Source organism: Selenomonas sp., from assembly GCF_052169755.1.
Taxonomy (GTDB): Bacteria; Bacillota; Negativicutes; order Selenomonadales; family Selenomonadaceae; genus Selenomonas.
In genome coordinates this window covers 1-47,732 of record NZ_JBQNBV010000001.1, presented here as the reverse complement: position 1 = coordinate 47,732, position 47,732 = coordinate 1, and the positions used below count along the sequence as shown (strand labels likewise).

39 protein-coding genes are annotated in these 47,732 nt (G+C 56.0%); 4 read left to right on the top strand and 35 right to left on the bottom strand.

The features are described from left to right. Positions 1 to 63 precede the first annotated feature (63 nt). From ACTTKG_RS00195 to ACTTKG_RS00150, 10 genes are all read right to left on the bottom strand, one after another. Entirely contained in the window at positions 64 to 804 is a 741-nt protein-coding gene (locus tag ACTTKG_RS00195; RefSeq protein WP_442672239.1) for an SDR family NAD(P)-dependent oxidoreductase, read from the bottom strand. Beyond that, a complete protein-coding gene (locus tag ACTTKG_RS00190) occupies positions 801 to 2,420 on the bottom strand; it encodes an aldolase catalytic domain-containing protein (RefSeq protein WP_442672238.1) in 1,620 nt (539 codons plus the stop codon). Before ACTTKG_RS00190 ends, ACTTKG_RS00195 begins: the two co-directional genes overlap by 4 nt. Positions 2,421 to 2,498: 78 nt before the next feature. Continuing rightward, positions 2,499 to 3,284: an FkbM family methyltransferase gene (locus tag ACTTKG_RS00185; protein ID WP_442672237.1), complete on the bottom strand. Its 786-nt coding sequence runs from the start codon at positions 3,282 to 3,284 to the stop codon at positions 2,499 to 2,501. Between the two features lie 337 nt (positions 3,285 to 3,621). After that, positions 3,622 to 4,593, bottom strand: coding sequence for an FkbM family methyltransferase (locus tag ACTTKG_RS00180; RefSeq protein WP_442672236.1), 972 nt, complete (start codon positions 4,591 to 4,593; stop codon positions 3,622 to 3,624). A gap of 42 nt (positions 4,594 to 4,635) precedes the next feature. Next, a complete protein-coding gene (gene rfbF / locus ACTTKG_RS00175; RefSeq protein ID WP_442672235.1) occupies positions 4,636 to 5,409 on the bottom strand; it encodes a glucose-1-phosphate cytidylyltransferase in 774 nt (257 codons plus the stop codon). A 53-nt stretch (positions 5,410 to 5,462) separates the two neighbouring features. Further along, entirely contained in the window at positions 5,463 to 6,278 is an 816-nt protein-coding gene (locus ACTTKG_RS00170) for a glycosyltransferase family 2 protein (RefSeq protein ID WP_442672234.1), read from the bottom strand. Beyond that, entirely contained in the window at positions 6,268 to 8,433 is a 2,166-nt protein-coding gene (locus ACTTKG_RS00165) for a glycosyltransferase (protein WP_442672233.1), read from the bottom strand. Before ACTTKG_RS00165 ends, ACTTKG_RS00170 begins: the two co-directional genes overlap by 11 nt. Before the next feature lie 112 nt (positions 8,434 to 8,545). After that, complete coding sequence (locus ACTTKG_RS00160; RefSeq protein ID WP_442672232.1) at positions 8,546 to 10,444, bottom strand: glycosyltransferase; 1,899 nt, start codon at positions 10,442 to 10,444, stop codon at positions 8,546 to 8,548. Between the two features lie 67 nt (positions 10,445 to 10,511). After that, the gene (locus ACTTKG_RS00155; protein ID WP_442672231.1) at positions 10,512 to 13,481 is read right to left on the bottom strand and encodes a glycosyltransferase; all 2,970 of its coding nucleotides are present in this window, start codon (positions 13,479 to 13,481) and stop codon (positions 10,512 to 10,514) included. A 148-nt stretch (positions 13,482 to 13,629) separates the two neighbouring features. Beyond that, positions 13,630 to 14,976 carry an amino acid permease gene (locus tag ACTTKG_RS00150; protein WP_442672230.1) on the bottom strand — a complete coding sequence of 449 codons (1,347 nt, stop codon included), beginning with the start codon at positions 14,974 to 14,976 and terminating at the stop codon, positions 13,630 to 13,632. A 242-nt stretch (positions 14,977 to 15,218) separates the two neighbouring features. On the opposite strand from ACTTKG_RS00150, the gene ACTTKG_RS00145 reads away from it, so the two are divergent. Continuing rightward, positions 15,219 to 16,064 (top strand): Rpn family recombination-promoting nuclease/putative transposase, encoded by an 846-nt coding sequence (locus ACTTKG_RS00145; protein WP_442672229.1) that lies wholly within the window; start codon positions 15,219 to 15,221, stop codon positions 16,062 to 16,064. Positions 16,065 to 16,121: 57 nt separating this feature from the next. Beyond that, entirely contained in the window at positions 16,122 to 16,538 is a 417-nt protein-coding gene (locus ACTTKG_RS00140) for a hypothetical protein (protein ID WP_442672228.1), read from the top strand. Positions 16,539 to 16,619: 81 nt separating this feature from the next. On the opposite strand, the gene ACTTKG_RS00135 is transcribed toward ACTTKG_RS00140, so the two are convergent. The 3 genes from ACTTKG_RS00135 to metG all read right to left on the bottom strand — a co-directional run bounded on the left by ACTTKG_RS00135 (position 16,620) and on the right by metG (position 20,295). Further along, complete coding sequence (locus ACTTKG_RS00135; RefSeq protein WP_442672241.1) at positions 16,620 to 17,354, bottom strand: 3D domain-containing protein; 735 nt, start codon at positions 17,352 to 17,354, stop codon at positions 16,620 to 16,622. A gap of 209 nt (positions 17,355 to 17,563) precedes the next feature. Further along, complete coding sequence (locus ACTTKG_RS00130) at positions 17,564 to 18,334, bottom strand: TatD family hydrolase (protein ID WP_442672240.1); 771 nt, start codon at positions 18,332 to 18,334, stop codon at positions 17,564 to 17,566. Next, complete coding sequence (gene metG / locus ACTTKG_RS00125) at positions 18,334 to 20,295, bottom strand: methionine--tRNA ligase (RefSeq protein WP_442672227.1); 1,962 nt, start codon at positions 20,293 to 20,295, stop codon at positions 18,334 to 18,336. Before metG ends, ACTTKG_RS00130 begins: the two co-directional genes overlap by 1 nt. Positions 20,296 to 20,633: 338 nt before the next feature. Between metG and ACTTKG_RS00120 the strand changes: the two genes are divergently transcribed. After that, on the top strand, positions 20,634 to 20,885 hold the full coding sequence (locus tag ACTTKG_RS00120; RefSeq protein ID WP_442672226.1) for an AbrB/MazE/SpoVT family DNA-binding domain-containing protein: 252 nt from the start codon (positions 20,634 to 20,636) through the stop codon (positions 20,883 to 20,885). 117 nt (positions 20,886 to 21,002) lie between these two features. Here ACTTKG_RS00120 and rsmI read toward each other — a convergent pair whose 3' ends face one another. The 22 genes from rsmI to ACTTKG_RS00010 form a co-directional block, all read right to left on the bottom strand. Further along, complete coding sequence (rsmI, locus tag ACTTKG_RS00115; protein WP_442672225.1) at positions 21,003 to 21,872, bottom strand: 16S rRNA (cytidine(1402)-2'-O)-methyltransferase; 870 nt, start codon at positions 21,870 to 21,872, stop codon at positions 21,003 to 21,005. Positions 21,873 to 21,910: 38 nt separating this feature from the next. Next, complete coding sequence (locus ACTTKG_RS00110) at positions 21,911 to 22,639, bottom strand: tRNA1(Val) (adenine(37)-N6)-methyltransferase (RefSeq protein ID WP_442672224.1); 729 nt, start codon at positions 22,637 to 22,639, stop codon at positions 21,911 to 21,913. After that, entirely contained in the window at positions 22,640 to 23,464 is an 825-nt protein-coding gene (locus ACTTKG_RS00105) for a PSP1 domain-containing protein (RefSeq protein ID WP_442672223.1), read from the bottom strand. 64 nt (positions 23,465 to 23,528) lie between these two features. Next, a complete protein-coding gene (gene holB, locus ACTTKG_RS00100; RefSeq protein ID WP_442672222.1) occupies positions 23,529 to 24,524 on the bottom strand; it encodes a DNA polymerase III subunit delta' in 996 nt (331 codons plus the stop codon). Next, a complete protein-coding gene (locus tag ACTTKG_RS00095; RefSeq protein ID WP_442672221.1) occupies positions 24,524 to 24,976 on the bottom strand; it encodes a YaaR family protein in 453 nt (150 codons plus the stop codon). The genes holB and ACTTKG_RS00095 overlap by 1 nt, the downstream gene beginning before the upstream one ends. An 87-nt stretch (positions 24,977 to 25,063) precedes the next feature. Then, positions 25,064 to 25,924: a lysophospholipid acyltransferase family protein gene (locus tag ACTTKG_RS00090; RefSeq protein WP_442672220.1), complete on the bottom strand. Its 861-nt coding sequence runs from the start codon at positions 25,922 to 25,924 to the stop codon at positions 25,064 to 25,066. Beyond that, a complete protein-coding gene (gene lpxD, locus ACTTKG_RS00085; RefSeq protein WP_442672219.1) occupies positions 25,921 to 26,952 on the bottom strand; it encodes a UDP-3-O-(3-hydroxymyristoyl)glucosamine N-acyltransferase in 1,032 nt (343 codons plus the stop codon). Before lpxD ends, ACTTKG_RS00090 begins: the two co-directional genes overlap by 4 nt. Before the next feature lie 10 nt (positions 26,953 to 26,962). Beyond that, complete coding sequence (locus ACTTKG_RS00080; RefSeq protein WP_442672218.1) at positions 26,963 to 27,406, bottom strand: OmpH family outer membrane protein; 444 nt, start codon at positions 27,404 to 27,406, stop codon at positions 26,963 to 26,965. Then, the gene (locus ACTTKG_RS00075; RefSeq protein WP_442672217.1) at positions 27,403 to 28,548 is read right to left on the bottom strand and encodes a hypothetical protein; all 1,146 of its coding nucleotides are present in this window, start codon (positions 28,546 to 28,548) and stop codon (positions 27,403 to 27,405) included. The genes ACTTKG_RS00080 and ACTTKG_RS00075 overlap by 4 nt, the downstream gene beginning before the upstream one ends. A gap of 28 nt (positions 28,549 to 28,576) precedes the next feature. Beyond that, entirely contained in the window at positions 28,577 to 29,038 is a 462-nt protein-coding gene (locus tag ACTTKG_RS00070; protein WP_442672216.1) for an OmpH family outer membrane protein, read from the bottom strand. Between the two features lie 121 nt (positions 29,039 to 29,159). Then, positions 29,160 to 30,437, bottom strand: coding sequence for a hypothetical protein (locus ACTTKG_RS00065; RefSeq protein WP_442672215.1), 1,278 nt, complete (start codon positions 30,435 to 30,437; stop codon positions 29,160 to 29,162). A gap of 20 nt (positions 30,438 to 30,457) precedes the next feature. Beyond that, on the bottom strand, positions 30,458 to 32,374 hold the full coding sequence (locus ACTTKG_RS00060; protein ID WP_442672214.1) for a BamA/OMP85 family outer membrane protein: 1,917 nt from the start codon (positions 32,372 to 32,374) through the stop codon (positions 30,458 to 30,460). Positions 32,375 to 32,592: 218 nt separating this feature from the next. Beyond that, positions 32,593 to 33,177 (bottom strand): hypothetical protein, encoded by a 585-nt coding sequence (locus ACTTKG_RS00055; protein WP_442672213.1) that lies wholly within the window; start codon positions 33,175 to 33,177, stop codon positions 32,593 to 32,595. 14 nt (positions 33,178 to 33,191) lie between these two features. Then, positions 33,192 to 33,818 carry a sigma-70 family RNA polymerase sigma factor gene (locus ACTTKG_RS00050; protein ID WP_442672212.1) on the bottom strand — a complete coding sequence of 209 codons (627 nt, stop codon included), beginning with the start codon at positions 33,816 to 33,818 and terminating at the stop codon, positions 33,192 to 33,194. Positions 33,819 to 33,828: 10 nt separating this feature from the next. Next, positions 33,829 to 38,163, bottom strand: a complete 4,335-nt coding sequence (locus tag ACTTKG_RS00045; protein ID WP_442672211.1) for a translocation/assembly module TamB domain-containing protein — start codon at positions 38,161 to 38,163, stop codon at positions 33,829 to 33,831. A gap of 79 nt (positions 38,164 to 38,242) precedes the next feature. Next, on the bottom strand, positions 38,243 to 39,814 hold the full coding sequence (locus tag ACTTKG_RS00040) for a TolC family protein (protein ID WP_442672210.1): 1,572 nt from the start codon (positions 39,812 to 39,814) through the stop codon (positions 38,243 to 38,245). A 12-nt stretch (positions 39,815 to 39,826) separates the two neighbouring features. Beyond that, positions 39,827 to 41,110 (bottom strand): MlaD family protein, encoded by a 1,284-nt coding sequence (locus tag ACTTKG_RS00035; RefSeq protein WP_442672209.1) that lies wholly within the window; start codon positions 41,108 to 41,110, stop codon positions 39,827 to 39,829. Beyond that, positions 41,107 to 41,856: an ABC transporter ATP-binding protein gene (locus ACTTKG_RS00030; RefSeq protein ID WP_442672208.1), complete on the bottom strand. Its 750-nt coding sequence runs from the start codon at positions 41,854 to 41,856 to the stop codon at positions 41,107 to 41,109. The genes ACTTKG_RS00035 and ACTTKG_RS00030 overlap by 4 nt, the downstream gene beginning before the upstream one ends. A 24-nt stretch (positions 41,857 to 41,880) precedes the next feature. After that, a complete protein-coding gene (locus ACTTKG_RS00025; protein WP_442672207.1) occupies positions 41,881 to 42,651 on the bottom strand; it encodes an MlaE family ABC transporter permease in 771 nt (256 codons plus the stop codon). Then, on the bottom strand, positions 42,648 to 44,897 hold the full coding sequence (locus ACTTKG_RS00020) for a SpoIVB peptidase S55 domain-containing protein (RefSeq protein WP_442672206.1): 2,250 nt from the start codon (positions 44,895 to 44,897) through the stop codon (positions 42,648 to 42,650). Before ACTTKG_RS00020 ends, ACTTKG_RS00025 begins: the two co-directional genes overlap by 4 nt. 44 nt (positions 44,898 to 44,941) lie before the next feature. After that, the gene (locus tag ACTTKG_RS00015; RefSeq protein WP_442672205.1) at positions 44,942 to 45,238 is read right to left on the bottom strand and encodes an acetyl-CoA carboxylase; all 297 of its coding nucleotides are present in this window, start codon (positions 45,236 to 45,238) and stop codon (positions 44,942 to 44,944) included. A gap of 56 nt (positions 45,239 to 45,294) precedes the next feature. Continuing rightward, the gene (locus ACTTKG_RS00010) at positions 45,295 to 46,716 is read right to left on the bottom strand and encodes a phosphodiester glycosidase family protein (RefSeq protein ID WP_442672204.1); all 1,422 of its coding nucleotides are present in this window, start codon (positions 46,714 to 46,716) and stop codon (positions 45,295 to 45,297) included. Positions 46,717 to 47,222: 506 nt separating this feature from the next. Between ACTTKG_RS00010 and ACTTKG_RS00005 the strand changes: the two genes are divergently transcribed. Further along, positions 47,223 to 47,732, top strand: a 510-nt coding sequence (locus ACTTKG_RS00005) for a type I restriction-modification system subunit M N-terminal domain-containing protein (protein ID WP_442672203.1), incomplete at its 3' end; no start/stop codon positions are given.

Genomic DNA, 47,732 nt, shown 5'->3' with positions numbered 1-47,732 from the left:
GCCTTTTTTGACAAGAAAATCCGCGATATAGTCCGATACCTTGACCTTCATGAAACACCTCCGCTACTTCAGCGACGCGCCGCCGTCAACGGGCAGCACCGCGCCTGTGATGTAAGAAGCCTCATCCGAGACGAGAAAGAGCGCCGCACGCGCCACCTCGAGAGCGTCGGCGACGCGCCCCATCGGTATGCCCGAAAAGCGCGAAAAGTCGCGATTCGTGTAGATCGGCGTGTCCGTGATGCCGGGCGCGAGACAGTTCACGCGCACATCGGGCGCAAAATTCAGCGCACAGAGCTTCGTGAACTGAATCAGCGCCGCCTTCGACGAAGCGTAGAGGTACGTCTTGCTTCCCGCGATATGATAAGGCAGGCCGCCGATCGAAGCCGTGTTCAAAATCACGCCCTTCGATTCCTGCAAGAGCGGCAAAAACGCCGCCGTCATATCCATCGCCGCCTTCGCATTCGTACGAAAGACGCGCTCCCATGCCGCCTCGTCGATCTCATCGATCGCCCGCGTCACGAAAACGCCCGCATTGTTGAAAAGGACGTCGAGCCGTCCGTACTCCGTCTTCACTACTTCGAGAATCTTCGCGATGTCAGCAGCAAGTGTTACATCCGCTGCGATGAAGCGTGCGCGCCCCGCATGCATCTCTTCGATCTCCTGCACGACAGTCGCGCCGCGCGCCTCGTCCCTGCCCACGCAGACGACCTCTGCACCCTCGGCGGCGAAGAGGCGCGCCGACGCGCGACCGATGCCCGACGTCGCGCCCGTGATGAGGGCGATCCTGCCTTCGAGCCGCCTCATCTTTCGCCTTCCTCCGCCTGCCACTCGTAGCGCGTCTTCGTGAGGAAGTCGATGTGAATCTTGCCCGCGATGCTGCGCAGGAAGCCGCCGATGTACTTGTTCAGATATTCGGCGCGGCTGCCGTCGACGCGGTACTCCTTGTTCTCGTCGAAGTAGTTGCGGCTTCGCTTCGAGTAGCCGTCGAAGCCCGCGAGCGTCACGGCGGGCACCTCCATGCGCAGGATCGCCTTCAAGATCATGACGAGCGCGTTGTCGATGATCTCCGCGTCCCGGTCGATGAGTGAGCTGTAGTTGAGCACATAGGGGAAGCTGCCGTCCGACTTCGTCATGTTGGACGTCGCGACGATCGGCTTATCGCGGTTGACGTTGTGCTGCAGGTCGCTGAAAAGCTGCATGTAGCGCTTCGACTTCGCCATGAAGATGGCATCGACCTCGATCGTCGGCGGCGCATAGTTCACGGCGATGACGCGCGGCTTCTTCTCCTCGATAAACCGCTTCACCGTCGCACGTTCCTTCGTCATGCTGCGCGCAGGGCCAAGGAGCAGAAGCGGACGCCGCCCTAGCTTCTCTTTCAGGATGCGAAGAGTCTCCCGATCGTCGCACTCAATGCTCTGATACTCGCGATAGAGCCTTTCGATGTACGCCTCGTCGTAGAGCAGACTCTTCGCTGGCTCAAGGGTTTTCAAAATATCGCGGATCTGCTTGACCGACAGCGTGCGCTTGTTCATGAGGCGGCTTACGTAGTTCGGATGACAGTGCATCGAGGACGCGATGTAGTAGAAGAGATTGTAGCCCCAATACTGCCTCTGATAGATCTCCATGATGACGTTGTCGATGGCTTCAAGCGCCTGCGTCACATGGTAGCCTGCACCCTGCTTGTCGTTGCGGAACATCAGCAGAAGCTCCAGCGGCGCGTTGCCCGCGCTCTTTCCCATGCCGTAGAGCGTGCCGTCCGCCAAGAGACCGCGCTCCGAATCGAGCGAGAGAAAGTGCTTCGCATTCGCATAGCCGAGCTGGAAATTGTTGTGCGCGTGATAGCCGACAAGAATCTGCGGGTCGAGATTTGCGTCCAGGATGCCGTATATATGGCACAAATGCTCCTCGTCGAGCAGTCCGTAAGTATCGACCATCGACGTCGCATAGGGCATGACCTCGTTGACAAGCTTCGCATACTCGGCGAGCTTCTCATCCGTATACGTCGTGACGGAAACCATCTGGGCAAAGACTTTGTAGCCGAGCTTCTTGACCTCGGCGCAAAAAGCCAGAGCTTCCTTCATCTTCGCTTCCTTAAAAATCACGCGAATGCCGTCGAGGAACGTCTCTTCACACGGCTCTAAACGCTCGATGCCGCAGGCGCCGTAGTCGATCATGCCGAGAACAAGCGAGCTTCCTTTATCCACCCCTTCAAACATCCGATTGACAGAAGCCGTATCGGGCAGGACGGTACGTCCGCGATCAAAGGTGCTCTTTTCATCGAGAAAACCCACCTCGATAAACTCCACGCCCGAACTTACGAGCCGATTAAAAATTTCCACGATCTGATCGTAACCAAATTCCCAATTGTTTACATAGCCACCGTCACGCAGCGTACAGTCAAGCAGCAGCCGTTCTCCCAAGGCAAATCCCTCCCGTCGTTGAAAAACCCTTGCACGAATGATACCCGTCGACCGATCTTGCAAACGACATGCACTTAATCAACGGGGCACGATATGGCATATCGTATGCATACCCCCACGCAGATAAAAATCATAATCCGCACGAATAGACTTTATGGTTTCAGGTATTTCTATATAATCATTCCACTTATGGTAGGTGCAAATCGCCATATACGGATGATGCTTCTCAATCAAATGAGCTGCACCTTGCAGCGCAGGAACTTCAAAACCTTCGATATCCATCTTAATGTAAAGATGTCCTTCTACTTCGCCTACACAGTCATCCAGTCTGCAAAGGTCGATCTCCGTCACACCCTTCGAATCAATGAAGCTCATCGTCTTGTTTTCCGTGAATCGCGCCCTGCCCCGTCGATCAGAAACGCCGCAGCAAAAAGACTCCGTCTGCGCCAGCAGACCCAAGTGCCTTAAATTCTGCTGCAGGGAGCGATAATTCTCGGAACTCGGCTCAAAAGCATATACCCTCCTCAGCCGCTCGCCAACACTCTGCCAAAAAGCAGCAATCGTATCTCCATCATAAGCGCCGCAATCCACAAACGTCACATCGCCTTGATGCGAAACGAGCGCACCATCTACGAAATAACGCTCATACGGAAGATAATCCCACAAATCCTGCAAACGAATCGGCGCAAAGTCCATGCGCCGCTGACGAACAAGCTCCTCGATATAAGCCAAATTGCAAGGATCGCAGCTATCATAGATTTGCAGCAGCTTTTCTCGATTCGCCTCAGCCCAGTCCCTTGGATCTTCTCCCGCATCAAAGAAAAACGGATATCGCCAATAAGGATAGACAAAGATCTCATTCATCCAACCTTGTTGGCGAATATACTTTGCAATTCCCTCAATATCAAAACTCGTGATAACGACCTTTGCTTCGGGATGCTTTGCAAGAAAAGAAGGAGCATATATCTTCTGATCTACATCCCATTTTTTCGGATCGCGATCAACGCAGCCAATATACCCCCCCCGGTATTAGCAATAAAATCCCTAACCTGTCGATTTTTCTCCGGCACATCAGCATATAGAATATACTCTTCCATACCATTCACCTCAAAACATCAAATGATTCATCGGTCAAACGCCACCGCTTCCAAACGGGAAATCTTTCCCGCATCCTACGCTGACAAGCGAAAGCGCATTTTCATCACACGCTTCCATCGGCATATTTATCCAGAAGTTCCCGATGCTTCTCGCCATGCAGGAAGAAGAAATTCGTCTCCTGCGTCGTCTCGTCCATCTTTGCAAAAGGAAACAGCTTCTCTCCTTCTGACGTATAGCACGCATAGCCCCAGCCCTTGAACATCTCGATAATATCGTTCGGATGGTAGTCGAATCGCGCCGCGTGCTTTCTAAGCATCTCCGTATAGACGACGGGGCGCAGCTCGCTGAACACATGTGCGCCGCCAGCGAAGACCATCTTCTCGGCGCCCTCCGTGTCGCACTTGATGAAATCGATGCGCGTGATGCCGTTCGCCTTAACGAAGCGGTCGAGCGTATCGACGGGGCAGATGACCTCGTCCAAGCGATCCCTGCGCTCGCCCTGCCCCTGATCGCCTTCCTTGAAGTAGTATGTATCGGTGACGGGACGCAAAGACGCCGCCTCGTTCGCCGCAGGCACAAAGAACTTGAGGTCGCCGCTCTCGCTGTAGAAGCCCATGTGATGCGCCTTGATCTGCTCCTCGCACGCATTCAGACGAAGATTCTTCTCCAAGCCGCAGAAGGTGTCCGCCACCGGCTCAAAGGCATAGATCGTCGCATCCTCATGCGCCTTCGCCAGCCCCAGGCTCACGCGCCCGACGTTCGCACCGATGTCGAAGATCACGGCATTTGTCGGGATGAAGCGGCTCATAAAGTCGATCTCCTCGCCCTCCGTGCCGATGAGAATCGTCTCCGCACGGCAGATATTCTGCGTCATGTCGAAGAAGAGCGCAATATCCTGCGTCTTGAGCACGATGCCGTCCTCGCGGATCTCGACGCTCCTGCAATAGGGATTTTTCTTGACGATCTGCTGCACCTCCAAGAGAGGCACAAGCCGCTCGCGCGCCAGCTCCCAATAAAGACGCTTCGGCGCCTTCCCCTCTTGGTACAAATCATAGAGCTTTTCCAGTTTCATCATATTCCTCTTTCTCTGCAAACTGTGCGGAGCGCACGTCACTCTTCACCAAAGCTTCCATGGCGCCTTGTCATTCTGCCAAAGGCGCTCAAGCAAAAGTTTCTCGCGCAGCGTATCCATGCACTGCCAGAAGCCGCTGTGCAGATAGCACTTGAGTTCGCTTCTCTTCGCCAGCTCTTCCAGCGGCTTCTGCTCAAACACGGTCGAATCGCCGTCGATGAAGTCAAAGACCGATGGCTCAAGCACCATGTAGCCCGCATTGATCGGTGCGCTGTCCTCCATCGACTTCTCGCGAAACGCATGCACGGAGTTGTCGTAGCCAATGTCGAGGATGCCCTTCTGCTGCTTCTGCATGATCGCCGTCAGGGTGGCCGCCTTGCCGTGCGACTTATGGAAGCGCACGAGCTCACCGATGTCGACGTCCGCCACACCGTCGCCGTAGGTCATCATGAAAGTCTCGTCATCCACATACTTGCGGATGCGCCGGATGCGCCCGCCTGTCAGAGTGTCAAGCCCCGTATCGACGATCGTGACCTTCCACGGCTCCGTGTGCTGGTTGTGCACAATCATACGGTTTTCCTGCGTAAAGTCAAACGTGATATCCGAGGTGTGCAGGAAGTAATCGGCAAACCACTCCTTTATCATATGCTGCTTATAACCCGCGCATATAACAAATTCATTGAACCCGAAATGACTGTATCCCTTCATGATATGCCAGAGAATCGGCATACCGCCGATCTCCACCATCGGCTTGGGTCGTCTTTCCGACTCTTCCGTGATGCGCGTGCCGAAGCCACCCGCCAAAAGAACTGTCTTCAAGATTTCATCTCCTTTGTCTTTATGGATTCGGGGAAACGCCTGCCCCTACCCCATCACCGGCTCGCATCCTGCAAATAGCGGCGAAGCTCTTCCGGTTCCATCGCCTTATACATTTCCGGCACGCGCCACTTCTCCTGAAACAACGCCTGATTGCGCTCGACCAGGGCTTCCGCGCGCTTGAGCTTTTCCAGCATCTCCTGCTCCGTGCCCCCCTTCAGGAAGCTCCCGTGCCCGAAATGATGGATGAAGGTGTCCTGGCAGATCAGGAGATCGTATCCCGCCTGCAGGATGCGCAGGGAGTAGTCGTCATCCTCGAAGTTGCCGGGGCTGAACCTCTCATCGAGGAAGCCTACCTTCTCGAACACCTCTCGCTTGAACAGATAGCAGAAGCCCACGAGCGTCGTCCTCTTTCGCCAAAGGGCGGGATTCGGCACGTTGTGGCGTGCTGCAAATGCCTGCATATCTTCCAAGCGCTCGTAGGGCACCTCGATCTGCTGGCTGTTGGAGCAGTAATTCGTGACACAGCTCACGGCGCCGACCCTGGCGCTGCTGTAAAGCGCAAGGCGAAGATTCTTCAGCCAGTCCTTCGTGACGACGGTATCGCTGTTCAAAAGCAGCAGATCTCTGCCCGTCGCTGCCGTGAGTCCCTGATTGCAGCCCCCGGGGAAGCCCCTGTTTTCCTCGTTGTAAATGCAGCGGAGATCCATCTGCTCCCTGAGCCACTCGGCAGAGCCGTCCTTCGAGGCATTCTCTACAACGATGATCTCATACGTTCCCACCTCGGTATATTCGCGTATACTGTTGACGCAGAGCTGCAAAAGCTCCAGCGTGTTATAGCTCAGGATGATGATGCTCGTCTTATGACGCATGACTTCCCCTTCCCGACGGATTCCCGCCCAAGATTTCCTTGAGTTTTGCAAGGATTTCCGGGTAGAACGCCTCGTCTCTATAATATCTCTCTACGATGTCGAACAGCTTTTCCAAAGACAGCGTGGAATATCCCGCTTTGATCTTCCAACACCACGGATAGATGACACGCTCCATGACCGTCTTTTTCTCCAGAGTCATCTGCTCGGGGGACGGATCTGCTGTCTCCTGCAGGATATGCAGATAATTCTGTATGAAAACCTCTGCAACATCGAATCCCGTCGTAAAATGATCTCCAGTTTCCGCCGTGAATACATCCTCTTCGAGAATGGCGAATTCCGGCTTCTGCTTCAAGATCTCCATCTGCAGATACACCTGCGGCAGGCGCGTTGCATCATATTTGTGCGGCTCTTCGATGGCATCGTACAATTCGCGCCGCATGGCGATAGTGCTCAGCCATGTGATGCCGCAGCGAAGGAGCGCTAGGTAGTTCAGGCAGCCGCTCCCCGTATAGACCTTCTTGACCGAAGGATCGTCCGACCATACGCGGTAGAAGAGCGCATAGCCGCGATACTGATACATGAGATCTATCAACGAATACAGCGTGCCATCCACCAGGTAATCGTCGTCCCCCGCCACGATGACATATTCTCCCCGGCTCTCGCGCATGGCGACATGAACATTCCCCTCCGCGCCGATATTCTGCTCATTGCAATGATAGCGCAGATTCCGGTATCTCTTCTGCAACCCCTCCACTAAACTCCGCGTATCATCTGTAGAAGCATTGTCCGAGACGAGCACCTCGACCAGAGCATCATTGCCCGCCTGCTGCAGGACGCTCTCTAGCGATTTGGCGAGGAAGCGACTGCGATTATACGTGATGATGGCGTACGTCAGCATCGGCGGCGTCTTTTCCCGTTCAGCCAAAAGAGCCGCCAGATCCTCAACACAATTTACCGGAAGCCAACGTCCTTCTTTCGAAGAAAATGCCTGCACGACGTGCGCGGGATTCCCTTCCGCCACGCAGTAATCGGGGATGTCGATCCGAACGACGGAACCCGCCCGCACGATGCAGCCGCGTCCGATCTGCACGGCACCTCGAACGACGACATTCTCCTCCAGACGCGTCCCATAGCCGATGCGTATGCCGCGCACCTCCGAGACGCTGCTGCGGCTGCGCACGGCAAGGCCGACAGCCCCGCCTCGCTGCACGAAATCCACGAGATGCACATTCGGTGCCAGCGTCACAAAGTTTTCGAGCACGATGCCGGAAGCCGCCGTCAACGTGCTGTACGCATCCACCGCACATGCATCTCCGATGACGATGCGTGGGACACCTGCAAACTCCGCCTGCGCCACGCGGCACAGCGCCTTCTCGTGAATTTTCGTGTGCGCACCGATGGAGATCGCCTCCGGCAGGCAAAAGTTCTGCCAGCCTTCGACGGCAGAATCCTCGCCGCACGCGTAGAGCATCTGCCTGTCAGGCGACACATCATCCGTCAAATAAGCATGATGCACGGCAAAGAACCTCTTGCGATCCCCCTCGTCAGCATCGAAGGAAATGTGTCGCCCCCGGTAAGCGCACCACGGCTTCTCTACGGTCGGCACAACGATGCGCTTCTCCTGCTGCTCAAAGCGCCTGCTATATGCGAGCACGGCATAATATTGATTCTTGTAAGCCTCATCCCACGAAAAGTCGCCCTGCGTCGCAAAAAATGAAGGCGCAAGGAAGCGAACATCCTGACATTCCCCAACCGCACCACTGCCGAACCAAGCTTCCTGAAGTCCCTTCTCTGACGGAACATACACGGCGCCGCATACATACGGCGATTCCATGAGATTTCCGCTCACAGGAAGCGACCGGCTGCCGAGGAAGCCGACCATGCCGATGCTTCCGTCTTGAAAGATCGTCAGGATTTCTTCGACCGCCTGTGGAAACACAAGACGCAGATCGTCGTCGATATAAATCTTGACCCTGGCGTCTGTTTCCTTCAAGACAGCATTCACCTGTTTTGCATACGGTTCTCCCGCAGAGAGCGTGAAGACCTCTGCCACATGATCTTGCGGCCATTTCATTTTCTGCAGGGCGGCTATGCATTGCGCGTACTTTGCCGGATGACTTTTGCGCACAAGGACGGCAATCTTCTTTCCATTCATGGAAGAAATCCTTTCTCATACATCACGTCAGGGATGATCTGCGGAGACATCGCCAAGGCTTCCGCTATTTCCAACTTCTCTGTCACAGAAGCGCAGGCGATTCCCCCATCCGCTAATCTTCACGGTCGGACGATTTCAACACCCGGTCTTTCAAGATGGAAACGACCTGTGCATAGTACGGTTCGTTCCCATAATAATCGCGCACGATTTCGAAGATTCCTGCCAACGAGAGGTCGAGTCTTTCCTTCTTGATTTTCTCACACCAAGGAAAAATCATCTGCTCCATCAGCCGCTTCTTCTCCCTCGTCATCTGCTCAGGCGGAATATCGACACATGCCGTCAGGATGTCGAGGTAGTTCTTGATGAATACCTCGGCGAAGTTGTAGCCGGCAGGTTCGTGGTTTCCCGTCCCTTCAGCAAAAAAATGCCCCTCGATGATCGTGAACTCTGCCTTCTGTTTGAGCATCTCCAACTGGAGGTACACCTGCGGCATACGCGTATCATCATACTTCTGCGGTTCTTCTATGCCAAGATAAAGGTCTCGCCGCATGACGACAGCAGTCAGCCACGTCATGGCGTAATTGAGCCTGGCGATGTATCCCAAAGCGCCCGCACCACGGTGCACATGCATCGGCGTCGGATTCTGCGCCATATAGAAAAGTGCATCCCCGCGATTCTTTCTGATCGTATCGAGCAGGACATGCAACGCGCCGTCACAGAAATAATCGTCATCGCCCGCGATGAGAACATATTCGCCGCGACTCGCCTGCATAGCTCGATGGATGTTTCCTTCCACACCGACATTCTTCTCGTTGCAGTGATAGCGAAGCTCCTTGTACATCTTCTGCATCTCTTGAACGAATGCTCGTGTGTCATCGGTCGAAGCGTTGTCCGAGACGAGAACTTCGACTTGCGCAAGATTCCCGACCTGAGCCAGTACGCGCGGCAGTGATTCTGCAAGATACTGTCTGCGGTTGTAGGTGATGAAAGCAATCGTCAACAGTTTTCTAGGATGGAAGACCATCTCCTGCTCGTCCATACCGTAGGCGATCCGAATCCCCGCATCGCCTGCATGATCGACGGCCTCAGAAGAGATCCCTGCCTTCGTCGTGATGAGACAATCTACCTGCCGCAGCACCGGGACAGAAAGTCTCTCTTCCAACGAATGTGTCAGAACGAGCGGCGCCTCATCTCCCGCCGCTTCCAACGTCTCCTGCATGTACGATAGCGCAGCCGTTGTCTCCTGTCCTTCCCGTACGCCGAACAGCAAGGCTGTCTTATCCTCATAACGATAGGCCTTCAAATAATTCTCAAACACCCTTTGCCAGACCCGCTCCGGCATATCAACGTCAGCGATGCAATAGTAAATCGCATATCCTTGTGCCTGCAGTTCCTTCAGCGAGGCCGTCAATTCCGCATCTCGGGTCTCCTCTTGCACACCCTCGGTAAACTTATCGACAAAGCGGCGCACATCCTTTAGTTCCGACAGCAAGGACAAGATTTTTTCATCGGGCCAGTTCCACCACTTGATCTTCTGCAGCTTGTCGATGATTTCCTGCGGAAATCGATACTTGATGACGCGCGCCGGATTCCCCACGACGACGGCGTAGGGCGGCACATCCTTCGCCACGACAGCCCCCGCTCCAATGACGGCACCGTTGCCGATACGCACGCCGCCCATCAGCATCACATCGCAGCCAATCCAAACATCGTTGCCGATGACGATCTGATTGCGATTGACCCCCTTGGCATGATTCAAAGTGTCCTCATCGATTTGCAGCACATCTTCAAAAGGATACGTCGTGACACAATGGTAGTCATGATTAAGTCCCATCTCGAAAACAAGCCGATGTCCCAAAGCGCAATATCTACCGATCAGAACGTGGCAGTCACGATTTCCATATTCCATGCTGCCATCCACCAGGTACGAACGCCTTCCCAATGTAGCAAGCCTTTTCGTCTTCTCCTCATCCTCGAAGATATTTTGCTCCACAAGAGCAAACGCTGTCATACTGAGTCTCTTTATCAATTTTGTTCACCGCATCTTTCTTTTCTGCGTCCGCTTGACCTCCTAGATCTCACACTCCCTGCAAGATCTCCTTCATCTTCGCTACGACTTCTTCGTAGTACGGCTCCTCACCGTAATAGTCGCGCACGATGTCAAAGATTCCGTCCAGCGATAAATCATGCTGATATCGCACGATCCTCTCCAAACAATCGTAAACCAGCTCGTCCATCAGGCGCTTCTTTTCGTCGGACAGCAAATACGCTGGAATTTCAGGAATTTCCTGCAAAATATCGAGGTAGTTCTTGACAAAAACTTCAGCGAAATTGAAGCCCGAAGGTATGCACTCGCCCGTTCCCTCCGCCAGAAACATGCCATAGAGGATGACGAACTTCGGATTCTTCTTCAGCATCTCCATCTGCAGATATACCTGCGGCAAGCGCGTAGCATCATACCTTTGCGGCTCGTCAATGAGCGAATACAGCTCGCGCCGAAAAGCAATGCCGCCGATCCACGTCATGTGATAGCCGACATAGGCAATATACGGGACGATTCCCGCATCCTCATACACGCGGCGCGGCACATCTTCCCTGCGCAGATGGAAAATCGCCGCTCCCCGATATTTCCGAATATGATCCAAGATGACACGAAGCGCACCATTGAGAAGATAGTCGTCATCTCCCGCGACGATGACGTACTCGCCGCGGCTTCTCTCAATCGCCTTATGGATGTTGCCCTCCGCGCCGACATTCTTCTCATTGCAGTGATAGCGCAGGTTCTTGTACCGCTTTTGCTGTTCCTCTACGAGAGCCCGCGTCTCGTCCGTCGAGGCATTATCGGAGACGAGAACTTCGACGAGCGGATCGTCCGCCGCCTGCTGCAGCACGCTCCTGAGAGACTTTCTCAAATATTGGCTGCGGTTGTATGTGATGAAGGCATAGGTCAGAAGCGGCCCCGTCTTTTCGCGCTCAGCCAAGACTTCCGCAAGCGCCGCCGCGTCGGGCGTTGCAAGCCACTTCCCCTCGCGCGAGGAAAAGGCCTTGACGACGTGTGCGGGATTGCCCTCGGCGATGCAGTAGGCGGGGATGTCGATCTTCACCACGCTTCCCGCGCGGACGCGTGCGCCGCAGCCGATCTGCACAGCGCCCTCGATGACGACATTCGCTCCGATCTCTGCCGCACAGCCGATATGGACGCCGCGCCCATGCCCAAGGAGCATGCGGTCTTGCACGGCGAGTCCGAGATCCTCCTCCACATAGCCATAGTCCCTGATATGAACATTCGCACCCACGGTCACGAGATTTTCCAGCACAATGCGATTGTATGCCGTAAGCGTAGAACATGCGTCTATCGTGCAGTCGTCGCCGACAAAGATGCACGGCTCGCCCACGAAATTATCTGCCAGCAGCCGGCACAACACCGTCTCATGAAACTTCGTCCGAGCGCCGACGGCGATTCCCTCGGGATGAGAAAAGCTCTGCCAGCCTTCGACAGCAGCCTCCTTGCCGCACGCATAAAGAGCAAGCTGATCCTTGGCAAAGACCGCCTCCCCCGCATAGGGATGATAGGCTGCAAAGTAGCGCCGGCGATCTTTCTCGTCCGCCTCAAAGGATATGTTCTCGCGCTGATAGGCGCACCAGATTTCATGCGGCAGCGGGACAACAAGCCTCTTGCTGCGCTCCTCCATCGCGCGACAATGCGCGAGAACGGCATAATACTGCCCCTCATAACTCTCGTCCCATGCAAGATCGAACTGCGTCGCGAAAAAGGACGGGCAGAGAAAGCGCACGTCCTCCACAAATTTCTCGGCGGCAGCGCTGCCAAAGCGGATCTCCTCCAAATCCCCCTTCATCGGCATATAGACGCCACCCCTAAGATCGGGAGCATCCAAAAGATTGCCGTTCATCGGAAGCGAGCGGCTGCCGAGAACCCCCGCCATGCCGACAGTCTCATCCTGAAAAACTCGCAACATCTGCTCAATCGCCAAAGGCGAGGTCAGGCAGACGTCATCACTCATAAAGATTTTGATCTTCGCCGTTGTGCGGGCAAGGACTTCATTCACCTGCGCCGCATAAGATCGCTCTATCGACAGCGGGAAAATCTCCAAAGCGTAGCCTGCGGGGATATTTGCCGCATAGAGAGATTTCAGGCAGAGCGCATAGCGCTCCTCATTTGTCCTGCGCACAAGAACGGCGATCGTCTGCGCCGCCGAAGCGGCTGAGACATCTTCCGGCGCTTGCCGCCGCAGATAAGGAAGCAGCTCTTCCGGCGCCATTTTCCAATAATCCTCAGGCGCCTGCCACTTTTCAAAAAATATTTTGTGATTTCTCATCAAAGCCGCATTATAGCGCTCTTTCATTTCTGCTGCATTTCGTACAGCGAGCTTCTTTTCAAAGGATGCTCCGCCGTAATGATGAATAAAGGTGTCTCGGCAGAGAAGCAGATCATAGCCCGCCTGCAGGATGCGCAGCGAGTAGTCGTCATCCTCATAGTTGCCGGGATTGAAGCGGACATCGAGGAAGCCCACGCGCTCAAACACCTCTCGCTTGAACAGAAAGCAAAAGCCCACGAGCTTCGTCCGCTTCTCCCAAAGGGCTGGATTCGAGCGGTTGTAATCTGCCGCAAAGGCGAGCATCGCTTCGATGCTTTCATAAGATACATCGATGCGCTGATTATTCGAGCAATGGTTCGTCACACAGCTCACAGCGCCGACCTTCGGGCTGCTGTAAAGGGCGAAGCGCAGATTCTTCAGCCAATCCTTCGTGACGACGGTATCGCTGTTGAGGAGCAAAAGCTCCGTCCCTGCCGCGATTTCCAGACCTTGATTGCAGCCTCCGGGAAAGCCTTGATTCTCTTCGTTGTAAATACAGGTAAGCCCCGTCTGCGCCTTCAGCCACTCGATCGAGCCGTCCTTCGATGCGTTCTCGACGACGATGATCTCATACGTCCCCGCCTCCGTAAACTCGCGTATACTCGCGATGCAGAGCTGCAAAAGCTCCAACGTATTATAGCTCAAGATGATGATGCTCGTCTTATGGCACATGCGCTTCTCTCCCATCATTTTTGAAAAACGATTCCCCGATCATCCAAATACTGAGCATCTTGAACAATGGCGCTTCACCTCATCTTCTCCAACTCTTCAGCATTTTCTTTTAATCATATCATAAAGGCATAATAAAAACCAATTTTTTCTATCTATCGCCGCGCTTTCTCCTGCGATAGCCGAGCCACAGCACAAAGAGCCAGACGGGCAGAACGAAGGCGGCGAACTGCATGTCAGGAATCTGCGTCATCAAGAAGTACATCATGACGAGGAACGCAAGGCAGATATAATTGACAACGGGAAAAAGCGGCGCACGAAATTTCGCACGGCGGCCTTCCCGCGCATAAAGACAGCGGAATTTCCAATGTGTAATGACGATCGTACCCCAGCTGATGATGACGGACGCCATAGCGATGGAGAGAAAGAGCATGAACACCCGCCCGGGGAACAAGTAATTCAAAAGTACGGCGAGAAGCGTCACACCCGAGGAGATCAATATGCCGACGACAGGTACGCCTTGACGCGAGAGACGCATGAGAGCCTTCGGCGCATCGCCGCCCGCAGCCAGTCCGTAGAGCATACGCGAGTTGCTGTAGATCGCCGAGTTGTAGACGGAGACGGCGGCGGTCAATACGACGAAGTTCAAGATGTGCGCGGCGGCGGGAATACCGACATTCGAGAAGATCTGCACGAAAGGGCTTGCCTCCATGCCGACCTCATCCCAGCGCCAAAGCGCCATAAGCACCGCCATAGCGCCGACGTAGAAGATCAAAATGCGCCAGATCACCTGATTGATGGCGCACGGAATCGAGCGGTCGGGATCGGCGGCTTCCCCCGCCGTGATACCGATCAGCTCAATGCCGCCGAAAGAAAACATGACGACGGTGATCGAAAGCATCATGCCCCATACGCCGTTCGGGAAGAAGCCGCCGTGCATCCAAAGATTGGAGAAGTTCATCGGAAACGGCGCCGGTTGGGAAAAGATGAGATACAGCCCCAGAATAATCATCAGCACAATGGCGGCGACCTTGACGATCGCAAACCAAAATTCCATCTCACCGTACGCCCTGACGGCGGCGAGATTCAGCGACGTGATGACGACGAGCGTGACGAGCGCCGAGAGCCACTGCGGCAGATCGGGCAGCCAATAATTCATGTAAATCCCAATGACAGAAAGCTCCGCCATGCTGACGATAACATAGTTGAACCAATAATTCCAGCCCGAAAAAAAGCCCGGAAACGCCCCCCAATACTTCGCGGCATAATGACTGAACGAGCCGGACACAGGCTCTTCGACCGCCATCTCGCCGAGCATACGCATGATAAGGAAAATGACGACACCGCCCGTCAGATAGGCGAGCATGACGGCAGGCCCCGCGAGCTTGATCGTCGATGCCGAGCCATAGAACAGCCCCGTGCCGATGGCGCCGCCGAGTGCGATCATTTGCAGATGACGGTTCTTCAAGCCGCGCTGCATTTCTTTTCGACCTTGCATGATATCACCTCAAAAACTACACGCACAAACGTCCCCTTCGTGGTCAAAAGTGCGCCGACCTTACGGAAAGTTACCCAATCAGCCTGCGCCTTCGGCTTGACTTCTCGGACTTTCATAATAAAATTGCTCCTTTCATTATAGACGGTGTATCCTGCTCTGTAAATAAAAACGAAAAACCGCCTTGCAAGAAGGCGTAAAACCCCGTAGAATATAGAAAAGAAGCGATTTGAGAGGTGACGCGGATGTATCGCATAAAACCGTGGGAAGAATTGACGATTCAAGACGATTATATGTTCAAACTCATCATGAGCATCAAACCGATATGTCTGAACCTGCTCCAAGGAATTCTTCGCGTAGAAATCAAAGATATCCGCTATCTCGAAACGGAAAAATCCATGAACGCTCGCTATCAGGGCAAAGGCATCCGCTTGGACGTCTATGTACGCGATGATGCAGAGACGGTTTACAACATCGAAATGCAGGTTCGTATGCTCGAAGGAATGAACCTTTGCAAACGCACGCGCTACTACCAGTCGATGATCGACGCCGACCTACTGGCAGAGGGCGCAGACTATGACGACTTGAATAAAACAATCATCATCTTCATCTGTTCCTTTGATCCTTTTGGTAAGAATCGGCACATCTACACCTTCCGCAATCTCTGCCTAGAGGAGCGATCCATCGAGCTTTGCGACGACGCGACAAAAATCTTTTTGAACACCAAAGGCACGTTGAACGATGTGGATGAAAGCGTCAAAGCGTTCCTCGACTATGTAAACGGGTACGCATGCGACGATCCGCTCGTACAGGAAATCGACGAGGCGATTCAGAGAATCAAGCGAGAAAATGAAAAGAGGGTGAGCTATATGACTTTCGCGATGAAAATGATGGAAGAAAGAAAGGCTGGCTTCAAGGAAGGAAAAGCCGAAGGAAAACTCGAAGGAAAACTCGAAGGAAAACTCGAGGGAGTAGCATCCTCCATCCGCAGCATGATGGAAAACTTGGGGATTTCGCTGGAAAAAGCGATGGATGTACTGCAAATTCCAGCAAACGAACGTACGAAATATGCCGCGCTCGTCAGAAATTGAACGCATATAAAGACGGCAGAGGGCGCCGTGATTTCTAAAACGGAAAGAGGGGCAGCTATGGCAGAAGAAATCCACCACGAAAATATCGACTACACGCTCTTTGAAAACATCAAAATGAAGATGCTCGGCATGATTAACGGCGCGGACAACCCTTACGACATCATCTACGAGATCGCTAAGGAGCTTGAGGCCGTCACACACGAAGATGGCTATGCATACGAGGTGCGACAGGGGCTGCGCACCGTCTATGGACTTGCCATGCACGACAAAAAACTCCTCGCCGACGAGCTTACCGACGTAGAAGAACGGCTCAAGCGCATTGAGGAATCACATGAAAAGGGCGACTTCACGGAAGAGGAACGGACACGCATCGAGTTCGCCATCGTTCTGCATAAGAAAAACATCGAACGGCTCAAAGGGCTGATCCAACATGCTGAAGCCTTCCGCGAAGACCCGTATATCGAAAAGCTCTGACACGTACAGACGCTTGCGATAGCCCCATAGACAACGAAAAGAGGACGGTCGTTTTCGCAACCGTCCTCTTTTTCTATGTCGTTATTCCAACACATACACCTTGACCCAACGGCGGCCGAATTCCATCGCCTCACCGTAGGACTCCATACACAGGTCGATGCGCTCGCCATAAATAGCTCCGCCCGTATCCCCTGCGATGGCCATACCGTAACCTGGGATGTAAAGGCGCGTTCCCAAAGGAATCACGTCCGTATCCACGGCTACAACACCTCGCTCTGCGAGCATACCGGAAGCTGTGATGCCGTTGCCGCCGCCATCGGTCGGCAGGTACGCCGTCGCTTCCATATCGTACTCACGCACATAGCGCATAGCGCCGCGCGATGTTTCTACAGACTGGGCACGTCTTGCTGCTTCTTCTCTCTCTTGTTCTGCGACCAAATCGTGTATCTTAATGCTGAGATTCTTTTCAAGTTTTGTTGCCCCGTCAAGCTCCGCCGAAAAACGGTCGCCAACGTATCCGTAGTCTTTGAGCACTTCGCCCACATTGCTGCGAGTCGTATAAACCTTCTGCCTGTCGCCCTCAAACTCGATGACGACCGGCACGGCACGCTGCACGATAATTTTCTCTTCTTTGTCCGATTTCTTTAACTGAAACTCATCCTTGTGCCTAATCTCAACGCCTGCCTGATGCAAGATCAGCTCCGGGCTTGAGTATCTGGTGCTTACCTCCAAGGTCTTTCCGTCAACGTCAATGAGGACACTCCTCATTGCATCCGTAAAGCCTGTCGTGAATACGACTCCGAGAATCAGCACCATGCAAAGTGCTAGTTTCCGTAAAGTCATTCAATCCCCCCTTAGAAAATTAACGACACGCTTATTCTAGCACCTTTTTCCCGCTTTGTCAATATATGCCCCACTTAGATGGAATTAAACACCATATTTAGGGAAAAGAGAAGTGGTGAAAGCCCTTTTGTGACAGGCGTTCACCACTTATTTATTAGCATAACATTAAATGTAATTTTCTTTCAAATTCCGTAGAGATCGCGCGTATTCTCGCGCGTTGCCCGTGCAAAGGCTTCGAGGCTTTCGCCGCGCAGCTGCGCCGCCTTCTTCGCGATGTAAACAAGATGCGCCGATTCATTGCGTTTGCCACGAAACGGCATAGGAGAAAGGTATGGGGAATCGGTCTCAATAAGAATACGCTCCGCCGGCAGCCGCTGCACGATCTCGGGCAATTTCGCGGCGTTTTTGTACGTCAAGGGACCGTCAATACCAAAGTACCATTCGCCCTTCAACAGTTCTGCCGCCATCTCCCAACTGCCTGAATAGCAGTGCAGCACGCCGCGAAGCCCCTTGCCTTCCGTCTTGAGAATCTTCAGCATGTCGCCATGCGCCTCGCGGTCGTGGATGCAGACGGGCAGATGCAGCTGCCGTGCGAGATCGAGTTGGCGCACGAAGATGCTGCGCTGCAGCGCACGCTTCTCCTCGTCCTTTTCCCAGTAGTAGTCGAGACCGATCTCACCGATGGCGACGACCTTTTCCTGTACTGCCCATGCGGCAAGCTGATCGTCCGTCGCCGTCGTCATCGGCTGCGCCTCTTCGGGATGGATGCCAACCGCCGCATAGACAGGCGCAAATTCCTCGGTGAGCGCGGCGCTCCTCGCCGAGGATTCGAGGCTGTCGCCCATCGTGATGATCTTTATGACGCCGCTTTTCACGGCTCGGTCAATGACGGCGGCGCGATCTTCATCGAATTTTTCGCCGTCAAGATGTGCATGCGTATCGATAAGCTCCATCATTTCACCTTGCTCCCTGCGGGTGCGGCAGGCTCGACGAGCCGCAGCCCCTCCTCGCTCGACGTACACAATATCATGCCGTGCGATCGGATGCCGCGAATCTTCGCAGGCTTCAAGTTTGCGACGAGAACGACCTTTTTGCCGACAAGCTCGTCTGCCGCATAAAACTCGGCAATGCCCGAAACGATTTCGCGCTCTTCTGCGCCAAGGCTCACCGTAAGGCGCATGAGCTTTTCCGTATCGGGCACGCGCTCTGCCGTAAGGATTTCGGCAGCGCGCAGATCGACGCGGCTGAACTCATCAAACGTGACGATGCCGTCGCTCGCTTCCGCTTTCTTCGCGGCTTGTTCCTTTTGCTTTCTCTGCGACGTTTGAGGCTTTTCCATAGGGCTTTTCTTCCTATCTTCCGCAGGCTTTTCCTCCGCTTCCACGTCAATGCGCGGGAAGAGCTGCTCGGGAGTCTTTACCTGCGTCCCTGCGGCAAAACCGCCCCATGTGCGGACATCGGCAAAACGTACGGCAGCGAACTCCTCTTCGATGCCAAGCTGACGCCAGATCTTCTCTGCTGTCTCGGGCATAAACGGCTCGATGAGAACGCTGATACGGCGCAGGCTCTCGGCGAGGTTGTAAAGCGTGTTCGTAAGCGTCTGCTTCTTCGCCGCATCCTTGGCGAGCGCCCACTGCATCGTTTCGTCAATGTATTTGTTCGCACGGCTGATAAACGCCCACGTCGTCTTGATGGCGCTCTGCAGCTTCATCTCTTCCATCTCGCGCTCGTAGGCGACAATCGTATTCTCCGCCTCAGCAAGGAACGCACGGTCAATCTCGCTCTCACCAAGCGCTTTTTCTACGACGCCGCCCTGAAACTTGCCGATCATGTTCAGCGTGCGGTGCAGGAGGTTGCCGAGGTCGTTCGCGAGGTCGGCGTTGATGCGCCCAATGAGTGCATCGCGCGAAAAGTTGCCGTCTTGTCCGAGATTGATCTCACGCAGCAGGAAGTAGCGGATGGCGTCGGCGCCGAATTCGTCAATGAGCTGTACGGGATCGACGACGTTGCCTTTCGATTTCGACATCTTATCGCCGTCGACGATGAGCCAGCCATGACCATAGACCATCTTCGGCAGCGGCAGGTCGAGCGCCATGAGGATGCACGGCCAGATGATCGAGTGAAAGCGTACGATCTCCTTGCCGACGAGGTGAATGTCGGCGGGCCAGTATTTCTCGAATTTCTCAGGATCGTCGAGGAAGCCGATCGGCGTCAGATAGTTCGTCAAGGCGTCGAACCAGACGTAGATGACATGATCGGGCGCCATCGGCACGGGGATGCCCCAGTCGAACGACGTGCGCGAAATGCACAGATCCTCAAGCCCCTGTTTGATGAAGTTGATCATCTCGTTGCGGCGCGACACGGGCTGAATGAAGTCGGGATGCTCCTCGATGTACGCCAAGACGCGATCAGCGTAGCGCGACATCTTGAAAAAGTAAGCGTCCTCTTCGACCTCCGCCACTGCACGACCGCAGTCGGGGCACTTGCCGTCTGCAAGCTGGCGCTCCGTCCAATAGCTCTCGCACGGCGTACAGTACAGCCCCTTATACTTGCCCTTGTAAATGTCGCCTTTCTCGTAAATGCGGCGAAAGATCTCCTGCACGACGCGCTCATGCCGCTTCTCAGTCGTGCGCAGAAAATCGTCGTTTGAGATGCGGAGCTTTTTCCAAAGCCCCTGAAAGCCTGCAACGATCTTGTCAACGTAAGCGATCGGCGTCACGCCGCCCTCTTGCGCTTTCTGCTGAATCTTCTGCCCGTGCTCATCGCTTCCCGTGAGGAAAAAGACGTCGTGATCGGTCAATCGCTTGAAACGTGCGACGGCATCGGCGATCGTCGTGCAGTACGCATGTCCGATATGCAGTTTCGCGCTCGGATAGTAGATCGGCGTCGTTATATAGAATGATTTCCTTGTCATGAAAAAGCCTCCTTGACGGCATGATACCGCATTCACATACTTTTCTTATTATAGAATAAATCCTTCCTCAAGTGCAAGTACAAGCAACAATGTTTCTTGTGAGGAAAACATTGCACCCCCCCCGCAAACAATTTATTATTTTTTCTTAATTATCCCACTTGAAACATTTGCCAAGTCATGCTATACTAAGGAGTAGGAAAAACTATACAGATTTAGTTAAATAATGTTTTTCCTATATGAGTGTTGTAAAGATGTAAATAATCACTCAACCCTGCTTTCGCACGTTGAATGACTATTTCCCCGCAGTTGGCTGGCCTGCTTCTAAGGAGGAGATAGCGATGAAAGCCACAGGAATCGTCAGAAAAGTAGACGAGCTGGGACGTGTCGTCATACCGATCGAGCTGCGCCGCACGCTCAGTATCGCAGAACGCGACGCCCTGGAGATCTACACCGACGAGGATCGCATCGTGCTCAGAAAATATGAGCCGACATGCGCATGCGTTTTTTGCGGTCGCGCCGATGACGTCATACCATTCAAAGGTCGCAACGTCTGCAAAAAGTGCGCGGTGGAATTAAAGGAGGGAGCGTAAAATCACCTCCGCTGCACGAAGAGCCGTTTCCCTGTCGTGCTGTGCCCCCCGATGCAAAATGGAACGCAGAGATCAAAGCCCGTCCATCCCCTTCTAAACGAGGGGAATGGACGGGCTTTATTCTTCCAACAATATCTGATACACATCGCGGCGGCTCATGTTGAGACGTTTCGCCGTCTCCCGCAGGGCTTCCTTCTTCGTTCTTCCCTCTTCCATAAAGTATGTGACAAGCTCCTTCGGCGTTTCTGTCAGCGCGTTTTCTTTCACGGCGCTCTCTTCGGCGCCTGCAACGATGAGAACAAACTCGCCGCGCGGCTCTTCCTCGCTGTAGTGGGCGAGGATGTCGGAAAGCGTGCCGCGGCGAAATTCTTCGTAGCGCTTCGTCAACTCGCGGGCGGCAACAGCCGAACGTGAAGCGCCAAAGGCTGCAATCAGAGCTTTCAGCGTATTTTTCAGATGGTGCGGCGCCTCATAAAAGATCAAGGTTTCCTGCCGTACAGCAATTTCAGCCAGCAGTTCACGGCTTTTTGCCGCCGTACGCGGCAAAAAGCCGATGAACGTGAAGCGTCGCGCATCGATTCCCGAGCATATAAGTGCTGAGAGTGCGGCATTCGCTCCGGGCAAGGGTGATACCTGAACGCCTGCAGCAATGGCGAGTTCCGCAAGATGCCCGCCGGGATCGGCAATGCCGGGCAATCCCGCATCGCTGACGCATACGAGATCGTGCCCTTCGACAAGAAAGTCCACAAGCCGAGGTCCCTTCTCCAGTTTATTATGCTCATGATAGCTCGTAAGGCGCGTGTGAATATCATAGCGTGCAAGGAGTTTTCGCGTATGACGCGTATCTTCCGCCGCAATCAGCGGCGCTTCCTGCAAGATGCGCACCGCGCGAAACGTCATATCCTCAAGGTTGCCGATCGGCGTCGCTGCAAGATAGAGAGTTCCCTTTGGGTGCAGCATATTTCCGCGGATTTCCGTCTGCGTCATGATCGCCCACTCCTCACTCTACAGCCGACAAATGCAATTCATGCTTCTTTTTCCGCTTGCGCTGCATCGCCAAGAAGCGGCGGCAGAACGGTCAGCGCACCGACGGATGCACCGACGACTGCCTCTACAAGCACAAAGCGCGGCGCGGCGTCCATGCGCGGCGCGAAGAATTGCAGTCGGCGCGCCGCCATGCCGTTTTCCTTCAAGGCAAAAAAAAGCTCGTCGAGCCGCGCAGGCACATGGACGAGCGCAAAACGTCCGCCGAAGCGCAGCGCATGACGCGCTGCCGCCGCTGCGTCGGCGAGTGTCGCCGTGATCTCGTGATGCGCTCTCGCTGCACGTCCGATCTTGCCTTGCCCCAGCGGGTACCACGGCGGATTGCTCAGGACGCAGTCGAAGCTCCCTCGCTTGCCCAATCCTTCTGTCGCACGAAAATCCCCTGTACGCACGCGCACGCAGTCTGCAAGACCATTCAAGCGCACGTTGCGCATCGCAAGCTCCGCCATCACAGGGTCAATCTCTACGGCGTCAATCGTAAGATCGTCGCGTGCGATCAAAAGAGGGATGACGCCTGCGCCCGTGCCAAGCTCAAGGACATGATCGCCGCGCTTGATGCAAGCGAAACGCGCAAGCAGAACGGCGTCGAGCGAAAAGCATGTCGTCTCCGTGTTCTGAATGATGCGCCGCCCTGCATACTGCAGATCGTCCAGCCGCTCGCTGTCACGAAGCGCCGCCTGCCATGCCGCCAGAGACGCCACGCTGCCCACTTACGCTTTGTCCTCCTGCTCGACAGCGACGATGTCCTCCCATGCCGCCACGAGCGTCTTATGCGAGTCGAGAAGAATCGTCGCCGTGCGCCGTTGCATGTTGAGGGAGATGACCTTTCCTTCCCCTTCAGCCGAAGCCACGCGGCTGCCCTGTTTCGGCGGCTTCGTACGGCGCTTGGGGCAATTCTTTCGGTAGCCTGCGCACTCGTATTTCAGGCAGCACATGAGTCTGCCGCATATTCCCGAAATCTTCGTCGGATTCAGCGAGAGATTCTGTTCCTTCGCCATCCGAATGGATACCGGCTCAAAGTCTCCGAGGAACATCGAGCAGCAAAGCGGTCTGCCGCAGCAGCCCATGCCGCCCATGAGTTTTGCCTCGTCGCGCACGCCGATCTGGCGCAGCTCGATGCGTGTGCGAAAGACGGAAGCAAGATCCTTGACCAGTTCGCGGAAGTCGATGCGCCCGTCCGCCGTAAAAAAGAAAATGATCTTGTTCAGATCAAACGTATACTCAACATCGACGAGCTTCATCGGCAAACCATGCACCTTGATCTTCTTCTCGCAGATCTTGAACGCTTCCTTTTCCTGTCGGTGATTTTCCTCTACCTTCTGAAGATCCTGTGCTGTCGCCTTTCTCTGCACGGGCTTTAACGGCTGCGCGCCGTTCTCTTCCGCCTCACGCGGTCCTAAGACGACGCGGCCGCACTCCGTACCGCGCACCGTTTCGACGATGACCTCGTCGCCGAGTGCAAGTGCATATTTCCCGGGGCTAAAATAATAAATCTTGCCCGCTTTCTTGAAGCGGACGCCCACAATCATCTGCAACCCCTTGCCTCCTTCATCTATAAAAAGCGCAGCTTTTGTGCGCCTGACATCATCATTCGCCTTTCTAAGCCTCCTGCATACGCAGCAAAAGCCCTTCAAAAATCAATCGCTGACTCGCGTTGCTCCTGAGCCTCTTAAGCGCCTCTTGCACGAGCGAGATCTGCGAAAAGACACGATCCTCAGAAAATCCCACAAGTGCATTTGCCATCTCGCTTCGCTTTTCCTCATGAAAGAGCACGCCGCCCCCTGCATGAAGCGCAAGCATGTCGCGCAAGAGTCTTGCGAGTGCAAGCAGCCAATCCTCAGCACGCTCGCGTGGCAGTCTGCCAAGCTCTTCTGCTTTCACCCAAATCTTGAACATATCCAGCGTTCGAAGGAAGAAAAGCGTCCGCGCCGCATCTTCTGCCAACTGCAAGCCGTCTTCTTCATTCAAAAGGAGCGCATGACCGAGACTGCCGTCCGCCGTCCGAGCCAGTGCACGCGCTTTCTCGGCAGCAATGCCGCGCATGAGAAGCGCACGCTCGATCACATCCGGAGAAAGCGCACCGAAATGCATCTCACGCACGCGGGAAAGGATCGTCGGCAGAAGGGCTGCGCGTCGTGCCGTCACAAGCAGGAAAAAGACCTCGCCCGACGGCTCTTCGAGTGTTTTTAACAGACTGTTCGCCGCCGCCTCATTCATCGTGTCCGCTTCATCCATAACAACGACGAAACGTCTTGAAAGGAGCGGCTTTCGCGCGACCTTCTGCTCGATCTCGCGCACGGCATCGATGCGGATGACGCGCGTACTTTTGCCGCGGCTTTCGGGAGCGCACTCGATGTAGTCGGGATGCGTGCCCGAAAGAAGGGCGCGACAAGACGGACATTCGCCGCACGGCGCTTCCTCTTTGCCGCACAGCAAAGCTGCGGCGACAAGACGCGCGATTTTCCTCTTTCCCACGCCCATAAGCCCCGAAAAGAGGAGCGCATGAGGCAGACGACCGCCCCGCAGCATGATCCGCAGCCTTTTGATATTCCCTTCGTGTCCAAGGACGTCCTGCCAGAGAAGCGTCTCTGCCATCACATATAAAGATCGACGAGCATACCGCGAATCGCGTCATGGCTCGCCACGATATCAAAGGCATCCGTCTGCCCCGTACGGATCTTCTCCGCAAGCTCTTCGAGCTTGCGGTCGATCTTACGCACCGTCGTATAGACCTTCTGACGCCCCATGCGATCCCAGCCCGCCTGCACATGAAGCTGATACATGCGTCCGACCGCCTCATCGACGAAGCCCTTGACGAGATCGCGGTACGCTTTCAGTTCATCGTACGTCGGCGTGTTCGTAAGACGCGCCCCCTGCTCATCAATCTTTTTCAAGATTTCCTGCAGCTGGCGATCGGAAAACGCCGCATGTTGGTCGGCAAGCTCCGCACCGAAGTCCGTGTCCGAACGTGAAACCTCATGCACGGCAACGTCGCGCTCAAGCGTCTGCATCGAAGAGCGCTGTGCGCTCAAAGCATCTATCTTCATAAGTCCACCTTCCGCCTGCACTTTCTCTGATTCTACCTTAAATTATAAAGGCTTTTCCATTTTCATGCAAGCAGCCGCCGCGCACAACTATTCGTGCATGGACTTCCAGCGGTCGTGCAGCCAGAACCATTCTTCGGGATGCTCACGGATATGCTGCTCAAGAATGCGGTTGACTGCCTGCCCAGCGGTGCGGATGTCGCTGCGCTTGTCCTTCGTGCGCGGCACGTCGATGGGTGCATGGAGGATGATCTTGTGCGTACCGTCCTTCTTGCGCGTAATATAGCCGGGGATGACGCCGATGCCTGCCGAACGCGCCATCGCGGCAGGACCCGGCACACAGTTCGTCGGCTGCCCAAAGAAGTCGAGCACGACGCCGTCGCGCCGATTCGTATCTTGGTCGGCAAGAAGTCCAACGATCCAGCCTTTCTTCATCATGCGGAACATCTCGCGCACGTCGTCTTTGTAAGTGATGTGCATACCAACGAGACAGCGGTACTCGTTGATGAAGCGATCCATCGCCGCGTCATGCTGGCGCATGGCGACGCCGATGATCGGAAAACCTGCCTGCGACAGCGCGCCGCCCATAAGCTCCCAGTTGCCCGTGTGCGCCGTCGCGATGACAGCGCCCTTGCCCTTTTCGAGCATTGTACGCAGGTGCTCCGCGCCCTCGATCTCGACATAATCCGCCATGCGGCGCACGATGACAGGAAAGCGCAGCACCTCAAAGAGCATGGGACCGAAGCGCACGGCGCTCTCCTTCGCGATGCGCTCGGACTCTTTTGCATCCGTACCAAGGCACATGGCGACCTGCTCCCGTGCCAGCTTCTTCCTCTTTGCAGGCAAAAAAGGCCAGAGGCAGAGCGCCAGCATTCGTCCCAAAGCGTCGCACAAGCGTCCAGGCAAAAGGCAGACGAGGCGGCTCAAAAAGCGCACGAGGTAGTACGTCATTCTTTCGTTTCCTTCTCGTTCGCCTGTGCCAGCGCTTTTTCCAATCGCTTGATTTTCTTGACCATTTCAGGCAGGCGTTTCATCGCCGCCTGCATACGCAGCCACTCCTGATGGCTCTGCACGGGGAATCCCGCACAAAAAACACCGTCCGGCATATCGCCAATGATGCCCGAGCGAGCGGCGTAGACAGAGTTGCCGCCGATATGGATGTGTCCGACCGTGCCGACCTGCCCGCCGAAGGTCACGTTCGGTCCCGTCGTCGTCGAACCGGAGATGCCCGTCTGCGCAACGATGAGATTGTTCGGACCGATCTTACAGTTGTGTCCGATATGTACGAGGTTGTCGATCTTCGTGCCATGCCCGATGACGGTCGATCCTGTCGTAGCGCGGTCAATGCCGACGTGTGCGCCGATTTCGACGTCATCCTCTAAGACGACGTTGCCGACCTGCGGCACTTTCGTGTGCACGCCGCTCGCCGTTGTGAAACCGAAACCGTCGGAACCTACGACCGCATTGGCATGAAGCACGCATCGCCTGCCGATGCGGCATCGCTCACGCACCGTCACGCCCGCATGGAGTACGCTTCCCGCACCGACCTCAGCATACTGTCCGACGTAAACATGCGGATAGAGTACGGCGTCCGCACCGATCTTTGCGTGTGCATCGACGACGGCGAACGGCAGGATGCGCGCGCCCGCCGCAATCGCAGCAGTCTTTGCCACAAACGCTTGCGGACTGACGCCATCGGGCAGAAGCAAAGGCGGCGTGAAGATCTCCAGAAGCTTCGCGAACGCGGCGCGAGGCTCCTTTACATGGACGGCAGGCAGAGGAAAGTCCTGCACGCCTTCGGGCAGGATGACAGCCGCCGCCTTCGATGCTTTCGCTTCTTCTATATGGGGCGGCGCAGCAAAGGTGATGTCCGATGCGCCTGCCGCTTCGATGTTCGTCGCGCCCGTGACAGTGATGTTCTCATCTCCTGCAAGCCGCCCGCCCAAGAAACGGGCGATCTCCCCCAATGTCTTTTTCATTGTCCAATCCTCACTGAAGCGCCTTGATCACATCATCGGTGATGTCCGTGCCGCCGAGATGGACGAGCTTTTGCTCTTCCACATTGTAAACGACGGCGTCAATCTTCTTCGTACGTGCGATCTCACCGATGGCGGTCTGCATCTTGATCGTTTTCTGCTGGTTGTAGATATTGGCTGTCTGCTGCATCTGCCCCATCACCTGCTGCTGCATCTTCTGCAGTTCATCCGGCGATACATTCTGCGCCTGCTTCGCCTTGAAATCATCTTCCGCCTGCTTCTGCACTTCTTCCATCTTCGTCTTCATCTCTGCGTCGATGCTCATGATCGCCGGCGCTTCCTTCTCGACGCGCGTCGGGTCAACGTAGCCGATCTCGGCGGAGCCACAGCCTGCGGCAAGCATCATGGCGGCAAAAACGACGCTGAGAAGTGCCGCACGTTTCTTTTTCTGCTTCATGATTTTCCACTTCTTTCTAAAATTGTTCCCGATGCAAGCTCGGCGATAACTTCGTCCGTCAAGTCTACTGCATCGGACACATGAACGGGGAAGCGCAGCATCGTCGCAGCATCTTCCTCACGCCGCACGCCCACGGCTTCGTCCGTTTCTTTTACGACGACAAAAGCGAGCCGATGGACGATTGCGAGCTTCGCCGTCTTGCTCTCAATATCCTTGCGAATATGCTCGCGCAGGATGCGAATCTCCTCGTCTTTCGCCGCGAGAGCTGCTTTTTTGCGGTTCAGAAGCTCGTCGATCTCAATGCCCTGCATCGCCTGCCGAAGCGCTTCGCGGTTGCGTTTGTCGGCTTCCGCTTTTTGGCGTGCGGCTTCTTCCTGCGCCGCACTGCTTTTCCCGAGCGCTTCGTCTCGCGCGATAAGCGCGGCGAGATATTGCCGCCTCTTTTCATCGCGTGCGGCAAAAAGCGCCTCTATGCGTGTGCCGCGTTCATTGCGCAGGGTTTCAAGCTCCTGCAGGAGCGTTTTTACATCGTCAGCCGAGAGAAGCATAGCTTCGCGGTTGTCGATCTTCATCTCGATATTCACTATGCGATTTTGATAGGCGTCCTCAATCACCTTCTTTTCGGCGAGGAACGCCTCTTTCGTTTCTTCTTCCCATGCAGCAAGCGCTTTGCGGCGCTCGCGTGCACGTCCTTCCGCTGCAAGCCGCTCCTGCTGCAGTTCCTTTTGCTCTGCCGCAAGCTGAAACGGCTCGTCCGAGAGTGCAGGCGGCTTCCATGCGCGGCGATCGGCGCTGAGACGTGCAATATCAGCGGCAATCACGGCTCGCTCTGCGTCAAGCGCAGCGATTTGCGCGTATACCTCATGCACCTTCTCCGCACGCGCAAGATCAACGACGCCGATGCCGCCCGGCTCCTGCGGCGCCGGAGGCGACGGCGGCGGCTGCAAAGACGCGCGAAAGAAAAAACCAGCGCTGCCGAGAAGCAGGATGAGCGCGACGACAAAGACGCCGCAAAGCGTGTTTCTATGCTTGAGCCAAAAACCCGCGCTGCGCACCTCTCCTTTTTCCTGCGTCACCGCTTCCACCCCCGAAAAGCCCTGAGATTCAAAAGTACCGGGCAGGAAGCCCGCCCGGTACCTCATGCGCTCGCGCGCTCAATATCCGTATCTCTTATTTGAACTTCTTCACGACGTCGTCCGTGATATCCTGTCCGCCATAGACAACAGCGTTCTTGTCAAGAACGACGGATAGTCCCTTCGCTTCGGCGACCTGCTTGACAGCGGCGTCAACCTTCTTCTGAATGCCCGCGAGGAGATCCTGCTCCTTCTGCTGCAGCTCCATCTGCGCCTGCTGCATCGCCTTTGCTTTCTCCTCATCGCTCTTGTTCGCCGTATCAGCCTCAAAGCGCATCTGCGCTTCCTGCATCGCTTTCTGCATCTCGTTCGACGCCGAAGCGTAGTCCGGATGACTTGCCATAGCCTTGCGGTAGTCAACGACGCCGACAGACGACGATGCCGCCGACGCAGTGCTCGTACCGAGCTGCGAAAGCCCGAGAGCTACGACAGAGCCGATGAACACGAGCGCGAGAGCCACGCAGAAAATCTTTACCTGTGTCTTCTGAAGTTTCACCATTTCTTTTAGTCTCCTTTTCTCTTTGGAAGAAGATTGCCAGACAATCCTTCTTCTATTACCCAACGATAAACATTATAGCAAACTCTTTTTATGGATTCAAGTCCAATGAATGCGAAAGCTCTTAAAAATCGCCAATCAGACGCAGCCACTGCTGCGAAGAGTCTTTCACAAGCTCTACGCGAAGAAAGTCGTGCAGACGATAGCTAAGCCCTGCCTCACCCGTCGAATCGCCGCGACGATACTCGTAGCGCAGAGCTACGCGCGGCAAAGGTTCGGCGCGCAGCCCCGTCGTCCATGCGTGCCTGCGCATGTCGTAACGCAGCCGTGCAAAAAAACGCCCCGCAATGCGCCGCTCATAACCGAGCTCCCAACTCCATGCGAAATCCTGCGGCAGCACATCTGCCTGCAGGAACACTTCATCGTCACGAGAGAGCATCGCCCCCGCATGGCCGCGAAAGCATACCGCAGAACTGTCAGCCGAACCCCTGCCGACATCGCCCCAGCCTTCCAGCCGCAGACGATATCGCGTGGTATCACTGCGGCTCATGATCGAGGTCTGCTCGCCCGCAGCGATCGTCGTGTGCGTCTTTAAGCCGAGTGCGCGAAATTCTCTCGATGTATCGAGCGCCGTTTCCATAGCGTGCGCAAACTGCTTCTCGTGACGCGCCGCAAAGGCGACGGGAACGCCGAGCATCTCGTTGGCTTTTGCCTGCAATATGCTGCGTTTTTCGAGCAGCGTGAAGTTCGGAATCGTGTCCGAGCGCATGGCGAGATCGACCGTACGCACGACGGGCATCTTCGGATAGACGGTCAAAACAACGTGCGACTTCTCTGCCGTCTCGACGTCAAAGTCGGCGCGGAATTCGGGCAAATGCTCCGTCATATAGGCGTTCAGACTCTCCTTCAAGACGCCGTTCGTCCAATCGACAGCGGCTGACGGAAGCCCTTCCAAGCTCCGGCGAAAGACGACATCGACGCCTGCGAGGTCGGCTCTTGCCATCGCTTCGACAGCAGGCGAAACCCCCTCAACGACGATTTCCACCTCGACGTCCGTGACGCGATCCGCCCACGGCATGAGCGCGATCTTAACGTGCGCCTCTTCGCCCGCTTCAATGGAGACAGCCGTGACGGAGTAGCCGACGAGCACCTTGTCGAACACTTCACGGATCGTCGCTTCATCCGCTGCCCTGCGTCTTTCATAAGAAGCGAGCGGCTTTCCTTCGATCAGCTGTGAAGCGATGGCAGAGACGCTCTTTTCCATGCGCACCTTGACAGCGGGCGGCAAGGAGCCTGCATCTGCCGTAACTTCCGATTGAACCGCTCTGATCGTGCCCGAAGCGAAAGCGACGCTTCCTCCCCAAAAGAATATGAGGGCGAACAGCGCAAGAAACTTCCGCACCCCGCCCCTTCGCAAAAGCATCAGAAGGAGCCGCCGACGCTGAAATGCACACGCCCGCCGTCCGAGCCGCGGCCGTAATCGAGACGAATCGGACCGACCGGCGTCTCAAGCTGCAGACCGACGCCGACGCTGCCCTTGATCGTATTGGGCAAACGCTCGCCGCTCCACGCATTTCCCCAGTCGGTAAAGACTGCGCCCTGCACCTTGTTCACGATCGGGAAGCGATACTCAGCCGTCGCGAGGAAGAGGTGCGTACCTCGGAACTGATCGTCGCGGTAGCCGCGCAAAGAATCCTGTCCGCCGAGCTTATAGAGGTTCGACTCGGAAATCGAGCCGCGCGCATAGCCGAGCTGACCGCGCAAAGCGATGGTCTGCGCCCTGCCGACCTTGAAGAAGCGCTTGTCCTCTGCCGTGAACTTCTGATAGTTGAAGTCGCCGCCAAAACCTGCAAACTCCGCTTCAAGGCTCATGCGCCCGCCCGATGTCGGGTTGTAGATATTGTCGCGCGTATCGGTCACACGCTGCAGCGTAATGCTGCGCGTCGTACCGAAGTTCGCATCGCGCCACGCCTTCCAGCGCGGCGTGCTGCGGTTGGCGCCGCTCTTATGATGCACATAGGTGTCCGTGCGGTTGCGCAGTGTGATGAAGTTCGTCGAATACTCGTTGACCGGACGACCGAGCGTGATCTCAGCGCCCGAGTACTTCCTCATGTACTCTTCCTGCAGGTTGCCCTCGGTATCGTAGTCGTCGTACTCGTATGTGCGGTTGTAAATGCGAAGCGATCCCGTCGTCTCCTTGCTGTCCAGCCAAGGACGGCGATAGGAGAATACGAAGCCGTGCGCATCCGTATCGTCGCCGCTCATCTCATAGAGCAGGCTCACCGCATCGCCCATGCCGCGAAAGTTCGTATCGCCGACGTTGAGCATACCGACGAAGCCGTCTGAGGAGCTGTAACCCGCGCCTATGCCGAAGTTGCCCGTGCGCTTTTCGACGACATCCGCTTCCAAGATGACAGACCCCGGCGCTTCGCCCGGATTGAGCTTCATATTCACATCTTCGAAGAATCCCAAATTGTAGATGCGCTGCATACTCCGACGCGCTTTCTTCACGTCGAAAGGCTCGCCGATCTTAAGGCGCATCTCCCGAAGGATGACACGATCCTTCGTCTTTGTATTGCCCTTGACAGCAAAACCCTCAAGTTTTCCTTCGTTGACTTTGAGCGTAAGCTCTCCCGAAGCGTCGATGTTCATATCCTCGATCTTGGCGAGAATGAACCCGTCCGCCCTGTACTTTTCCTGCATGGCGGAAACATTCTTCTGCAGCTCGCGGCTGTTCATCACCTGCCCTGTCTTGAGCGTGATGAGCTTTTCGAGATCTTCCGTCGTCTCCACCGTGTTGCCCTCGATTTTCACCGATTTCAGCACGGGATTTTCCAAGACATGATAGGTGAGGACGACGCCCTCGGGAACGTACTGCCACGATGGGTAGAGATCGTAGAAATAGCCTGTGTCGAAGATGGCGGAACGGTCATTTTGCGCTTTCTGCGCATCATAGGCATCGCCGACGCGCTGCACGAGAGCCGCACGCGCCGTCGCCATCGTGTCAGCGCCCGCACCATCGACGACGATGTCAACGATGGTCTTGCCGTCAGCGATCTTCGCATCTTCCTCAACCTTGCGCTCGTCGGGGCGCACAGCCTCCCAAGCCTCAACACGCGCATCCTTTGGCATCGCCTTGGCGGCGGCGGCATTCTCGTCCGCAGACTGCGTTTCCACCCGATGAATCTCCGCCGCATCAGCGGCAGCATTCTTCATCTCCTGATCGTTCTGCATCGTACCCACGACGGCAACAGCCGCAGAAACGTCTGCGGAAAAGCCGGCAGCCCCCACAGCAAACGCTGCGGCTCCAGCAAGGATTCGCGTTCTTTTCATATCCAAGTTTCCAACCTCCCATGATCTTCGGTATGTTCTTTATTCTACCATGAAAGCCCAAGAAGTCAAACCCGAAGGGTGCAGACTGATTGGCTGCTTTCTGGTAAGGGCGACGTACAATGTCCACAAAGTGGACGTTTGTACGTATAGTTTACCATGAATGCCGTTGAGGTCAAGGGGGACGCAAAGACCTATCGGCGAGTTTTATCGAATTATAAGAGCAATCATTCTCTGAGGATGCGTCCCGCAGAAAGCATGAGCTTCTGCAGATCGTGTGCAGGCGGGGACGCGGTGTCAGCGGCTGCAACTTTCGCCTGCTCCGGCTCCACCTGCGGCGCATCCTGTACAGGATGCGCCGGCTGCACGTCAGCCGACATCTTTGCTTCCTTTGCCGGAGCAGAAGTGACGACAGGCTGCTCCGACAGCACGGAAGAAGCCGACGCCGCCCCGTGCGGAGCATCCGCGGCTGATGCAGCAGGCGATGCCTGCGCTTCCTGCGCTGCGGGCGTATGATCTTTTTTCGGTGCACTTTCGGCGTAACTTTGCTCCACAGACGGCGCCGGCGAATCCAACGCACGATAAAGAAAGACGCCGCCCAGAGCGAAAAAGAGCGCGAGCGTCGGCGCAAGAACCTGCGCGAGACGCTTCATCCTTTGCGTTTCACGCGCACGTTGCAGCTCCGCCTCTGCGAGCATGAGGCTCAAGCCGCCCTTGATGTCGTTTTCCCTTTCCAGAGAAGATTCCGCACGCCCGAGCCAATCCTTTGCCGCTTTGATGTGCGCACAGAGCCGTTCCCTTTCCTCCGCCATCGTCTTTCCCCCTCTCAAAAGCGCATAAAGCGCGTGAGCATACCGCGCACGCGGCGTATGCCGCTCTTTTGCAGGCGGTAGATGTGCGCCGCACTCACGTCGAGCACATCGGCGAGCTTCGCCGCCGCCTCGCTCTTTAAGTAAACGCCCTCTAAGACGAGACGCTCTTTCTGCGGCAGTCGCGCGAGCGCCCGATGAAGTTCTTTCGTCATGAGTCCCAATTCCGCCTGCTCGGCGACGGAAAGCCCCGTGTCGGGCAGAAGTTCCCACGGCTCTCTGCCGTCAGCTCGCGGCGCATCCATGCAGGCGACGTCACGCTTCCCTTCCCTTTGCAGGAAGTTCAGCATCCTGCCGCGTATGCGATGGACGGCGAAGAGGCTGAATGCGACGCCGCGCTGCCAGTCGAAGCTCTCCGTCGCTTCGATGAGGCCGACCGTGCCTTCCTGGATGACGTCCATGATGCTCGCGCTCGTGCGCCACGGAAGAGCCGTCTTGAATACGAGCGGCTGGTACGCTTCGATAAGGCGCTGTCTCGCCGTCCTTTCACCGCGCTCCTTGAACGCCTGCCAAAGTCGGCGTTCTTCTTCGAGTGAAAGCATCTCAACTTTTTCCAACTCGCTCAAATACTCTTCGAGTTTCATGACGTCCCCCCTAAAATTTGATACGCGCTTCAAGACCGACGACCGAGTTTGCATCTTCGTCGCGATTCCAATACAGACTCATGCGGTCGTTGAAATCGTAGCGCACGCCGAACTCGCGCACCTTGTTGCCTATGCCCTGCTTGTAGCGCAGCATGACCTTGTCGTTGATATACTTTCCGACTTCCAAGTTGTATTCAAGGCTTCGATCCCTCTCGCCGGATTTCAGCCCCGCTTGATCCGTCGTCGCCACATCCTCGCCCGCAATGCGGAACTCATCAAGCCCCAGCGCGTTTTGTACATTCGCTTCCAACTCGCCGAGAATCGTCATCGAAAGCCCGAAGCTCAGAAGCGATGTCAACGCCTGCTCCGTCCGCAAATCGGCGGTCTGGAAGGTCAAAAGACGCAGGATCTCCGTCTCGCTCATCGCGGGCATGGACGTCAGGCGCATCTCCATCGCGCCGATAGGCCCTTTCGTGTGCAGGAAGATGCGCACTTTGCCGAAGTGTGCATCCGCCTCAAGCGTGAGGCTCGGCAAAAAGGAGCCGATCTGATTGAAATATGCCTCGCCGTCGCGAATGGTAAAGCGTGTCTTGTTGTAAGTGATCGTGCCGCGCTCGACGGTGATCGTGCCCGACGGCTCAATGTGACGCGTCGTGCCGCCATAGTGGAAGGCTCCTGCCAAACGCATATCGTAGAGCGACGGACTGAAAAACCGCACGCGCTCGCCGAGCGTCACCCCGACGTCGAGAAGCATCTTGGGCAGCGCACTCTCACTGTCGGGTATGGACGGAATCGAAAGCGTCGCATGATGGACCAGCACCTTGCCTGTGAGTTTTGGCATTTTCTCGCCGTCCATCTCGCCTTCTTCGATATGAAACGCAGCCGTCAAAGGCCCGTTGTAGAAGCTGCTGACGACGCCAAGTTCATCGGCGGTAAAATCGAGCGTGTAGTCTTGCAGCCGCGCACCGGAGAACGCCGTCCTGCCCGTGATGCGATAAGAGCCGGCGCCCATCTTGCCCGTGCAGTCCTCAAGGGATATCGTACTGCCGACAAAGCGCAGACGCGCCTTCATCTCCGTCACAGGTATCGCGACGTCCTTGAGTTTCAGTGCGCCGTCCGTCAGGCTGATCTCACCTTCAAAATAGGGCTGCGCCAACGTCCCTGTCACGCGCACCTTCCCCTTCGTCGGGCCGACAGCCCAATCAACTGCAGGCGAGAGGATCGGCAGCAGCGAGAGATCGGCGCGGTCAAGGGACAGCGTCAAATCAATCTGCTCGGGCGCGTCAAGCCACTCATCCGAAGCCGCCGTCAGGCTCTTGACGGGGATCTTTCCCTTGGCGTTCGCGCTGTAAATGCGATCGCCAAGCTTCTTTTTCACGAGGAGCTGATCGATATGTATGACGCCGTTTTTGAGATTCAAAAGCCCTGTCATATCATCAAATGTCGATGCGCCCACACCGCCGTTTTTCACTTCGACGGAAGCGTTTGCCCTCGGATTTTTAACCGTACCGCCGAACTGCACGGCGAGATCGAGCGTGCCGCGCACATCGGCAGTCGCGCCTGCGGCTTTCGCGACCATGCCGGCGGCAACGCCGTTCGCCGCAAATTGTGCATCCATCGCGGCATCGTTCAAGGGAATGCGCCCCTGCGCGGCAAAAACGCCCTCGCCTTGTCTGCCGTGCAGTTCGCGGATCGTCACGACATGGTCAGCAAGCTTGACGTCGAGCACGAGATCGCGTATCTCATAGCCGCTTGCCTTGCCCTCACGGACGACGGCATCCAGCTCCGCGAGCGGATTTTCCAGCGTACCGGCGAGACGAATCGCACCGTCAAGCCGCCCTTCCAGAATATCGTTCTTGAGATTCGCGATAGCGAAGAGCGCGCGCACATCGCCGTTTTCCACCTGCAAAACGCCATCGAGCGCCTGCGTTTCAAGGTTCGCCGTGCACTTCATCGCATAGCTGCCGCCATTTTGCTTGAAATGCGTATTTTCCACGCGCAGCACATCGTCGCCAAAGACGACCTCGCCGTGCACGGTTTCGATATCCTGCCCGTTGAGCTTGAGTGTCTTGGCATCGAACACGCCGAGGAATTGCGGCATCTCAAGAGTACCCGAAATATGCCCGGCAAATGTGCCATGACCGCTGACCGGATACGGCAGCTTGCTGCCAAAGCGGTCGAGACTTACGTCGTGTACGTCGGCGTAGAGGTCGAGCACACCGTCCCGTGTGACGGCGCCGTTCAAGTCGACATCGACGAGCGGCGAAAAGATGTGGAAATCCTGCAGCCGCACGACGCCGTTTTCCAGATAATAGTCGCCGTCCATACCCGAGAGGATATAGCCGTTGTAGCTGCCGCGATAGAAATGAATGTAGCCGACTGCCGACGGGTTGTCAAGCGTGCCCGTGAAATGAATCGTGTTGTCGACGTTTCCTGTGATCGGCTGGTCGGGCGCAACGAAAGCCGCCACATCCTCCATGCGTGCGCCGATCGAATCGATGCGGACATCGAGACGCTTCGCCCCCGTAAGACCGATGCTGCCCTCGGCGATCCACGTTTCTTTGCCGCCGCGTTCCACAGAGAAATGGTCGATCACAATGCCGTCGGCGCTTCCATGAACCGCGCCGTGGAAGGTATCAAAAGGCTGGCAAAAAGCATTGCCCGCCGCTCCCTCGAAATTTGCCTCGACCATAGGATTCGCCGCTGCGCCGCGCACCGCTCCTGCAATGTCGAGCGTGCCGGAAGCCGCAGCCTCGGGCACAAAAGCATCTGCGAGAGCAAGCGGCAGCGCCGTGCCGTAAAAGCGCAGATCGAGGTTGTCAAAGTCTCTCACATCACCCTCAACGACCAGCGTGCCGCCCGCCGCAAAAGAAAGATTGAGATTGTCAAAATGAAGCAGCTTCCCTTGCTTGAAGAAGGATGTCGAAACACGCTCGATCTCGACGCCGCGAAACGACGCCCCCGCGACGGCGACAGTGCCGTAAGCGAGAAGCCCATCTGCATCCGCACCCTTGCCCTCAAGCACGACATCGGCGTCGCAGCGTCCCTGCAAGGAAAGCTCCTCGGTAGATAGCAGTGCAGCGATCTCTTCCCCTGCAAGATCCTTCGCCTCAACATGTGCGCTGTACGAGCCGTCGTCCGCATGGAGCAGCCCCTGTCCTGCGACTGCGCCGCCCAAGGCATTCGCTCCGCCGCTCGCCGTCAAAAGCCCGTTTTCGAAGTGCGCCTTGACTTTCGCACCCGTCAGTGCATGACCGTAAAGCGTGCCGGAAGCAGCCTCACACGCACCGTCAATTTTCCAGTCATGCGCTGTACCGTAAACGGATGCAAGAACGCGCACTTTGCCCTCGAACGGACTTTGCGCCAAGACTGCCGACGGATCGAACGCAGCGGATTCCACGACGAAATTGAAGCTCGGCTCCGCCTCTCGCCATGCGATCTTGCCATGCAGAGACGCCTCTTGCCCTGTGGTCTGCGCGCGCAAAAAGATGCGTGCATCCTCGCCTGCCAGAAGAAGCAGTCCTCGCCCATCTTCGACCTTCGTGCCGTACACAAGCGCCTGTGCATTCGAAAAACGCACGTCGCCTGCAAGCGATGCGTCGCCGCCTTCGCATACGAACTTCATCTTCGCCTCGTCGATGAAAAGCGCCTGCGGCTCGATCTCTCTGGGAAGCGTTCCCTCGGGCAAAAATGCAAGGTAGTCCATCGCATCGATATTTTCACCAGTGATCTCAAGCTCCTGCCGTTTCGAAGAAACTTCACCCTCGACGACAAGCGGCGCTCCCTTGCTCGTCGCCCGCCCCTCGACGGCAACGGATGAGGCTTCCGCAAAGTCAAATTCCGCCTCGATATCCGCAAAAGCGATCTCCTTGCCGGAAAAGACAACGCTTGCTGCGCCTTTCTGCACGCTGACCTTAGCGCGAAAATCGCCCGCGGTGTCTCCCTCCTGTACGAGATCGGCAGCGTTCCAACTGCCGTCCTCGCGCTGGCGCAGATACAATACAGGTTCCACGACCGTCACATGGGATACGGCGGCGGCGGGCGAGGAAGAAAAGACAGCGAAGATGCTCAGATCCACTTCGGCGGCTGCGGCATGGGCAAGCTCTTCTCCCGCTTTGTCCTGCACGCGAATGCCCTCAAGCGAGATTCTATGCGCGGACTCGATGCGCACACCGTCGACGGCGACAGGTACGCCAAGAAGTTCGGATGCACGCAGAGAAATCGTCTTGCCCATATCCTCCGCATAGGCGCCCGTGCGTGTAATGTAAAGAGCCATGCCGAAAAAGAGCGCAAAAAGGAAGAGCGCGATGACGACTGCCGCAAAAGCGATACGTCCCTTTTTCATCGGCTCTTCCTCCTCATTCTCCATTTGTCAGACTGTATGAAATATGCAGATACGCGACCTCAAAAGCGGCTTTTTTGCCTTAGATCGACCTTCCTGCCTGCACCGCTTCAGCCGCTGCATCCTTTTCCGCCGTCTTGACGGAAGCGGTTTTTACCGGCGCGCCCTGCGTCACAGGAATCATGGCGTCATCCTTCGCCGCGCTGCGTTTACTCTTTTCATCAAGCGCCTTTTGCTCGGCAGCCATCTTCGCCTCCGCTTCATCCGTATGGTAAAGCGCTATCTCCGCCTGCTCCTCTGCCGCCTTATGATACTTCGCATCGACCTTCGCCCGATAAGAACCGGCGTCGAGATCGACAGGCAGCCCCATAGCGCGGTCGAGCGCCGCCCTGCTGAGGTTGTAATTGTAGAGAGCATCGTAGTAATTCGTCTGCGCCTTGACGAGTTTTTCATCCGCGTCCGTTACGTCGAGATTCGTACCGACGCCCGCCGTGTAGCGCACCTGCGCAATCTTGAAGTCCTCGATGGCACGTTCGACAGCGACGCTCGTCGTCCGAATATTCTTCTCTGCCGCCAAGAGACTGAGATACGCCGTCTGCACGTCCAACTCTGCCTGCTCGCGCATATCTTCCGCCGCCTGCTGCATCTTGTGCACCGCCGCACGCTTCTGATTCACCTGCGCCGCCGTCACGTTGTTGTCAAATGCCGCCCAGCTCGCCTGCACGCCGATCGACCAAGTGTCCGCCGAGTCCGTATTGTTCGAGAACCAGCTGTCGCCGCCGACCGTGCGCGTCGCCGCCGCACTGACCTGCGGCAAGGATGCGCCGCGCGTCATTTCCAAAGCGGCGTTCGCTTGACGCACGGCATAATCCGCCGCGATGACATCGGCTCGATGTGCGAGCGCGTATGCCGTGCAGTCCGCAAGCGCCAGATCGTACTTCTTATAAGAAAGCTCATCTGCCAGAGAAAGCTCCGTGGCGGTCGGCAGTCCGATGATCTTGTTCAGTCCGGCGATGGCGACATCGTAATTATTCTTGATATTTACGAGATTCTGCTCGGCGTTCGCGAGTGAAACCTGGGACGCGAGTACATCGGAGCGTGCGACCGTACCGACGCGATACTGCGCGTTCACATTGTCGAGATGGCTTTTCAAATTTGCGACGGACATCTCGCCGACCTTGATGAGATTGCGGTATTCGAGCGCCTTGAAATACTGACCCGTCGTCTGGTAGCGCACCGCCTGCTTCACACCCTCAAGCGCGAGATCCGCACGGTTCACGCCGTAACGCGCCGCCTCGATGCCGTTTTCAATGCGTCCTCCCGTGTAGAGTGGGAAAGAAAGCTCCGCGCTGCTCCGATAAGCATAATCCGAAGGATACCGCTCATACGCCTTGCCGCCGACACGGCTGCCCTGCGTCGAAAGCGTGAGCTTCGGGCCTGCCGTGCGGCGCGCTTCACGGTACGCCCAGTTTGCCGCATCGACATCGGTCACAGACGACTTGATCGTGCGGTTGTTCTCAAGAGCAAGCTCCACGCTCTCCGCAAGCGCAAGCGAGCGAGGCTGCGCCGAGACGGCAGATGCAAGACCGAAAGAGACGAACCCGCCCAACACCAGCGCACAGAGCTTCTTGGAAAAATATTTTGGCTGCTTCACGATGATTTCCCCCTAAAATGATTGATGCAGACCGAAGTAGGCGGCACGCCGTTCACTGCGGTTCAAATCTCTAATTTGCCCCATGAGATATGTGTCCTCACGCAGACGATACTGCGCCGAAAGCCGCAGTCGAAAATCGTTCGGATCATAGGCGTCAGCGGAGAAGTGCCAGCGCCCGCCGACCGCCGCATCCAGCCCGATGCCCGGATCGCCCGCGATCAGCCCTGCGCGCGCCCCCAGCCTGCCCTTGGTGCGCCCGACCTCAAGATTCAGCGCATTCGCTTCGCCGACATCCTCGACGCCGACGCGCAGGAAGCGATCCGGCTCGCTTTCCCTTGATACATCGACGTTGAAGTTCGTGATCCAGTCGCGCTCCTTGCCGCTGTAAAGCACGTCGAGCGACGGCTGCGTCTCAATGCTGCTGAGATTATCCAGGGTTTCGTTCGCCTTTTCCGTGACGGCGCGCGCCTGATGGATCGTCGTCTTGAGATCTTCACGCACGGTCGGATCGCCTGTGACTTCGTGCATCTCTTCTGCCACCATGCGGATATTTTCACTCGCCTTGGCGACGTTCAAAAGAGTCAGGCGAAGATTCGCCGCCGTCGCGCCGCCGTCAGAAACATCCGCCGCCATCTGGCGCACAGTTTCCGTCGTCGCCGAAAGGTTCGCGAGAATCGCCTGCATCTCACGCATCATCGCGTGCATACTTCCCTCGTTCTGCAAGGCGACGCGCCCCATCACAGACGTCATGTCTCGGATATGCGCCGTAACCTCGCGCACATTCTCCGCCGATCCCAAGACGGACTCCTTCATGCGTGGATTGCCTAAGATATCGTTCAAGGAGCCGAGCAGATCATGCACATCCTGAATCGCTTCGCTTACATTATCCAGCACAGAGTCGATGCTCGTCTCATCCATACCGATGACGAAGTCGCCGTCCTTCAAATACTCCGTGCTCTTCGATCCCGCCGGAGAAATGAGAACGAACTTGTCGCCAAGGACGCTGTTCGCCGACAGCGTGATGCGTGCATCGCGCGGGATTCGGATGTCAGGATCCACAGAAAGCGTCACACGCACACCTGTTCCTTCCGGCTCAATGGCCTTGACCTTGCCCGCGAGCACCCCCGCATAGCGCACATCCGCTTCAGGAGCCAGACCGACGACCTGTGTGAACCCCACATAGATCGTATAGCTGCGGCTCGTCGAAAAGGAGAATCCCCCGAACTGCAGCAAGATCGCCGCCAAGAGCACGATGCCGAGCAGCGTGAATGCGCCCACCTTCGCTTCCGTCGTCATACGTCCGCCCCCTTCCCTTCCGTATCCATCGCGCGGAAAAACGCACGCACGCGCGGATCTTTCATCTGTTTGAACCGCTCGACCGTATCGAGCGCGATGAGCTCACCGCCGGCGAGCATAGCGATGCGGTCGGCGATATAGCAGGCGCTCGCCATGTCATGCGTCACAACGACGCTCGTCACGCGAAGCTCCTTTTGCATCGTGATGATAAGATCATCGATTTTCGCCGTCGTGATGGGATCAAGCCCCGAACTTGGCTCATCATAGAGGATGATTTCAGGATCGATGGCGATGGCGCGCGCCAAGCTCACGCGCTTCTTCATACCGCCCGAAAGCTCGTCGGGCATCCTGTGCTCAGAGCCGTCAAGTCCCACAAGATGCAGCTTCTCCCGCACGATGCTTGCGATCCGGCTCTCCTTGAGCTTCTTGTGCTCTCGCAGTCCGAAAGCAACATTCTCACCGACAGTCATGGAGTCAAAGAGCGCCGAATACTGAAATACCATGCCCATTTTGAGCCGCACCTCATCAAGCTCGGATTCGGTCATCTGTGCGATCTCCGCATCGCCGACCCAAATCTTTCCTGAGGTCGGGCGAATCAGACCGATCATCAGACGCAGAAGCGTACTCTTGCCCGAGCCGGATCCGCCGATAACGGCGAGCGTCTCGCCCCGCTTGACGGAGAGGCTCACATGACGCACCGCCGTATGCGCGGCGAAAGTTTTCGTCACATCTTCCAGTCGTATCATATCTCGACCCCGTCCAAAAGTATATCAATACAGCAAAAAAGAAAGAAACACATTCAAAAAGAAAATGCAGAAAATCGCTGCTACGACGCTGCGCGTCGTAGCACGCCCCACGCCCTCCGCACCCTCGGGAGCATGAAGCCCGTACCACGCGCCCAAGACGGCAATGACGACGCCGAACACGGCTGCCTTGATGAGCCCGCCCGTAATATCGTGCGGCACGGCGAATACCTGGATGGAGTTCGTGAATGTGTACGATGCGATGCCGGTATACTGCGTGGCGACGAACCAGCCGCCAAAGATGCCGATGACATCGCCAAACACCGTCAGAAGCGGCACCATGCACATGCACGCGATCATGCGCGGCACGACAAGATAGCCGATGGGGCTCGTCGCCATGACGCGCAGCGCGTCGATCTGCTCCGTAACCTTCATCGTGCTGATCTCCGCTGTGATGGCAGAGCCCACGCGTCCGGCACAAACGACGCCGACGAGCACAGGTCCGAGTTCCCGCCCAACGGCGATGGCGATGACGCCGCCGATCGTTGACTGCGCACCGAAGCGGATGAACTCATGCGCAACCTGCAGCGTCATGACCATGCCGGTAAACAGCATCGTCAAAGAAACGATAGCAAGCGAGTCGACGCCAAGATGCGACATCTGCGCGAAAATATGGCGCGGGCGCAAAGGGCGGCGCATCTCTTTGACAGAAGCGGCAAGGAGCAAAATGACGGAGCCGACCCACTCGAACATTCCGAGCACGAAAGAACCGATTTTCTCCAACAGCCGCATCATCATTTCTTATCCTCTTCCTCAATCAACAATGAAGCATGAATCACATTGTCTATGACATAGCCCGTTTCAAACTTCGATTCGCGCGGATTGCCCCGCTTCTTTGCCTGCTGTCCTAAAAGATCGACACGCTTTTCCTTTTTCTTCTGCGGCGCACTCTCCGCCTTTTGCAGACGCTTCTTCGCCGCTTTCTTCTCCTCTGGCGAAAGCGGCAAATTCGGGGCGGCTGCCGGCGCGACGATGATCTCGTTGTTTCGGCCCAGCTCCAAAAATTGCTTGACCTTGTCTGCCGTCGTCTGCGTCTTGTCCTCTTCAGCGCTCGTATCGATGCCGAGCGCATTTTGCAGAAGTGCAGTCGTCACAGGAACAAAGCCGCCGCCGCGCACATCGAGACTCATGACGCCCGGCGCCTGGCTTTCAGGCACACGATAGGGAATCACCAACTCCTCCTTATCCTTGCGGAAAGGCTTGATCGTCGTGCGAAAATTCACCGTTTCCCCCGGCTTCGCCGAAGGCTTGTCGGGCACAGCGGAAATCAAAGACGCCGTCTTTCTCGCACTCTCCATCTCGATGTCAACGTCGATCGAAGTCACATCCGCTTCCTCATCCGCATTCTGACAGAGGAGCGCCATCATCTGCGCAAGCTCGCCCACGGACGCCTGCCCGACGTCAGCGGCATTGTAGTACATATTCGAGCGTTCGATCCTGCCGTCCTCTCCCGCCGTCGTGCGAATCGTGAACTTGAGGCTTGCCGTCGCCTCACCGACCGTGTCCGACGTCTTTCCCATCGCCGCATAGGCAATGCCCGACACAAGAATCGGCAGGAAGTCCTCATCGTAAGCGATTTGTGCGCCGAACTTCCGATCATAGCCGAGCGACGTATCTTTCACACGCACGCGCATCGGCACGCTCTCGGGAAAGGCTCCGAGAATCCCCGCAACACCGGCTTCCCTGTCCTGATTGATTCGTCCGATGATATTGCCGATACTCGCGATCTTCATGCCGTCCGTCGGTCCGCTGATCGTACCGACGACCTTGGCATCCGTCATGAAATAGTTGACATTGCCCTTATGCAGAAAGGGATGACCAAAAGCGAGCACTCGCTTGCCGTCGACCGCCGTCACCGTTCCCGTCGCCCCGACGGAAAAATCACCGTAGGAAACAGCGACGCCGATGGCGCTGCCCGGCGCAAGCGCAGCATCATAAACGACATGCGTATCGCGCGTCGGCGTCCCAAAAGCAGGCATATCTCCCGCCTTGAACCCCAGCGCGGAGAGCTTCTCCTCCATATAGGACGTGCCGCTGCTGCCGAAACCTGCAAGATACAATGCCGACTTCTGTTCCGTCTCATGCTTCTTTGCAGCAGGAGCTTGCGCACCGGAATCCGCAGGCTTTTGCTTCTGCGGCTCTTGGGGTGATTTTTCCTCCGCAGGCTGGTCTTTCGCAGACTCATCCTTGCGCTGCTGCGGCGTCTTTGCCGCATCCTCGGGGCTATTTTTCTCCGGCTGCGGCTTCTTCGATGAATCCGCTGATCCAGCCTTTTTGCCTGCATTCTCAGGCTTTTCCCCCTTATCTGCCGCAGGCTTTTCCTTCTTTTCCTTCTTTGCTTCCTTTTCTTTCTTCGAGCCTTTTTCCGCTTCCTTCTTGGCAGACTTCCCATCTCGCGGCTTCTCTATATCTTCCTTCACCGGCTCAGGCGGCGCTTCCTTTTCGAGCTTGGTGCGCTTTTCCCCATCCTTCTGCGACTCCCCCGCATCAGCGCCTTCCTCGTTGCCGTCAGCAACTGTCTCTTCTGCCGCTTCCTTCTTTTCCTTCTTCAGATGCGCCGCCTTGTAGTCAGGCATATTCCATATCGGCAGCATCTCGTCGATCGGCGTGATGAAAAACGTGTAGAGGCTCATGCCCTTAATCCCGGCGGAAAGTGCGCCGACAAGCGCCCCGTCCACATAGACAGGGCTGCCGCTCATGCCTTGGAGCGTACCGCCCGTACGCTCCACGACAGGTCCCGACGCCTTCGCCATGATGCGGTTCGTCGACGACCCCTCCTCATAAGTACCGACAATATCGACATGGAACGGCAGGATTTCCCCCGACTCATCGACCACGGTATACGCCGTTCCCTCCATGCCCGGATAGACATCCGAAAGCGGCATGAGCGGCGGCAAGGACGCCGCCGCTGCCAAGTTCGCCGAAAGCGACAGGGAAAGGCACAAAGAAAGCATCTTCTTCTTGAAATTACGCAAGTATATCACCTCGTACAGATTGCCTGAAGGTACAAACGGAAAGACTCCCGATATTATTCCTGTTTCTCCACACGCGCAACGATTTGCCCGACGGCAACATCGTCGCCGACAGCGACAAGCGCCTCACTCACATGGCAGCCATCCTCAGCACGCGCCGCAGCCGCTTCGCCCGTCAAGGTGCGCACACGCACGATTTCTGCGCCCGCCGTCAACGTGCTGCCCGGCTCCGCCGTCCATGTGACCGTACCGGCAAGGCTCGATTTCACATCCATCACTGCCCCCGCCATCAGCGCGTGGACCGCGAACAGCATGACGCCAAGAAAAAGACCGGCGAACAGCACTCTTTTCATTTCCATCTCCTCCATTATAACGGATTTTTCCATAAAGAAGCAACTCAAAACCCGCTTCAACGCGGTAAAAGCGCAAGCGCCGAACCAACCGCCCGCTCGGCGCCGTCCGACGGACTGTTTTCCAGCTTACCGCCGACAACGAGTGCGCTTGAGCCGCCGCCGTCAAAATTGATCGCATCGACCGCGCCGAATTGCAGCATGAACTCCGCCATTTCCTGCAAAGTGCAGCCAATACTATGCGACTGACGCCCATCGACGACGGCAAGCAGATAGCGCCCATCCGCCGTCACCCCAAAAGCCGTACGCGGCGCACGTCCAACAGTGATATCGGACGGGAATTCTTCCTCAGCCGCCGTCACATGGACTCTGCCATCCTTTACAAGCATGGGCCCAGCGCCGATGACTGTCGGCAAAGTTTCCCACGGCGCACCCATCTGCTCATCCACCCTCGCAGAATCGCCGACCTTCACCTGTGCAAAAGCGTCGCGCGCCTTGCCATGCACCGAGATCACAAGACCGTCACGGGGAATCGCCGTATTCGATGCGCTGACAGAAGCAACCCTGCCGCCCTTGATGATATACTCCTGCCCATATTCGTTCGTATGCGTCGTCGCGCTGTAATAATGATTGTAAATAACGAGGCTGTCCGCACCACGCTCGGCGTCGACACCGCCCACCGGGAAGCGCACCCTGCCGAGCGTCACCGTACCGCTGTAATCGACGGGGCCGAAAAACGTCTTGCCCGCGTCATCAAATCCCACAGCGCTGCGCCGAAAATATGTCGTACCAACGACCGTGCCATCCATCTTCAAAAGACCAAGAATGTCGCCGCTCGGCGCAAAATACGAAGCATTGACGGCAGCGACGGCTCCCGCCATATCCGACATCGCACTGACCGTAGCGCGGCCTGCAACAACGCCTTTCGCGAGCACGGGCACAGCACGGTAGCGTGCGGGATCAGCCTCAAGCACCCAGCCCGTCAAGCGTCCGCGTTCATCAAGGCGTCGAAGCGTAGAGAGCTTCAAGCCGGGTGCAGGCTCTTCCTCCGTGATGCGCTCATACTCTTTCTGCACATCGATAAAGAGCCGCGTCGGATTAGCAAGCGTCTTGACCTCGTAAGCAGCCGGCGCCGCGAGATTAAGAACAACTTTTATTCCCTGCGGCACAGTCGAAACATGAACATTTTCAACTATACTGCCTGAAATCTTCGGCTGCACCGCACGGCTATGCGCCCCCGAGAGAAACATGACGATCGTCTGTCCATCGTTTTCCGTATATATCTCGTAAGCAGGCAAGGTCGTCAAATCAAACACAACGCGTTCGTACTCATCGCTTACACCGAAGCGCACACCCGTGAGCGTCTTTGCAGCCATCTGCTGCGTCCGCGGTACAGAAGTCTGCACCGGCGCCGCTGCAGCGCTGCCCGCTCCCAAAATTAAAGCCAGAGCCAGAACCAAATGCAGCACTGTCTTTCCCATACTCTCGCCGCCCCTCAAAAAAACACACGCACCGTAGACTCTCATCGCAACTATGTTGATGAAGCCTATTATAGCACGAAAGCAAATGCCTATCCATAACATATTGCAGACAGCTTATGACAGCTGCCCATGCTCCCCTGCAGCCACAAGGCTTTACGCAAATATGTAGCGTATCGTTTGCGCAAGCATATAAAACACATTCTGCTGCACTATTCCAAAGAGCAAGATATAGCTTTTCATTGATAAACGCCTACGATTTGTGATAGACTATGCTCAAATAAAAACCTGCGCTTTCCCTTGCACAAGTTTGACCGTCAATCATTCAACCATTATACATTATCACTATTTATGTTCATTAGGCAATGGACGTGTACTGCGTATTTTCTGCAGTGCGCATCAATTCCTACATGAGCGAGACGGTTTTCCAAGATCAGGCAGGGCTTCTATTTTGAAAAATGCGAAATATGATGAACAGCAAACGATCTATGTAAGTTAGGAGGATGGCGTTGATTACGGGTGAACTCAAAAACAAAATCGACAGCATCTGGAATGATATGTACTCTTATGGGCTGGCAAATCCTTTGACCGTCATCGAGCAGCTTACTTATCTTTTTTTCATTAAATCTTTAGATGATGTTGAAACAGATACGGAAAAGAACGACGCTCTCTTGGGCATTACGAACGGCAGACGAATATTCCCCCAAGACGACGAAGGACAAGCCATGCGGTGGCATATCTTTCGAGACAAAAAAGCCGAGGAGATACACGAGATCCTTGGAACAAAGGTGTTCCCCTTCATTAAAACCTTGAAAGGAGAACCAAATCCCCATGAAAAAGACAGCCGCAAGAGCGCCTATGCCCGCTATATGCAGGATGCCACCTTCGCCCTGCCGAATCCTCTCATTACGGAAAAAGTCGTCACCGCCATTGACGATCTCCCCTTGAAAGACAAAGACCTCAAGGGCGATCTCTACGAATATATGATCGGCAAAATCCAGACTGCCGGGCGCATCGGT

Coding starts and splice junctions, on each gene's coding strand:
- ACTTKG_RS00075 (WP_442672217.1), bottom strand. CDS start 28,548: ATGAGGTACCGGGCGGGCTTCCTGCCCGGTACTTTTGAATCTCAGGGC.
- ACTTKG_RS00095 (WP_442672221.1), bottom strand. CDS start 24,976: ATGAAGATAGATGCTTTGAGCGCACAGCGCTCTTCGATGCAGACGCTT.
- ACTTKG_RS00135 (WP_442672241.1), bottom strand. CDS start 17,354: ATGGTGCTGATTCTCGGAGTCGTATTCACGACAGGCTTTACGGATGCA.
- lpxD (WP_442672219.1), bottom strand. CDS start 26,952: ATGAAAAAGACATTGGGGGAGATCGCCCGTTTCTTGGGCGGGCGGCTT.
- ACTTKG_RS00155 (WP_442672231.1), bottom strand. CDS start 13,481: ATGTGCCATAAGACGAGCATCATCATCTTGAGCTATAATACGTTGGAG.
- ACTTKG_RS00145 (WP_442672229.1), top strand. CDS start 15,219: ATGTATCGCATAAAACCGTGGGAAGAATTGACGATTCAAGACGATTAT.
- metG (WP_442672227.1), bottom strand. CDS start 20,295: ATGACAAGGAAATCATTCTATATAACGACGCCGATCTACTATCCGAGC.
- rsmI (WP_442672225.1), bottom strand. CDS start 21,872: ATGACGCAGACGGAAATCCGCGGAAATATGCTGCACCCAAAGGGAACT.
- ACTTKG_RS00030 (WP_442672208.1), bottom strand. CDS start 41,856: ATGATACGACTGGAAGATGTGACGAAAACTTTCGCCGCGCATACGGCG.
- ACTTKG_RS00140 (WP_442672228.1), top strand. CDS start 16,122: ATGGCAGAAGAAATCCACCACGAAAATATCGACTACACGCTCTTTGAA.
- ACTTKG_RS00160 (WP_442672232.1), bottom strand. CDS start 10,444: ATGACAGCGTTTGCTCTTGTGGAGCAAAATATCTTCGAGGATGAGGAG.
- ACTTKG_RS00150 (WP_442672230.1), bottom strand. CDS start 14,976: ATGCAAGGTCGAAAAGAAATGCAGCGCGGCTTGAAGAACCGTCATCTG.
- ACTTKG_RS00170 (WP_442672234.1), bottom strand. CDS start 6,278: ATGCGTCATAAGACGAGCATCATCATCCTGAGCTATAACACGCTGGAG.
- ACTTKG_RS00120 (WP_442672226.1), top strand. CDS start 20,634: ATGAAAGCCACAGGAATCGTCAGAAAAGTAGACGAGCTGGGACGTGTC.
- ACTTKG_RS00070 (WP_442672216.1), bottom strand. CDS start 29,038: ATGGTGAAACTTCAGAAGACACAGGTAAAGATTTTCTGCGTGGCTCTC.
- ACTTKG_RS00055 (WP_442672213.1), bottom strand. CDS start 33,177: ATGGCGGAGGAAAGGGAACGGCTCTGTGCGCACATCAAAGCGGCAAAG.
- ACTTKG_RS00035 (WP_442672209.1), bottom strand. CDS start 41,110: ATGACGACGGAAGCGAAGGTGGGCGCATTCACGCTGCTCGGCATCGTG.
- holB (WP_442672222.1), bottom strand. CDS start 24,524: ATGGCAGAGACGCTTCTCTGGCAGGACGTCCTTGGACACGAAGGGAAT.
- ACTTKG_RS00195 (WP_442672239.1), bottom strand. CDS start 804: ATGAGGCGGCTCGAAGGCAGGATCGCCCTCATCACGGGCGCGACGTCG.
- ACTTKG_RS00130 (WP_442672240.1), bottom strand. CDS start 18,334: ATGGAGCTTATCGATACGCATGCACATCTTGACGGCGAAAAATTCGAT.
- ACTTKG_RS00090 (WP_442672220.1), bottom strand. CDS start 25,924: ATGACGTACTACCTCGTGCGCTTTTTGAGCCGCCTCGTCTGCCTTTTG.
- ACTTKG_RS00010 (WP_442672204.1), bottom strand. CDS start 46,716: ATGGGAAAGACAGTGCTGCATTTGGTTCTGGCTCTGGCTTTAATTTTG.
- ACTTKG_RS00015 (WP_442672205.1), bottom strand. CDS start 45,238: ATGAAAAGAGTGCTGTTCGCCGGTCTTTTTCTTGGCGTCATGCTGTTC.
- ACTTKG_RS00025 (WP_442672207.1), bottom strand. CDS start 42,651: ATGATGATGCGGCTGTTGGAGAAAATCGGTTCTTTCGTGCTCGGAATG.
- ACTTKG_RS00185 (WP_442672237.1), bottom strand. CDS start 3,284: ATGAATGAGATCTTTGTCTATCCTTATTGGCGATATCCGTTTTTCTTT.
- ACTTKG_RS00080 (WP_442672218.1), bottom strand. CDS start 27,406: ATGAAGCAGAAAAAGAAACGTGCGGCACTTCTCAGCGTCGTTTTTGCC.
- ACTTKG_RS00050 (WP_442672212.1), bottom strand. CDS start 33,818: ATGAAACTCGAAGAGTATTTGAGCGAGTTGGAAAAAGTTGAGATGCTT.
- ACTTKG_RS00165 (WP_442672233.1), bottom strand. CDS start 8,433: ATGAATGGAAAGAAGATTGCCGTCCTTGTGCGCAAAAGTCATCCGGCA.
- ACTTKG_RS00045 (WP_442672211.1), bottom strand. CDS start 38,163: ATGAAAAAGGGACGTATCGCTTTTGCGGCAGTCGTCATCGCGCTCTTC.
- ACTTKG_RS00180 (WP_442672236.1), bottom strand. CDS start 4,593: ATGATGAAACTGGAAAAGCTCTATGATTTGTACCAAGAGGGGAAGGCG.